The sequence below is a fragment of the Sphingobium sp. YBL2 genome (genome assembly GCF_000943805.1).
In the GTDB taxonomy this organism is placed as follows: Bacteria; Pseudomonadota; Alphaproteobacteria; order Sphingomonadales; family Sphingomonadaceae; genus Sphingobium; species Sphingobium fuliginis.
Genome location: NZ_CP010954.1, coordinates 1,186,027 through 1,242,505, shown reverse-complemented (window position 1 = coordinate 1,242,505; position 56,479 = coordinate 1,186,027). Strand labels below are relative to the sequence as shown.

The 56,479-nt window shown below is 64.1% G+C and carries 53 protein-coding genes (2 of these 53 running past the window's edge); 37 read left to right on the top strand and 16 right to left on the bottom strand.

The window, feature by feature from the left end:
* Together TZ53_RS05875 and TZ53_RS05870 are read left to right on the top strand one after the other, a co-directional pair.
* Nucleotides 1-836 carry the 3' portion of a DUF1206 domain-containing protein gene (locus tag TZ53_RS05875; protein WP_172668303.1) on the top strand. The gene continues 22 nt to the left of window position 1, outside the view, so the window shows 836 of its 858 coding nt (coding positions 23-858); the start codon falls outside the window, past its left edge; it ends in the stop codon at nt 834-836.
* 63 nt (nt 837-899) lie between these two features.
* On the top strand, nt 900-1,190 hold the full coding sequence (locus TZ53_RS05870) for a hypothetical protein (protein WP_025548405.1): 291 nt from the start codon (nt 900-902) through the stop codon (nt 1,188-1,190).
* Nucleotides 1,191-1,394: 204 nt separating this feature from the next.
* Here the strand turns inward: TZ53_RS05870 and TZ53_RS05865 are convergent, their stop codons facing one another.
* Complete coding sequence (locus TZ53_RS05865) at nt 1,395-2,153, bottom strand: ZIP family metal transporter (protein WP_025548404.1); 759 nt, start codon at nt 2,151-2,153, stop codon at nt 1,395-1,397.
* 215 nt (nt 2,154-2,368) lie between these two features.
* Between TZ53_RS05865 and TZ53_RS05860 the strand changes: the two genes are divergently transcribed.
* The 4 genes from TZ53_RS05860 (at nt 2,369) to TZ53_RS05845 (ending at nt 5,472) form a co-directional block, all read left to right on the top strand.
* Nucleotides 2,369-2,854, top strand: coding sequence for a VOC family protein (locus TZ53_RS05860; RefSeq protein WP_025548402.1), 486 nt, complete (start codon nt 2,369-2,371; stop codon nt 2,852-2,854).
* A 116-nt stretch (nt 2,855-2,970) separates the two neighbouring features.
* Nucleotides 2,971-3,810: an SDR family NAD(P)-dependent oxidoreductase gene (locus TZ53_RS05855; protein WP_172668302.1), complete on the top strand. Its 840-nt coding sequence runs from the start codon at nt 2,971-2,973 to the stop codon at nt 3,808-3,810.
* Nucleotides 3,811-3,818: 8 nt separating this feature from the next.
* Nucleotides 3,819-4,673 (top strand): SDR family NAD(P)-dependent oxidoreductase, encoded by an 855-nt coding sequence (locus TZ53_RS05850; protein ID WP_052628111.1) that lies wholly within the window; start codon nt 3,819-3,821, stop codon nt 4,671-4,673.
* A gap of 16 nt (nt 4,674-4,689) precedes the next feature.
* Nucleotides 4,690-5,472: an SDR family NAD(P)-dependent oxidoreductase gene (locus TZ53_RS05845; RefSeq protein ID WP_044660682.1), complete on the top strand. Its 783-nt coding sequence runs from the start codon at nt 4,690-4,692 to the stop codon at nt 5,470-5,472.
* A gap of 157 nt (nt 5,473-5,629) precedes the next feature.
* On the opposite strand, the gene TZ53_RS05840 is transcribed toward TZ53_RS05845, so the two are convergent.
* Nucleotides 5,630-5,905 (bottom strand): hypothetical protein, encoded by a 276-nt coding sequence (locus TZ53_RS05840; protein ID WP_044660681.1) that lies wholly within the window; start codon nt 5,903-5,905, stop codon nt 5,630-5,632.
* Nucleotides 5,906-6,089: 184 nt separating this feature from the next.
* Here TZ53_RS05840 and TZ53_RS05835 point away from each other — a divergent pair, with 184 nt between their 5' ends.
* The 9 genes from TZ53_RS05835 (at nt 6,090) to TZ53_RS05795 (ending at nt 14,559) form a co-directional block, all read left to right on the top strand.
* The gene (locus TZ53_RS05835) at nt 6,090-6,800 is read left to right on the top strand and encodes a GntR family transcriptional regulator (protein WP_082718674.1); all 711 of its coding nucleotides are present in this window, start codon (nt 6,090-6,092) and stop codon (nt 6,798-6,800) included.
* A gap of 194 nt (nt 6,801-6,994) precedes the next feature.
* Nucleotides 6,995-7,921 (top strand): SDR family NAD(P)-dependent oxidoreductase, encoded by a 927-nt coding sequence (locus TZ53_RS05830; RefSeq protein WP_025548394.1) that lies wholly within the window; start codon nt 6,995-6,997, stop codon nt 7,919-7,921.
* Nucleotides 7,922-8,032: 111 nt separating this feature from the next.
* Complete coding sequence (locus TZ53_RS05825) at nt 8,033-8,800, top strand: SMP-30/gluconolactonase/LRE family protein (protein ID WP_172668301.1); 768 nt, start codon at nt 8,033-8,035, stop codon at nt 8,798-8,800.
* Nucleotides 8,801-8,810: 10 nt separating this feature from the next.
* Nucleotides 8,811-9,545, top strand: a complete 735-nt coding sequence (locus TZ53_RS05820) for an SMP-30/gluconolactonase/LRE family protein (protein ID WP_084694321.1) — start codon at nt 8,811-8,813, stop codon at nt 9,543-9,545.
* 56 nt (nt 9,546-9,601) lie between these two features.
* Nucleotides 9,602-10,159, top strand: coding sequence for a UGSC family (seleno)protein (locus TZ53_RS05815; protein ID WP_044660679.1), 558 nt, complete (start codon nt 9,602-9,604; stop codon nt 10,157-10,159).
* A complete protein-coding gene (locus TZ53_RS05810; RefSeq protein WP_226870233.1) occupies nt 10,077-11,177 on the top strand; it encodes a hypothetical protein in 1,101 nt (366 codons plus the stop codon). Before TZ53_RS05815 ends, TZ53_RS05810 begins: the two co-directional genes overlap by 83 nt.
* Entirely contained in the window at nt 11,174-12,655 is a 1,482-nt protein-coding gene (locus TZ53_RS05805; RefSeq protein ID WP_044660678.1) for an AMP-binding protein, read from the top strand. Before TZ53_RS05810 ends, TZ53_RS05805 begins: the two co-directional genes overlap by 4 nt.
* Before the next feature lie 3 nt (nt 12,656-12,658).
* The gene (locus tag TZ53_RS05800; RefSeq protein ID WP_025548385.1) at nt 12,659-13,750 is read left to right on the top strand and encodes a CaiB/BaiF CoA transferase family protein; all 1,092 of its coding nucleotides are present in this window, start codon (nt 12,659-12,661) and stop codon (nt 13,748-13,750) included.
* An 11-nt stretch (nt 13,751-13,761) separates the two neighbouring features.
* On the top strand, nt 13,762-14,559 hold the full coding sequence (locus TZ53_RS05795; RefSeq protein WP_025548384.1) for a sugar phosphate isomerase/epimerase family protein: 798 nt from the start codon (nt 13,762-13,764) through the stop codon (nt 14,557-14,559).
* Nucleotides 14,560-14,587: 28 nt separating this feature from the next.
* Here TZ53_RS05795 and TZ53_RS05790 read toward each other — a convergent pair whose 3' ends face one another.
* Complete coding sequence (locus TZ53_RS05790) at nt 14,588-14,908, bottom strand: 2Fe-2S iron-sulfur cluster-binding protein (protein WP_044662881.1); 321 nt, start codon at nt 14,906-14,908, stop codon at nt 14,588-14,590.
* A 214-nt stretch (nt 14,909-15,122) separates the two neighbouring features.
* Between TZ53_RS05790 and TZ53_RS05785 the strand changes: the two genes are divergently transcribed.
* Together TZ53_RS05785 and TZ53_RS05780 are read left to right on the top strand one after the other, a co-directional pair.
* Nucleotides 15,123-16,136, top strand: a complete 1,014-nt coding sequence (locus TZ53_RS05785; RefSeq protein ID WP_025548381.1) for an alcohol dehydrogenase catalytic domain-containing protein — start codon at nt 15,123-15,125, stop codon at nt 16,134-16,136.
* On the top strand, nt 16,136-17,302 hold the full coding sequence (locus TZ53_RS05780; RefSeq protein WP_044662880.1) for a sulfotransferase family protein: 1,167 nt from the start codon (nt 16,136-16,138) through the stop codon (nt 17,300-17,302). The genes TZ53_RS05785 and TZ53_RS05780 overlap by 1 nt, the downstream gene beginning before the upstream one ends.
* Nucleotides 17,303-17,367: 65 nt before the next feature.
* Here the strand turns inward: TZ53_RS05780 and TZ53_RS05775 are convergent, their stop codons facing one another.
* Complete coding sequence (locus TZ53_RS05775; RefSeq protein WP_025548378.1) at nt 17,368-18,597, bottom strand: CaiB/BaiF CoA transferase family protein; 1,230 nt, start codon at nt 18,595-18,597, stop codon at nt 17,368-17,370.
* Between the two features lie 183 nt (nt 18,598-18,780).
* Here TZ53_RS05775 and TZ53_RS05770 point away from each other — a divergent pair, with 183 nt between their 5' ends.
* From TZ53_RS05770 to TZ53_RS05750, 5 genes are read left to right on the top strand one after another with little or no spacing between them, the layout of a single operon-like run.
* Nucleotides 18,781-19,584 carry an enoyl-CoA hydratase/isomerase family protein gene (locus TZ53_RS05770; RefSeq protein ID WP_025548377.1) on the top strand — a complete coding sequence of 268 codons (804 nt, stop codon included), beginning with the start codon at nt 18,781-18,783 and terminating at the stop codon, nt 19,582-19,584.
* Nucleotides 19,584-20,714: an NADH:flavin oxidoreductase gene (locus TZ53_RS05765; protein WP_025548375.1), complete on the top strand. Its 1,131-nt coding sequence runs from the start codon at nt 19,584-19,586 to the stop codon at nt 20,712-20,714. The genes TZ53_RS05770 and TZ53_RS05765 overlap by 1 nt, the downstream gene beginning before the upstream one ends.
* On the top strand, nt 20,711-21,265 hold the full coding sequence (locus tag TZ53_RS05760) for a nuclear transport factor 2 family protein (RefSeq protein WP_025548373.1): 555 nt from the start codon (nt 20,711-20,713) through the stop codon (nt 21,263-21,265). Before TZ53_RS05765 ends, TZ53_RS05760 begins: the two co-directional genes overlap by 4 nt.
* 28 nt (nt 21,266-21,293) lie before the next feature.
* Nucleotides 21,294-22,061: an SDR family NAD(P)-dependent oxidoreductase gene (locus TZ53_RS05755; protein ID WP_044660677.1), complete on the top strand. Its 768-nt coding sequence runs from the start codon at nt 21,294-21,296 to the stop codon at nt 22,059-22,061.
* Nucleotides 22,062-22,119: 58 nt separating this feature from the next.
* On the top strand, nt 22,120-23,430 hold the full coding sequence (locus TZ53_RS05750; protein WP_229742576.1) for a DUF1214 domain-containing protein: 1,311 nt from the start codon (nt 22,120-22,122) through the stop codon (nt 23,428-23,430).
* Nucleotides 23,431-23,483: 53 nt separating this feature from the next.
* Here TZ53_RS05750 and TZ53_RS05745 read toward each other — a convergent pair whose 3' ends face one another.
* Both TZ53_RS05745 and TZ53_RS05740 read right to left on the bottom strand, forming a co-directional pair.
* Complete coding sequence (locus tag TZ53_RS05745) at nt 23,484-24,485, bottom strand: hypothetical protein (protein WP_025552041.1); 1,002 nt, start codon at nt 24,483-24,485, stop codon at nt 23,484-23,486.
* Nucleotides 24,486-24,554: 69 nt separating this feature from the next.
* Entirely contained in the window at nt 24,555-25,706 is a 1,152-nt protein-coding gene (locus TZ53_RS05740; protein ID WP_025552039.1) for a Gfo/Idh/MocA family protein, read from the bottom strand.
* 84 nt (nt 25,707-25,790) lie between these two features.
* Between TZ53_RS05740 and TZ53_RS05735 the strand changes: the two genes are divergently transcribed.
* The gene (locus tag TZ53_RS05735) at nt 25,791-26,432 is read left to right on the top strand and encodes a TetR/AcrR family transcriptional regulator (protein WP_025552037.1); all 642 of its coding nucleotides are present in this window, start codon (nt 25,791-25,793) and stop codon (nt 26,430-26,432) included.
* Nucleotides 26,433-26,488: 56 nt separating this feature from the next.
* On the opposite strand, the gene TZ53_RS05730 is transcribed toward TZ53_RS05735, so the two are convergent.
* A complete protein-coding gene (locus tag TZ53_RS05730; protein ID WP_044660676.1) occupies nt 26,489-28,231 on the bottom strand; it encodes an N-acyl-D-amino-acid deacylase family protein in 1,743 nt (580 codons plus the stop codon).
* A 98-nt stretch (nt 28,232-28,329) separates the two neighbouring features.
* Between TZ53_RS05730 and TZ53_RS25575 the strand changes: the two genes are divergently transcribed.
* The 3 genes from TZ53_RS25575 to TZ53_RS05715 all read left to right on the top strand — a co-directional run bounded on the left by TZ53_RS25575 (nt 28,330) and on the right by TZ53_RS05715 (nt 30,936).
* Nucleotides 28,330-28,971, top strand: a complete 642-nt coding sequence (locus TZ53_RS25575; protein ID WP_025552035.1) for a TetR/AcrR family transcriptional regulator — start codon at nt 28,330-28,332, stop codon at nt 28,969-28,971.
* Nucleotides 28,972-29,068: 97 nt separating this feature from the next.
* The gene (locus TZ53_RS05720; protein ID WP_025552033.1) at nt 29,069-30,034 is read left to right on the top strand and encodes an SDR family NAD(P)-dependent oxidoreductase; all 966 of its coding nucleotides are present in this window, start codon (nt 29,069-29,071) and stop codon (nt 30,032-30,034) included.
* A complete protein-coding gene (locus TZ53_RS05715; RefSeq protein ID WP_044660675.1) occupies nt 30,031-30,936 on the top strand; it encodes an acyl-CoA thioesterase in 906 nt (301 codons plus the stop codon). The genes TZ53_RS05720 and TZ53_RS05715 overlap by 4 nt, the downstream gene beginning before the upstream one ends.
* Before the next feature lie 150 nt (nt 30,937-31,086).
* Here TZ53_RS05715 and TZ53_RS05710 read toward each other — a convergent pair whose 3' ends face one another.
* The gene (locus tag TZ53_RS05710; RefSeq protein ID WP_238320120.1) at nt 31,087-32,382 is read right to left on the bottom strand and encodes an MFS transporter; all 1,296 of its coding nucleotides are present in this window, start codon (nt 32,380-32,382) and stop codon (nt 31,087-31,089) included.
* A gap of 90 nt (nt 32,383-32,472) precedes the next feature.
* Between TZ53_RS05710 and TZ53_RS05705 the strand changes: the two genes are divergently transcribed.
* Nucleotides 32,473-33,285 carry an enoyl-CoA hydratase/isomerase family protein gene (locus tag TZ53_RS05705; RefSeq protein WP_052628106.1) on the top strand — a complete coding sequence of 271 codons (813 nt, stop codon included), beginning with the start codon at nt 32,473-32,475 and terminating at the stop codon, nt 33,283-33,285.
* A gap of 54 nt (nt 33,286-33,339) precedes the next feature.
* Here the strand turns inward: TZ53_RS05705 and TZ53_RS05700 are convergent, their stop codons facing one another.
* Nucleotides 33,340-34,326, bottom strand: a complete 987-nt coding sequence (locus tag TZ53_RS05700; protein ID WP_226870230.1) for a TauD/TfdA dioxygenase family protein — start codon at nt 34,324-34,326, stop codon at nt 33,340-33,342.
* Between the two features lie 284 nt (nt 34,327-34,610).
* Here TZ53_RS05700 and TZ53_RS05695 point away from each other — a divergent pair, with 284 nt between their 5' ends.
* Complete coding sequence (locus TZ53_RS05695; RefSeq protein ID WP_025551331.1) at nt 34,611-35,717, top strand: amidohydrolase family protein; 1,107 nt, start codon at nt 34,611-34,613, stop codon at nt 35,715-35,717.
* A 53-nt stretch (nt 35,718-35,770) separates the two neighbouring features.
* Here the strand turns inward: TZ53_RS05695 and TZ53_RS05690 are convergent, their stop codons facing one another.
* Entirely contained in the window at nt 35,771-36,517 is a 747-nt protein-coding gene (locus TZ53_RS05690) for an enoyl-CoA hydratase-related protein (protein ID WP_025551333.1), read from the bottom strand.
* On the bottom strand, nt 36,514-37,617 hold the full coding sequence (locus TZ53_RS05685) for an epoxide hydrolase family protein (protein WP_044660674.1): 1,104 nt from the start codon (nt 37,615-37,617) through the stop codon (nt 36,514-36,516). The genes TZ53_RS05690 and TZ53_RS05685 overlap by 4 nt, the downstream gene beginning before the upstream one ends.
* Nucleotides 37,618-37,788: 171 nt before the next feature.
* Here TZ53_RS05685 and TZ53_RS05680 point away from each other — a divergent pair, with 171 nt between their 5' ends.
* Complete coding sequence (locus tag TZ53_RS05680; protein WP_025551337.1) at nt 37,789-38,637, top strand: metal-dependent hydrolase; 849 nt, start codon at nt 37,789-37,791, stop codon at nt 38,635-38,637.
* Between the two features lie 55 nt (nt 38,638-38,692).
* Here TZ53_RS05680 and TZ53_RS05675 read toward each other — a convergent pair whose 3' ends face one another.
* From TZ53_RS05675 to TZ53_RS05660, 4 genes are all read right to left on the bottom strand, one after another.
* Nucleotides 38,693-40,267: an AMP-binding protein gene (locus TZ53_RS05675; protein WP_025551339.1), complete on the bottom strand. Its 1,575-nt coding sequence runs from the start codon at nt 40,265-40,267 to the stop codon at nt 38,693-38,695.
* Between the two features lie 109 nt (nt 40,268-40,376).
* Entirely contained in the window at nt 40,377-41,708 is a 1,332-nt protein-coding gene (locus tag TZ53_RS05670; RefSeq protein WP_037483851.1) for an MFS transporter, read from the bottom strand.
* A gap of 16 nt (nt 41,709-41,724) precedes the next feature.
* Complete coding sequence (locus TZ53_RS05665) at nt 41,725-43,200, bottom strand: aldehyde dehydrogenase (protein WP_025551343.1); 1,476 nt, start codon at nt 43,198-43,200, stop codon at nt 41,725-41,727.
* Between the two features lie 42 nt (nt 43,201-43,242).
* Nucleotides 43,243-44,031 (bottom strand): SDR family NAD(P)-dependent oxidoreductase, encoded by a 789-nt coding sequence (locus TZ53_RS05660; protein ID WP_044660673.1) that lies wholly within the window; start codon nt 44,029-44,031, stop codon nt 43,243-43,245.
* 185 nt (nt 44,032-44,216) lie between these two features.
* On the opposite strand from TZ53_RS05660, the gene TZ53_RS05655 reads away from it, so the two are divergent.
* Nucleotides 44,217-45,890, top strand: a complete 1,674-nt coding sequence (locus tag TZ53_RS05655; RefSeq protein WP_025551345.1) for a GMC family oxidoreductase — start codon at nt 44,217-44,219, stop codon at nt 45,888-45,890.
* A gap of 336 nt (nt 45,891-46,226) precedes the next feature.
* Here TZ53_RS05655 and TZ53_RS05650 read toward each other — a convergent pair whose 3' ends face one another.
* The gene (locus TZ53_RS05650; RefSeq protein WP_025550522.1) at nt 46,227-47,000 is read right to left on the bottom strand and encodes an SDR family NAD(P)-dependent oxidoreductase; all 774 of its coding nucleotides are present in this window, start codon (nt 46,998-47,000) and stop codon (nt 46,227-46,229) included.
* 149 nt (nt 47,001-47,149) lie between these two features.
* Between TZ53_RS05650 and TZ53_RS05645 the strand changes: the two genes are divergently transcribed.
* From TZ53_RS05645 to TZ53_RS05615, 7 genes are all read left to right on the top strand, one after another.
* Nucleotides 47,150-48,352: an acyl-CoA dehydrogenase family protein gene (locus TZ53_RS05645; protein WP_025550524.1), complete on the top strand. Its 1,203-nt coding sequence runs from the start codon at nt 47,150-47,152 to the stop codon at nt 48,350-48,352.
* 16 nt (nt 48,353-48,368) lie between these two features.
* A complete protein-coding gene (locus TZ53_RS05640; RefSeq protein WP_025550525.1) occupies nt 48,369-49,496 on the top strand; it encodes an acyl-CoA dehydrogenase family protein in 1,128 nt (375 codons plus the stop codon).
* Between the two features lie 164 nt (nt 49,497-49,660).
* Nucleotides 49,661-50,503, top strand: a complete 843-nt coding sequence (locus TZ53_RS05635) for a MarR family winged helix-turn-helix transcriptional regulator (protein WP_025550526.1) — start codon at nt 49,661-49,663, stop codon at nt 50,501-50,503.
* Nucleotides 50,504-50,578: 75 nt separating this feature from the next.
* Nucleotides 50,579-51,790, top strand: coding sequence for a sulfotransferase family protein (locus tag TZ53_RS05630; protein WP_226870404.1), 1,212 nt, complete (start codon nt 50,579-50,581; stop codon nt 51,788-51,790).
* A 40-nt stretch (nt 51,791-51,830) separates the two neighbouring features.
* Nucleotides 51,831-53,075 (top strand): hypothetical protein, encoded by a 1,245-nt coding sequence (locus tag TZ53_RS05625; protein ID WP_025550530.1) that lies wholly within the window; start codon nt 51,831-51,833, stop codon nt 53,073-53,075.
* A gap of 318 nt (nt 53,076-53,393) precedes the next feature.
* Nucleotides 53,394-55,742: a TonB-dependent receptor gene (locus tag TZ53_RS05620; RefSeq protein WP_025550532.1), complete on the top strand. Its 2,349-nt coding sequence runs from the start codon at nt 53,394-53,396 to the stop codon at nt 55,740-55,742.
* A 102-nt stretch (nt 55,743-55,844) separates the two neighbouring features.
* A protein-coding gene (locus tag TZ53_RS05615) for a phosphotransferase (protein ID WP_226870405.1) crosses the window boundary here: on the top strand, nt 55,845-56,479 show its 5' portion. It continues 454 nt past the right edge of the window; the window shows 635 of its 1,089 coding nt (coding positions 1-635); it begins with the start codon at nt 55,845-55,847; its stop codon lies off the right edge, out of view.

Here is a 56,479-nt window from a genome sequence, read left to right as displayed (position 1 = left end):
CGGAGAGTTATGGCGAACGTCTGACGATACTGGCGCGCATAGGGTTCGCGGCGCGCGGGATGGTGTATCTTCTCATCGGACTGTTCGCCATAGACGTCGCGCGCCACGGCGGCCAACCAAGCGACAATCAGGGCGTTCTCGGCTCCCTTTCCCAAAGCAGCCTGGGGTCGTTCCTGCTCCTGCTCTGCGCGGCGGGTTTCGCGGGCTATGCGCTCTGGCGCTTGATCGAAGCCGCTCTCGACCCCGAACATCGCAGCCGCAGCCTGAAGGGAAGGCTGGAACGGGCAGGCTATGCCATGAGTGGAATCGTGTACGGGGCACTCGCCTTGGCGGCGGTCAACCTGGTGCTTCGCAAGGCGCCGGCAGCCGAAGGAAGTCCCGGCGACCGGACGGCGCAAGGCTGGTCCGCCTGGCTGCTCGATCAGCCGGGCGGTCAGGCCGTGCTCGTCATTTGCGGGGTCATATTCTTCTTCATTGCGCTCGCACAGGCGGTAAAGGCCTATCGGGGCCGTTTCGACGAACTCGCGGCCGATGTGCCGGTGCCGGAAGCCGTGCGCTGGGCCGGACGGATCGGCTATGCGGCCCGCGCCATCGTCTTCGCCATGATCGGGTGGTTCGTGATCAACGCTGCCTTGCATGCCGATCCCGACGAGGCGGGCGGGTTGGGCGCGGCCCTCAGGCAGCTCCGCGATCAGGAGCATGGGCCGCTGCTGCTCTTCATCGTGGCGAGCGGGCTCGCGCTGTTCGGCCTGTTCAGCATTGTGGAAGCGCTATATCGCCATGTCAGGATCGACGGTTCGCAGCTTCGGGAAATTGCCCGGACGGCCAGACAATGAATGGAAAGGGAACAAGAATTAAGGCCTGATTGTTTCCCCAGTCTCTTAAGGAGGAGGATGGAGATGGTAGAAGTTCACAGGGATCGCTATACGGATGACCGTGTCGTGGTTCATAAACATCGCGGCGGGCGGACCGTTGCGATTGCCTTGATCATCGTTCTGGCGATTGTCGGAATATTGTTCGCAACCGGCTTCTGGAAAGCCGATGTTTCCGGTGGAGATGTTCCGGAGGTCAGTGTGAAGGGCGGCGAACTTCCCAAGGTGGACGTCGATTCCAAGGCGGTCGTCGTCGGCACAAAGAAGGAAACCATCGACGTGCCGACAGTGGGCGTGAAGGATAATGGCGAAGAATAAAGGCCGATTGTAAATTCAGCGCCGGCGCCCTGTCCCGAAAGGGACGGGGCGTTTTGTTATGGCAGGGGGCCTGCCTTCCCTTGCGAAGTCGTCGGCTACCCGCAAACATGAGGGTTGGACGCCGTGTCGTGCATGGGCGTCGGTCCTGCATGTGGAACCGGAGATGAACGAGGCTGGCATTTTCCCGTTCATCTGTGGCCACGCTCACTCCAGCTTCGTCAATATGAAGGCAATCAGGAATCCCGCGACGGCGATGAGGCCGGAAAATTCATGCGCTTCCTCCGTCGCTTCCGGAATCATCGTGTCCACCAGCATGGCCAGAATGGCTCCTGCTGCCACGGCGGTGGTGGCTGCGATCAGATCCGGATCTGCGCCCGCCAGAGTGATGTAGCCGATCAGCGCCGCCAGACCGGAAGCCAAAGCGATAGCTCCCCAGACGCCGAAGATATAGGCGGGGCCCCGGCCCGCCTTCTTCATTCCCGCCGCGCTGGAAAGGCCTTCGGGAACGTTCGAAAGGAACACGGCGATGACCGTGACCATGCTGACGCCGCCGCCGTGCAGCAGACTCACCCCTATGACCACGGACTCCGGAATGCCGTCCAGCAAGGCGCCGACGGCAATCGACAGCCCGGAATTCCCGGCAGCCGGCGCCTGGCTCTCGTGCGGGTTCGAACCCGACCGTTTACGATGCCGGGCACCGGCCCGCGACACGGCCACATTCGCAATCGTGTAGACGACCGCCCCGGCCAGAAATCCGAAGGCGGTGGAATCGAAGCCGCCGCGAGCATAGGCATCGTCCATCAGGTCGAAGGCCACGGCCGAAATCAGCACGCCCGATCCAATCGCCATGATCGCGGCGATCAGCCGTTGCGGAAGATCAGCCACATAGGCGATGCACGCGCCTATCAACAGCGCCGATCCGCCCACCAGGCCCCAAAATCCCGCTTCCAAGGCTCCATGCATCGATGCTCTCCCTCATTCTGAAACGGCAAGGGGCGATAAAGGATGCTGCGGCCGCCCCATTTCGCGGCGCGCCTATGTCGCCCATGCGCGCTTGCTGGACGACCGCTTGGACCAGGGCGTCGCGCTGCCGAACTCGCCCGAGACAGGCTCGCTTGTCAGCATAGGTTCTTAATAGTACCTATCCTGGCATAAGGTGCGCAGCGGCGGAGGACAGGGTGCAGAATTTCTTCAAGGGCTTTTTCCAGTTCGGCTATGTCACCCGCGACGCGGACGCCGCTGTTGCCGCGTTCCGCGCGAAATTCGGCCCGGTCGAGTTCATGGTGAACGAACCGCCGGCGATCGACGGCCGACCGGCGCCGACGCGGCGGATTGCGCTTGCATGGATCGACGAGGTGATGACCGAAATCATCGAACCCGATCCGATGCAGAGGACAATCTATGACGATCATGTACCCGCTTTGGCGGGACCGATACGGCTGCATCATTTCGGTTATCTGATCGACGATCATCAGGCGATGCTCCACCGGCTTCGGGGCATGGGCTATGATGTACCGATGGCGGGTTCCATGCCGGGGGTGCTGGACTATAGCTATGCCGATACGCGCCGCGATCTGGGCCTATGGTCGGAATTCATCCGTCTGGAGGAGGCCGGCAAGGCCTTTTTCGACGCAGTTCCGCGCACGATAACAGGCAATTCATAAGAACGATCGTTCTATATATTTGGCGAATTTCCGTTCACCTTCATATCCGTGATGGAATCACCAGTAATATTGATCATCTTCATGGCCATATAATAAACTTGGTGAAATATCATCGAGTGGAGAGAGCCGTGCAGCCCATATTGGCGGACAAGGTGGCTGTCGTGACGGGCGGCGCATCGGGCATCGGCAAGGCGACAGCCGAGTTGCTCGCTACGCAAGGCGCGGCGGTGGTGATTGCCGATCTGGACGAGGGCAATGCACGCTCCGCGGCGGAAGCCATTGCAGCGGCCGGCGGACAGGCGTTGGCGCTACGGGTCGACATGCGCAACGAAGCGCAGGTCCGGATGATGGTCGATGAGACCGTGGCGCGCTTTGGGGGTGTCGATCTGCTCGACAACACCGTGTCGTACAACGCGCCCGATCAGACCGGTGCCGATGGCGAGATTCATGAGATGGACGTCGCCATCTGGAACCGCGCGCTGGAGGTCAATCTGCGCGGGCCGATGCTGGCCGCCAAATATTGTATCCCGCAGATGTTGAAGCGCGGCGGCGGGGCGATCGTCAATATTTCGTCCACCGCCGGCATATTGTCGCTTGGCACCGTTCCCGCCTATGCGGCTTCGAAGGCGGCGGTGCACAGTCTGAGCCAATCGATCGCCACGGCCTATGGCAAGCGGGGAATCCGCTGCAACACGATAGCGCCGGGCTTCATCGACACGCCCACGACACGCAATATGGGCGACCGGTTCTTCCAGATGACACTGGACAATAATGTGCTGCCTTATCTTGGTCGGCCGGACGATATTGCGCAGGCCGCGCTGTTCCTGCTGTCAGATGCGGCCCGTTACATCACGGGCCAGTTGCTGGCGGTGGACGGCGGACAGACCATCCACCTGCCGGTAGTCGCGGACATGTGGCGCATGACGGCGGGCAAGCCGCTGATCGAAACGGCTTGAGGAGGGAAATGATGCAGACGCATGGGCGCCTGAGCGGCAAGGTGGCGGTCGTCACGGGCGGCACGAAAGGCATTGGCCAAGGCATCGTGCTGCGTTTCCTGAAGGAAGGCGCCGCAGTGGTCTATTGCTCGCGCAGCCCGGAAAATAATCGGGAGAATGAAGCGCTGATCGCGCAGCTTTCCGGCGCTGCGGAACGGGCGCAGTTCGTCGCCGCCGATGTCGGCAACCGGCAACAGATGGAGGATCTGGTCAATAATGCGGCCGAACGATTCGGGCGGCTCGACATCGTCGTCAACAATGCGCAGGGGATCGCGCCTGTCCGGTCGATCGAGAACAAGCCCGACGCCGATTACAGCATGACGCTGATGACCGGCTTCTACCAGTCGCTCTGGACCAGCCGCGCGGCGGTTCCGCACATGCGCAAGCTTGGCGGCGGGCGGCTGATCTATTTTTCCAGCCACTGGAACATCTGGGGTCAGCCCTATGCCAGCGATTACAACATCACCAAATCCGCCAATGAAGCACTGACGCGCAGCGCCGCACGAGAATTCGGCAAGGACAATATCACTGTCAACTGCATCACGCCGGCGGGCGACAGTTGGGCCTATAAAAGCTGGGCCGACCAGAACAGGGAAATGGCCGAAGCCAGCGTGCGCCAATTTCCGATGCGTCGCATGGGCGATTGCGAGATCGACATTGCCGGCGCGGTGCTGGGGCTTTGCAGCGACAATGGCCGCTTCATCACCGGGCAGGTCTTCTGCGTCGACGGCGGCGTATGGGCGACCGCGCCGCTCCAGATGCATGAGGAAGGCACCGACATCCACAAGGGGCACAGCCAGGCGGCCGTCGAGCTGACGGCCTGAGCGCGGGGAGGACAGGATGGGATTGATCGAAGGGCAGGTCGCGATCGTTACCGGCGCGGCCAATGAAGTGACGCGGGGCATCGCCCTCCGTTTTGCCCGTGAAGGCGCAAAGGTGGTGCTGGTCGACAAGGATCACGAAGCGGCACAAGCGGCCGCCCACCCTATTCCCGGCGCGGAGGCGCGCAGCGCCGACCTTTCCGACCCCGAGGCCGCACGGGCGCTGGCCGATGCGGTAGTGGGGGCGCATGGCCGGATCGACATAATGCTGAATGGCGCGCACGCGGCGCTGAAATGGGACCGGCTGGCGGACAGGCAGGCGGCGCCCGACTTCACCGCAGCGTTCAATGACGTGCTGCTGAGCGCGCTCAACATGATGCAGGCGGTCTATCCGCACATGAAGGCGGCGGGCGGCGGGCGCATCGTCAACCTGGGTTCGATCTACGGTCCGACGGCGAATGAGGGCGTGACGGATGCCGTCACCATGGACTTCGCGCTGACGGGCCTTACCCGGTCGGCAGGCGTCGAATGGGGGAAGGATGGCATTCTCGTCAATTTCCTCCAGCCGGCGGTGCCGGACATTGCGGTCTTTGCGGATTATCGCGCGAAGAAGGGCAAGAGTGTCGATACGCTGATCGCCAATATGGCGATGCCGCGCCTTGCCGACCCGGTGGAGGATGTGGGCGGGGCGGCGATGTTCCTGGTCTCGGACGAAGCCTGCTTCATCCTGGGCCATCGCGTGCTGGCGGACGGCGGCCAGCATCTGACCGCCGCGGTCTTCGAACCCGGTGCGCAGCGGTGAGCGAAGGCGGGGCCGGCATCCCAAGCAGGCAGCCGGGCAAGTTCGTCCAGCTCCGCCATCTGGCGCCCGACGAGGGGTTGCGCTTTTCCGGGCCGGGATAAGATGCCGAACGCAATGGCATGACGCGCATGATGCGCCATGCCATTTTCCGCCCCGGTCAGAGCTTGTTGAGGTCGGCTGCGGTCAGGCTGGTGACCAGTCCCTTTTCCCCATTGGACAGGGTTGCCGCCGGTATCGACACGAAGCGGCCCTTGTAGATGATCTGTACGGAGGTCGGGGCGCCCTCGGCATTTGCATTGACGCGATCGATGAAGCCGACGCGGACGCCATCGGCCGTCTTGACCATCATGCGCGCCTTGATGACGGGCGCGTCCTGCGCGGCCGCCGGGCTGGAAAGGGACAGGGCAGCCGCAAGAGCAAAAATATACTTCATATATGCCTCATGATCGTTTGCCCGCGCGCTATCATGCCGGCCGGCAGCAAACAAAATGAATCCGATCCGTTCAGCATGCCATCGCCTATCTGAAGATTGCCGTGGTCATATCCTCATGCCCGCAATTGGCACGGCGGCCCGGTTTGCGTTGAAACCAGCCGCGATTGGGAGCATGGAGCTTTGCATGCAGAAGGAACATGAATATGCCGACGGGGAGCTGGAGGCGTCTGGGCATTTCGAACCGCTGACCCGGCCGGAGGCGCTGACGGAAATGGTTGCCGAACGGCTGCGCAATGCCATACTTTCAGGCGCACTGGCCCCCGGCACTCATTTGAGCGTGCCGGAGATCGCGCGGCAATTGGGGGTTAGCCGTACGCCTGCGCGCGAAGGACTGATCGCGCTGGAGCGGGAAGGGCTGGTCGAACCCCGCGCCAGGACCGGCGTAGCGGTGATCGCAGGCGGCACGCCCGACATTCTCGATCTGCTCGACATTCGGGAAGGGTTGGAGATCATGACCGTGCGCCGTGCGGCCGAGCGCATGGATGCGGAAGGCGTTGCCCGGCTCAGGGCGTTGTTCGCGCAGCATGAGATCGTGGTGGAGAAAAGCGATCTGGCTGCTCATGTCGAACTCGACGCCGCCTTTCACGGCATGATCCGCGAGGGTGCGGGCAATATGCGGCTGGCGCGGCAACTGGTGCAGATCGACCAGCAATTGCGGGTGCTCAACAGCCGGCTCTCTCGCGCCCGTGGCTGGAGCGGACGGGCCGTGCTGCGGGATCACAAGGCGATCATCGACGCGATCGAAGCCGGCAATCCCGACGCTGCCGAACGGCATATGCGGGCGCATATCGAGCGCACCCGCGCATTCCAGTTGCAATCCGCCGGCCAGGACTGAGGCTGCAAGCGGTCTGTATTGGCCGATCCCGGTTGTGGCCCCGCTCGTGGCGCTGGGCCACCCTATGTGGACTATTGCCGCCGCTCCGCCGAAGGGACGCCGCCATATAATGGATAGGCGATGTTTTGGACGCGGATATGGCGACGCCGCCCCTCTGCATGTTGCATGTATATGGACAGGCGAGAGGAAGCGGGATGATTCGGTTGGACGGGCGGGTCGCGATCGTCACGGGGGCGGGGCGGGGCATGGGCCGGGCTCATGCCCTTCTGCTCGCCGCGCGGGGGGCGAGGGTGATCGTCAACGACTATGGCGGCGCGCAGTCCACATTGACGCCCGGCACCATTTCCCATGCCCAAGCGGTTGTGGATGAAATCCGCGCTGCGGGAGGTGAGGCGGAAGCGGACGGCGAGATGGTCGGCACCGGCGAGTCCGCCCGGCTCATCGTCGAACATGCGCTGGACGCCTTCGGCCGGGTCGACATTCTGATCAATAATGCCGGCGGATCGCTGATCGGTGATCCCGATGCCTTCACCGATGAAGAGATAGAGGGCGTGCTGCGGACCAATTTCATCGGTCCCTATATGCTGCTGCGTCGGGTCTGGCCGCTGATGCGCGGTCAGGGTTTCGGACGCATCGTCAACGTCATGTCGTCGGCGGTTCTGGGCGCGGGACATCTGGGGCCCTATGCAGCGGGCAAGGCCGGGCTGCTGGGGCTGACCCATGATGCGGCCTTTGACGGGCGGCCGCATAATATATTGGTGAACGGCATCTTCCCCACGGGCGCCTCCCGCCTTACGGAAACGTCGCACGAAGATCTGGCGCGCTGGTATCGCACCCATTTCCAGCCGGAAAAGGTGTCGGCGCTGATCGCCTATCTCAGTAGCGAGCAGTTGGACTTCGGCGGAGAAGTCTTCAACGTCGGGGGTGGGCGCGTCGCGCGGCTGGCGATCTTCGACAATGACGGATCGTTCGATCCGGCGATCACCCCTGAAAGCATAGCCGCCAATATCGACCTGATTCGTGACATGAGCAAACCCACCATGATTCCCACGCTCTGGGCGCAGACCGAGCGCTATTTTGCGCGCATTCCCTGGACTGGCGGCAAGGCCGGCCTGTTCTGAAGCGGTGAAACGACAGGATATGGCTGCCTGGCAGAAAGGCCGCAGCCATCAACGGAAGCGGGTTCGGCATAACCACCATGAGCTGACAGGCGCCGGATGAAGGAGAAGAAGATGCAGGAGGGTAACGCCCCGGCGCGCTGCGTGCTGGACATCAGGGCGGAATCGGGCGAAACCCCGGTCTGGTCGGTGGCGGAGCGGAAGCTGTTCTGGGTGGATCAGGAGGCGCACCGGCTCAATGCCTTCGATCCGGCCTGCGGGAGCAATGAAAGCTGGCAGATGCCCGCCCATGTCAGCAGCTTTGCGCTGCGCGGCGCGGGCGAGCCGATTGTCGTGGCGCTGCGTACCGGCCTGTTCGATTTCGACCGGGCCAGCGGCACGTTGGCGCCGGTCGCCGCGCCGCCGCCCTATCCCGTCGAAACCCACCGTTTCAATGACGGCCGGTGCGACCGGCAGGGTCGCTATCTGATCGGTTCGGTCGACCTTTCCTATTTCCAGACCGGGGTGGCCGGCCGCGCCGCCGTCTATCGGCTGGACGGCGGCGGGTTGGCCGAGGTGATCGGAGACATCACGTGCAGCAACGGCATGGCCTTCAGTCCCGACGGGCGGATCATGTATCTGGCGGATTCCCCCGCCGGGCGGGTCTATGCCTTCGACTATGACATCGTGACCGGCACGCCGTCCAACCGCCGTGTCTTCACGGAGCGGGATCGCGGCGACGGGATTTTCGACGGGGCGGAAGTGGATGCGGAGGGTGGCTATTGGGTCTGCCTGCTGATGAAGGGCGCGGTGGCGCGCTATATGCCGGACGGACGGCTGGACCGGGAGATTGCTGTGCCGGTTCTGCAACCATGCCTTCGATCCGGCCTGCGGGAGCAATGAAAGCTGGCAGATGCCCGCCCATGTCAGCAGCTTTGCGCTGCGCGGCGCGGGCGAGCCGATTGTCGTGGCGCTGCGTACCGGCCTGTTCGATTTCGACCGGGCCAGCGGCACGTTGGCGCCGGTCGCCGCGCCGCCGCCCTATCCCGTCGAAACCCACCGTTTCAATGACGGCCGGTGCGACCGGCAGGGTCGCTATCTGATCGGTTCGGTCGACCTTTCCTATTTCCAGACCGGGGTGGCCGGCCGCGCCGCCGTCTATCGGCTGGACGGCGGCGGGTTGGCCGAGGTGATCGGAGACATCACGTGCAGCAACGGCATGGCCTTCAGTCCCGACGGGCGGATCATGTATCTGGCGGATTCCCCCGCCGGGCGGGTCTATGCCTTCGACTATGACATCGTGACCGGCACGCCGTCCAACCGCCGTGTCTTCACGGAGCGGGATCGCGGCGACGGGATTTTCGACGGGGCGGAAGTGGATGCGGAGGGTGGCTATTGGGTCTGCCTGCTGATGAAGGGCGCGGTGGCGCGCTATATGCCGGACGGACGGCTGGACCGGGAGATTGCTGTGCCGGTTCTGCAACCGACCAAGGTGGCCTTTGGCGGGCCGGAACTGGCCACGCTTTATCTGACGTCCGCCGCTCACCGCCATCTTCCCGGCGATCAGCCCCTGGGCAGGCATGCCGGTGGCCTCTTCGCGATCGAAACGGGCGTTCGGGGCATTGAGGAGCCAAAATACCGCTTCTGAAATGCCCAATTTGACAATTTGCATGCAACATGCAAAAAGATGGTGGAGGTAACGACATGACCATCATTCTCGATCCCACTGCATCGCTGGTGCACGATCTGGCTGAGCCGGGTCCGGATGCCGGCGTCCTGAGGGGCAAGAAGATCGCCATCCGCATCGATATGCTGTGGCGTAGCTGGGACTGGGTCAGCGAGATCTGGGCCGAAGGCTTGCGGACCGAAGGCGCCGAGGTGACCTTCTGGCGCAGTTGCGGCCGCACGGGCCGGGAGGGCGAGCAAGCCGAACGCGACTATGGCGCGCTACTGGCGCAAAGCGACATGGCCATCGTCGGACTGGGCAATTGCGGGTCCTGCACCAGTTGGACCATCGCGGACGCACTGACCGCGGCAGCCGCCGGCATCCCGACCATCGCGGTGGCGACCGCGCATTTCGAAGGGCTGGCCCATAATCTGGCGAAACGGGGCGGCCGGTCGGGCCTGCGCTTTCACATCCTTCCCTATCCTCTCGACATTCTTCCAAAAGAACAGGTCCATGACATTGCACGAAACCACTATCGATCGTTCCTGCGGAATTTCGGGGTGCGAAGCAGACTGGCTGAGCAGTCGGCGGCATGAGGTCGAGGATGACATCGTCGCCTTCAACGATTTCGCCATGGCTCAGGGCTGGGGTGACGGACTGCCGCTGATCCCGCCGACGCAGCAGCGGGTGCAGGACTTCCTGATCGCGGGCGGACGCTTTCCGGACGAGTTGATCGCCGTGCTGCCGCCGCTGCGCGCCGAATGCACGGTGGAGAAGATCGCGATCAACGCGGTTATGGCCGGCTGCACGGGCGACGCGATGCCGCTGCTGTGCGCGGCGATAGAAGCGATGGCGGACCCCAGGTTCGACCTGGCCGGCCTCAATGCCACGACCGGGTCGGTGGTGCCCGCCATGATCGTGAACGGGTCGATCCGCAACCGGCTGGACATTCCCTGTCAGGCCGGTTGCCTGGGCGGAGTGGCCGGTCGAGCGGTGGCCATCGGCCGGGCGATCCGTCTGATCATGCGCAATGTGGCGGGCCAGTCGATCGGTTCGACGTCGCAAAGCGTCTATGGCACACCGGGGCGTGTCGCCGGCATCGTCTTTGGCGAATGGGAGGAGCGCTCTCCCTGGGCGCCGCTGGCTGAACGTCGCGGCGTAGGAGGCGATGCCGTCACCGTTTACGGCGCGATGGGCACGGCCAATATCTGCGACGTGGTGGCGAACAGTGCCGACGGTTTCCTCGACATGATCGCCAAATCCATGGCCTATCCGGGCGCAAACGGCTTCCTGCCGTCCTCGGCCTTTGCGGAGACTTTGTGCGTCATCAACCCGATCTGGGCGGAGGTGATTGCGAAGGCCTATCCCAGGATCGAGGATGTGCAGGCCTATATCTGGGACAGATGCGCATTGCCGATCGACTGGTTCCGACCCGAATATCGCGATCCCATCGGCAATTTGGGTCGGATCAAGCCCGACGGGCGCGTGCATCTGGTGCCGACGCCCGATGATGTGCTGGTCATGGTCGCGGGAGGGGAAGGCGGCCTGCACGCCGCGATGCTGCATAGCTGGGGCACCTGCCTCACCGTGACCCGGCCCGTCGAGACGGCATGAGCGGCGATGTGATCGTCGGCGATCGCATTCGCGGACGCGCCGAACTGCTCGACCGGGCGGCGCGGCTGGCGAGCGCGATGGCGGCGGCAGGCGTCGGCGCGGGCGATGCGGTGGCGCTGTTGCTGCGCAACGACTTTGCCGTGCTGGAAGCCAATCTGGCCGTGCGCAGGCTCGACGCCTATGGCGTGCCGATCAACTGGCACTGGCACCCGACGGAGATCGGCTATGTGCTGCGCGACGCGACGCCCCGGCTGCTGATCGGCCATGCCGACCTGCTGGACGGGCTGGGCGCCCATATTCCCGAAGGCCTGCGCGTGATCGCCGTCGGCGGTTCGGGCGAGCAGCCGGATTATGACGACTGGATCGCTGCCCATGAACCCCATGAGGGCCATGGCAACGGTCTCGGTTCCTCCATGGTCTACACGTCGGGCACCACGGGCAAGCCCAAGGCGGTCAGGCGCCTGCCCGCGACAGGCGAGGAATCGGCGCAGCGCGCCCGTGTGCTGGCGGTCATCCATGACACGGCGCCCGGCAATGTCGCGCTGGTGACGGGACCGCTCTATCATCTCTTCAGCCAGGCGATCCTGATGGCGACTTTCGCCGCCGGGGGCACGGTGGTGGTGATGGAGCGCTTCGATCCGGAGGATTGCCTGCGGCTCATCGAGCAGCATCATGTGACCCATGGCGCGCTGGTGCCCACGCTTTTCGTCAGGCTGCTGCGCCTCCCCGAAGAGGTGAAGGGCCGATATGATCTCTCCACCCTTCGTCACGTCGTCCATTCGGGCGCGCCCTGCGCGCCGGAAGTAAAAAGGGCGATGCTGAACTGGTGGGGGCCGGTCCTGTATGAAACCTATGGATCGACCGAAACCGGCGTCGTCACGAAGATCAGTCCTCGGGAATGGCTGGCTCGACCCGGCAGCGTCGGCCGACCTGTCCTGACTGGTGAAGTCCGTATTCGTGGCGAAGACGGCCAATGGACAGAGGCGGGGCGGACGGGCGACGTCTACCTGCGCATCCACGGCACGCCCGATTTCACTTTTCACGGCGATCCGGAAAAGCGCGCCGCCGTCGAATATGACGGCCTTATTACCTGCGGCGACATGGGCTGGCTGGACGAAGAAGGCTATCTGTTTCTGTGCGACCGGCGCGCGGACATGGTGTTGTCCGGCGGGGTCAACATCTATCCGGCAGAGGTGGAGGCTGCCTTGCTGGAGCATCCCGCGGTATCCGATTGCGCTGTCTTCGGCGTGCCGGACTCCGAATATGGTGAAGTGCTGGTCGCGTATCTCCAGAGCGACGAGGCGCTGATCCCCGATGAGGTGACAGCGTTCCTGCGCGGGCGCATCGCGGGCTACAAGATTCCGCGTCATCTGGTCGTCGGCGCCAGCTTGCCGCGCGAGGAAACGGGAAAGATCTTGAAGCGCAGGCTGCGGGAAAGTTTCCTGGCCGGCGAAGCGCGGGAAACGGGAGCATATTGACGGATGGAGGAACCGGGGAAAGGCGCCATCCCGCCCGGCGCGCTGGCGGGGCTGAAGGTCATCGACATGGCGTCGCTCTATGCCGCGCCGCTTGCGGCGACGATCATGGCCGATTTCGGCGCCGATGTGCTGAAGATCGAGCCGCCGGAGGGCGACCTGTTCCGCGACAGCAAGATGTGGCCGCTGGTCGCGCGGGGGAAGCGTTGCCTGGCGCTGGACTTGCGTTCGGAAGAGGGGATCGACCGGCTCAAGGCGCTGGCGGCGCAAGCCGACGTGCTGGTGGAAAATTATCCCGCCGCCGTGCTGGAGAGGCGGGGCATCGGCTGGAAAGTCCTGTCGGCGGTCAATCCCCGGCTTGTCATGCTTTCCGTGTCCTGCTTCGGCGCCACCGGTCCTTATCGGGGCCGGCCGGGATCGGGCACGATCGGTGAAGGCTTTGGCGGCCTGACCTTCCTGACGGGGACGGAAGACGGTCCGCCGATGCTCCCTTCCGTAGCCTTGGGTGACGCCGTGGGCGCGATGAGCGCGGTGATCGGCACGCTCTCTGCCCTTTATTGGCGCGACCGTAGCGGACGGGGGCAACAGGTGGACGCCAGCCTCTACGAACCGATATTGCAGATCGTCGCCCATGCGGCGCAAAGATGGGAGCCCGGCCGCTCGCCCGAACGTTGCGGGTCGCGACTGCCCGGCGTACTGCGCAACGTCTATCGAACCTCCGACGAAAGATACGTCGCTATCTCCGCCAGCACCGCTCGGCATGCCGCCGATCTGCTGGCGCTGGCGGGCGGGCAGGGGGACGACCAGGATGCCTGCGTCGCCGCCTGGATCGCCACCGTGCCGCAGGCTGCGCTGGTGGAGCAGCTCGTCGCCCGGCGTATTCCGGTGACGCCGGTCAACAGCCTGGACGATATGCTGGCCGATCCTCATATGCGCGCTCGCGGGAGCCTGATCCATGTGGCGGATGAAGCGTTGGGCGATCTGGCATTGGCCGCGCCCGCGCCGCGCCTATCGGAGACGCCGGGCAGGATTGGCGATGTAAACCCGCCCCTGGGTACGGATGCGGATGCCGCGCTTGAGCGCTGGGCCGGAAGCTGACGGCGCAGCTCATGCGGTATGCGGCGCATCTTGGCATAGCCGATCCCGACGCGCCGTTGCTGGCCGCAACGGCCGGCTCGGTCGATCCGGTCGCTCAGATAAATTGCGCCGCTCGGCTGGGCTTTGCCGGCATCACCGACAATGGTCTGAAAGCCCGCACGCCGGAGGTTCAGCGGCGCATGGGTGTGGCGTTGCGGGATCATGGGATGGAGATGGGCAGCTTCACCCATAATGTTCTGGGGATGGAGCCGCCCTTCTTCTGGGGCGCGCCGATCACCGATATGGAAGCGGCCATGGCGTCCAGCCTCACGGCAGCGGAGCATGTGGGCGGTGGCTGCATCAACGCGGTCCTGCTGGATTGCGGCGCACCGTTGGCGGAACAGCTAGCGCGGGCGACGGAGAATTTCGCTGCCGCCACGAAGCTGGCGGCGGAGCGGGGCGTGGCGCTGGCGGTGGAGATGGTCAGCCGGGAGCGTGTACCCCTGGCCCTGGTCGAGCGCCTGGCCGACATCGGCGCTATCGCCCGGTCGGCAGGCGTGGGGCTGATCCTCGATAGCTGCCATTGCCATTGCGCCGGCGAGGACATGGCGGCGGCGATTGTGGCGCAGGCGGATATTCTCGCCGCTGTGCAGATCGCTGACATGCCAGGCCGCGTTCAACCCGGTGCGGGCGTGATCGACTTTGCGCCGATCATGGCGGCGCTGCGGACAATCGGCTGGGGCGGCCTTGTCGAGGCGGAGCTGATGCCGAAGCTGCGGGACATCGATGGGGAGGCGGCGGCCATCGCCGCGCTCAGGACGCTGGGTTGACGTTTCTTGCCGGGCGCGCCGTTGCGCCTCAGCCCTGCCGTTCCGGCGTATGCACGATAAGGCCATCCAGCGCCGCGCGCAGACGGATCTGACAGGAAAGGCGCGAATCCGCCCGCTTGCCATGGGCGAAGTCGAGCATGTCCCATTCGTCGGCGGATGGAGGACCGACCCGATCGATCCACGCGGGATCGACATGAACATGGCAGGTCGCGCAGGCGGCGCTGCCGCCGCATTCCCCGATGATATTCTCGACGCCCGCCCGCTTGCCGATGTCCATCACCGACTGGCCGACATCGCCGTCCAGCGTGGTCGCGATCCCGGCAGGTGTGATGAAGGTGACATGGACCATGGTGATACCCTTTGAACCGGCTTGGCGCGATCGGAAAGCGCTTATGCCGCCGGCCGTTCCGGACATCATGTTTGCGATCACTCACCGCCGATCTTCACACCTCTTGCCGCTACGGGCAGGTTCGGCCGCAGGCCGACCGGTCCAGTGCCGCCGCTTTGTCATTTTAGGTACTGAATAGTAGCTTTAATGGCACGGTAGGAGAAGGAGGAGAGAGATGAGGGCAGCGTTATTCAAGGGCGCGGGCACACCGCTGGTCGTGGAGACCATAGACGATCCCCAGCCCGGCGAGGGCGAAGCGGTCATCAAGGTCACGCGCTGCGGCGTATGCGGCACGGACCTCCACATGACCTCCGGCCATGGCAATGATTTCCCCGTCGACAGCGTGATCGGCCATGAATATTGCGGGGAAGTCGTCGCACTGGGCAAAGGCGTAGACAATCTCAAGGTCGGTCAGTTCGTCACCGCCATGCCGGTGGCGGGCTGCGGCCGCTGCGCCCCCTGCCTGGCCGGTTATCCCATGGCTTGCGCGCAGATGCAGGGTCTTGTCGGCGGCTTTAGCGAATATATGCGGATCGCGGCGACGAGTTCTATCGTGCTGCCCGACACGCTGACGCCTGCTGACGGTGCTCTGATCGAGCCTCTCGCCGTGGGTCTGCGCGGCATACGGCTCGCGCAGATGCCGCCGGGCGCGAAGGTCGCGGTGCTGGGCGCTGGGTCCATCGGCCTCGCTGCCATCTATTGGGCGCGGTTGCTGGGGGCGGGGAAGATCGTGGCCATTTCCCGTTCGTCACGGCGCGCCGATCTTGCGCTGCAGATGGGCGCGAACAGCTTCGAGGCGCTGGGCGAAGGCGAAGCGGAACGCGTTTCGGCCGCGCTGGGCGGCATGCCCGACATCGTGCTGGAATGCGTCGGCGCGGTCGGCATGACGCAGAAAGCGGTCGAACTGGTCGCGCCCGGCGGAACGGTCGTCTCGCTGGGTTTCTGCACCTCGCCCGACCCGATCCTGCCTTCGCTCGCCACATGGAAGCAGGTCACGATCAAATTCTCGTTCGCCTATGATCTCAGGGAATTCGAACATAGCGCCAATGCGCTGGACGCCGGACACGTCGAGCCGCGCCTGATGGTGTCGCGGACGGTCGGCCTGGACGCCTTCCCCGACCTGTTCGAGCAACTGCGCGCCGGGGCCAACGAAACCAAGATTCATGTCGATCCGTGGAGCGCGGCCTGATGAACACAGAAACCATTGTCCAGGACCAGCGGATATTGACCCTCGACGCCCTGCTGGCTGCCTCGACGGCGCGCACGGGCCTTGACGATTTTGGCGACGCCGGCTTTCGCGAGGGGCTGGGCCTGCTGCTGTCCGACATCCGCGCGCTCGACCTTGATCCCGCGTGCGTGCAGGCGACCGCATGGCGCATCGGCCAGTCGCTCGATACCCGCGCCCTGGCGGTCAAGGGGTTGAGGGAACGGCCGGAGGCGCTGGAGCAGCCGATCCGGGAGCCGATCATCATCGCCGGTCTCGTCCGTTCGGGCACGACGGCGCTGCACCTGCTGATGTCGCTGGACCCTCAGTTCCAGGGGCCGGAACATTGGCTGACCGTCTATCCCATGCCGCGCCCGCCGCGGGAGACGTGGGACGGTATTGCCGAATATCGGACGGAGAAGGCGTCGCTGGACGCCTATCTGGCGGCGTCGCCGGAATCGGCCGACGACCATATGATGACGGCAGAGGGGATTGAGGAATCCCTGTTCATCCTGGGCGCCAGCTTTGCCAGCAACATGTGGCCGTCCATGTGGGACGCCCCCCGCTATGACCGCTGGTATCGCGGGCGCGACGACACCGACAGCTATCGCTGGCTGGCCGATGTGCTGCGTCTGATCGGCGCGGGGGACGATCGCCGCTGGCTGCTCAAGAACCCGACGGACCTCTTTTCCTTGCAGGAGGTGCTGAACGTCTTTCCCGATGCGAAGATCATCCAGACCCATCGCGACCCGGTGGATTCGACGCCATCGGTCAGCAATCTCATCTTCTCGGCGCGCCGGGCCTTTTGCGGCGACAAGGCGGATCGCGCCGATGTCGGGCGGCGCGAGGCGGAGATGTGGGCGCAGGCATTGGAACGCGCCGAGTCGGTGCGCGAAAAGAGCGACGCGACGTTCATCGACGTCGAGTTCCGCGACTTCACCCGCGATCAGATGGCGTCAATCCGCTCCATCTACGACCAGCTAGGCCTGACGCTGACGGCCGAGACGGAGGGCGCGATGCAAGCCTGGCTGGACGCGCATCCTCACAAGCCGAGCAAGGGGCCCAAGCACAGGCCGGAGGATTTCGGCCTGACGCGGGAAGGGCTGGAGGAACGCTTCGCCGCCTATCGCGCCCGGCGCGGCTATATCTGACGGATTTGCATCTGAGGGATCTGGGCGGGGGGCCCGTTCAAAAATGGGCCCGCGCGCGATCTGTTTCAGATGATCCCGTCTTCGGCCAGCCCGTCAAGCGCCGCCGCGTCCAGCCCCAGTTCCTGCGCCAGCACGTCGCGCGTATGTTCCCCCAGCATCGGCGGGGCGCGATAGTCGGTGATCGGCGTTTCCGAGAAGTTCAGCGGGCTGCGGATCACGTCCAGATCGGGCTTCAGCGGATGCGGAGCGCGCACGCGCAGGCCCCGATGCAACGCCTGCGGATAGGCGAACACCTGCTCCAGATCGTTGATCGGCCCGCTGGGGATGCCGGCGGCCCCGAGCTTCTCCAGCCAGTAATCGACGCTGTTCGTCTGGAAGATCGCGTTGAACACCTCGGTGATCTCGTCGCGATTCTTCACCCGCTCGACATTGGTATAGAAGCGCGGATCGTTCTTCAATTCAGGATGGCCGACCGCGTCGCACAGCGCGATATATTGCTTGTCGTTGCCCGACGTGATCATGATCGCGCCGTCGCTGCACGGGAACATGCTGGTCGGCATGCCGCCATTGCCCTGCGTGCCCCGCCGGACCGGCACTTCGCCTGACGTCAGGTAGATTTGCGCATAATGGGACAGCGCCGACACGCCGCAATCGAGCAGGGCGATGTCGATATACTGACCCTCGCCGCCCGCCGCGTCGCGATGATAGAGGGCGGCCAATATGGCATTGGCGACGTTCAGCCCGGTGAACAGGTCGATGATGCTGGGGCCGACCTTCATCGGTCCGGCGCCCGGCTTGCCCTCCGGCACGCCGGTCACGCTCATCAGGCCGCATTCGCCCTGAAACACCGCGTCATAGCCGGGCTTGGTCGCCAGCGGGCCGTCCTGGCCATAGCCGGTGACCGAGCAATAGATGATGCGGGGATTGACGGCCTTCAGGCTTTCATAGTCGAGACCGTAGCGCTTGAGATCGCCGACCTTGTAATTCTCCATCACCACGTCGCAGGACTTGACCAGTTCGCGGACCAGTTCCTGCCCCCTGGCGCTGGCGATGTTGAGCGCGACCGACCGCTTGTTGCGGTTGACCGACATGTAGAAGGCGTTTTCCCGCGTCGGCCTGCCTTCCGCATCGCGCAGATAAGGCTCCCCGAAGATGCGGGCGTCGTCGCCCACGACCGGCCGTTCGATCTTGATCACGTCGGCGCCCATGTCAGCCAGCACCTGCGATCCGAACGGCCCCGCCAGCACGCGGGTCAGGTCAAGCACGCGGATCTTTTCAAGGGGCAGTCTGGCCATGGATCACCTTGCTGAAATACCCTTTTCCCATGCCATCGGCAGGCATGATGACAAGATCGGGGCACGCCTGTTCACAACCATGATATGCTCTGCGCGGAAGGCTGTCAGGGGTTCCGCGACCCCCGTCTTTTGGTCGACTATGGTCCACAGCCACGCGGAATGAAAGAAAAGGACGGGAGCCAGATGGGCGACATCTTGCGCGACATGCCGGTAGAGGGCGTCTGCCGACTGACGCTGAACCGGCCCGATGCGCTCAATTCACTGACCTATGCCATGTATGCCGAACTGATCGGCCATCTGGAGGCCGTGCGCTATGATCATGACGTGCGGGTCGTTCTGCTGACGGGCGCGGGGCGCGGCTTCTGCGCGGGTCATGACATTCGCGGCGCGGGCAAGCCCGATTGGGTGGCCGAAGGGTTGGGCAGGGCGCAGTTCCAGCAGCGCGTCATGGCCAAGCTGGGCCAGATTCCGCTGCTGATGCGCGCCCTGCCGCAGCCTGTGATCTGCGCGGTGAACGGCGTGACGGCGGGCGCAGGCTATCCGATCGCAATCGCCGCCGACATGACTATCGCGGCGCGCTCCGCCAAGTTCGTCAACGCCTTCCACAATGCGGGGACGGGCCATGAAATGGGCTTTTCCTACCTGCTGCCGCGCCTGGTCGGATTGCAGCGCGCCGCCGAGCTGGTGTTGACGGGCCGCGCCGTGATGGCCGAGGAAGCCGAACGGATCGGCCTCATCCTGCGCTGCGTCGACGACGATGCGCTGATGGAGGAGGCGCTCAAGCTGGCGGAGGCGGTGATGGTCAACAGCCCGATCGGCATCGCCCTCACCAAAAGCTCGCTCCAGTTCAACGCCGACGCGCCCAGCCTGGAAGCGGCGATCGAAATGGAGAACCGCGCCATCTTCATGAGTCAGTCGACCGCCGACACCGCCGAAAAGCGGGCCGCCTTCATCGAGAAGCGCAAACCCCTGTTCAGGGGGGAATGATGAGCCTGATCGATCCTCTGCTCAGCCCTCTAACTCTGCGTGGCCTGACCCTGCCGAACCGGGTGGTGATGGCGCCAATGACCCGTTACCGCTCGCCGCTGGGCGTGCCGACCGATGACGTGGCGAGCTATTATGGCCGCCGCGCCGCAACGGGCCTGGGCGCGATCCTGACCGAGGGAGTTGCGTTGCCCCATTATGCGGCGGCCGATCATCCGGACATACCGCGCATCGACGGGGTCGAGGCCCTGGCCGGCTGGCGCAAGCTGGTCGATGTCGTGCATGATGCGGGCGGGCGGATCATTCCCCAGCTCTGGCATCAGGGGCCGATGTGGAATGTCGAATATGCCGGCACCGGCACCGGCAATCCGATGCGGCCGTCGGGCATCTGGGGTCCGCCGGACGGCATCATCTCCTTCCGCGAGGAGGGACGGGTGGAGAGCTTGGCGCCTGTGCCGCCGATGAGCGAAAGCGATATTGCCGACATCATCGCCGCCTACCGCCAGGCGGCGCGCAATGCGGTGGCGCTGGGCGTGGACGGCATCGCCATCCATGGCGCGCATGGCTATCTGATCGACAGCTTCCTGTGGGACTATACCAACCGGCGCGAAGACCGATGGGGCGAACGCGCCGCCTTCGGCGTGGCGGTGGTGAAGGCGATCCGGGCGGAGATTGGCGAGGATATGCCGATCGTGCTGCGCTTTTCCCAATTCAAGATGCAGGATTACCGCGCCATGCTGGCGGATACGCCGGATGGCCTTGGCGCGTTGCTCGGGCCGCTGGCCGATGCGGGGGTCGACCTGTTCGATGCCAGCCAGCGCTATTTCGACACGCCGATTTTCGACGGATCGCCGCTCAATCTGGCGGGCTGGGCGAAGAAGCTGACCGGCAAGGCGTCCATGACCGTGGGCGGCGTCGCGCTGGACAAGGCCAAGGGCAAGGCCAGGCATATCGACGACAGCCAGCAGTCGGTGAACAATCTGCCGCTGCTGATCGAACGGTTCGAAAAGGGCGAGTTCGATCTGGTCGGTGTCGGCCGGGCGATCCTCAACGACCCGGACTGGTTCGGCAAGGCGAAGCGGGACGAACCCTTCCTGCCATTCGACCCCGCCAATCTGGAGCGGCTGGCATGAACGAACTGGAGGCGCGGATCGACCGGCTGGAATCGCTGGCGGCGATCCAGCAGCTTCCGATCCGTTACGCGATTGCGGTGGACAGCCGGGATATGGACGCCTGGGTCGATCTGTTCATCCCTGATGTCTATTGTGGGGCGCGCGGCAGCGGGCGCGATGTGCTCAAATCCATCATCACGCCCGCGGTCAGGACTTTCTATCGGTCCGTCCACCAGATTTGCGGGCACCGGGTCGAATTTGACGATGCCGATCATGCGCATGGCGTGGTCTATTGCCGCGCCGAGCATGAGGACCAGGGCAAATGGGTGGTCATGGCGATCGCCTATTTCGACAGCTATGAACGGCGGGATGGCGAGTGGTTTTTCGTCCGGCGACGGGAAAAGCACTGGTATTCGGCCGATTGGCAGGAACGACCGGCGGCCCCCTTCACCGGTTGGGCCGGGCATGACAATCCGCCTGATCTTCCCCAGGATTTCGACAGTTGGGCGCGTTTCTGGGCGGACATGGACGGGCAGGACATCGACCGCCTGACCGACCGGCCGGCACATTGACGGATAAACAATCGGCAGGAGATTCAGGATGGGCGACAGGCGGCGTTTCGAGGGGCGATCGGTTTTCATCACCGGCGCCGGATCGGGCATCGGTGAAGCGACGGCGCATGCCTTTGCCGAGGAAGGCGCGAAGGTGGCGATTGCCGAACTGGACCCGGCCAGGGGCGAAGCCGTGCGCGACGCCATCCGGGCCAAGGGCGGCACCGCCCTGTTCGTCGCCACCGACGCCACGGACGAGGCGTCGGTGAAGGCCGCGATCGCCGCCGCCAACGAGGCGCATGGTCCTATCGCCCACGCCTTCAACAATATCGGCATGTCGCGCCCCGGCAGCATCGAGGAGATGAGCCTGGAGGATTGGAACTGGACGATCAGCATTTCGCTGACCAGCACCTTCCTGGCGATGAAATATGAAATCCCGATGATGAAGGCCAATGGTGGCGGCACCATCGTCAATACCGCGTCCATGGCGGCGCGGCTCTACACGCCGTCCGCGCCCTGTTCCTATGCCGCGGCCAAGGCGGGGGTCATCCATCTCAGCCATCATGCGAGCTGCGCCTATGCGGACGACAATATCCGCGTGAACAGCGTGCTTCCGGGGTTGACCGCGACGCCGCAGATCGCATCCATGTTCACCGCCGAGGAGCAGGCGGAGATTGCGGGCGAGAATCAGGTGATCCGCCGCGCGGTCGATCCCCGCGAAATCGCCAATGCGGTGCTCTTCCTGTCGAGCGATGAGGCATCGATGATCACCGGGCGCGGGATCGAAGTGTCGGGCGGACGCAGGCACGGAAGCTGACATCAGCCCGTCGGGCGGCGCCCGGCCGCCCGAGGAAATGACGATATGGAGAAGGAGAGTGCCGGATGAGGACGCGAAGGACTTTGCACTGTCACGCCGGGGCCTTCTGGGCGCCGCGCTCTGCACAACGGTCGGCGGCCTGCTGCCGGCATCCGCATCGGGCGCGGCCATGAACAGCAGCGCCGCGCCTGCCGCCGCGCTCAGGGACTGGAGCGCCTATGCCGACCTGTTGAAACCGGCAGGGGCGCTCAACGCCATGACCGGCTTTCCCGAGGATGGCCAGATCCGCGCCGAGCTTTATCGCCAACTGGTGATGAACATCGCGCAATCCTATGTCTGGTATTTCCAGTCCACGCCTGAACATCCCGACTGGATGCCGTTCGAAAACAGCATCTTCCTGCTGCAACCCAATCCTGACGCCATTTATCATATCGCGCCGGTCAGCGGCGACGGCGTCTACAAGATCAGCGGCTATCGCGGCACCAACAAGGTGATGGGTTTCGCCGTCGGCGGCGGCATGTTCGGCACGCAAGACCCCAAACCCGGCTTCAACAATTATGATGCCGATGGCCTGACGCTGGGCAAGGACGGCTATTTCGAGGTGATATTCAGCGCGGAAAGGCCAAAGGACTGGACTGGCGACTGGCGTTATCTCGATCCTCAGGCGGGCGACATCATGATCCGCCAGTTCGCCTATGACTGGGGCGTCGACGTGGATGCGCGCTTCGCCATCGAACGGCTGGACAAACCGCCGCTGAAACCCCGTCTGACGCAGGAACAGATCGCGGCGCGGCTCGACGCGATCATGGGCGGTTTCGTCGAGCGTTTCTCGCGCATCTGCATCGGCTATCAGAACAAGGTCATCCATGATCTTGGCCTGAACGTCATGGAATTGTCGGGCTTCGAAGATCTGGGAAACAGCGGCGAATGGCCGCAAAAATATTTCCGGTGCATCTATGACTATCAGCCGGGCGAGGCGCTGATCATCGAGACGGAATTGCCGGAGAACTGCAAATATTGGAATGTGCAGCTTAACGACGAACTCTGGAACCAGATAGAGTTCGGCTATCGCCAGAGCAGCCTGAACGCGATGCAGGCGAAGCTGGACCGCGACGGCAAGTTCCGCGCCGTGATCGCGTTGGAAGACCCGGGCGTCGCCAATTGGCTCGACAGCGGCGGTCACAGGCGGGGCATGCTGGTGGGGCGCTGGCATGGCGCGGACAGCTATCCGATGCCGACGATCAGGAAAGTGCCGCTTTCCGAAATCGCCAGCCACCTGCCCGCCGACACGCCGAAGGTGACGCCGGACGAGCGGGAGGCTGCCCTGCGCAAGCGCAATCTGGGGCTCCAGATGCGCAGGCGCTGGTAGGATATTCTTCCGGCATCCCCGGCGCAGGGGGATGCCGGGGCCTATCGCATGTTTCAGTGCAGGCCGTCTTCCGCAGCGGCGACCATGCGCGACCAGTCATTGAGGCGCTGCCACAATATGGCGCGGGTGGAAGCGAAATTGTGCATGTGCGCCATGCGCGGCACGATGAAGAGGGAGACGTCGCGGGAAGTGGAATAGGCCGACGGCTCGCGATAAGGCTCGGGGCAGGTATCCCGCTCGCCATCCCCGACCAGCACCGGCACCGCGACACGCGCCGCATCTTCCGCGAAGACGCCGGGCAGCATCATCCGCACCGCGCAATGCGGGATGGTGAGGCTGCCGAATATCGGAGCGGTCTGCCGGATCGGGTATCCGCCCTTCATATCCTCTTCCAATATGTCGGCGGGCACATCTTCCCAGTGGAAGGGGTAGACATAATCGACCCCCTCATGGTCGTGGTCCAGATGGCTTGTGACTTCCCCACTCGCCACCTTGTCGAAGCGGCGCATGCCATGTTCGAAAGCGGCCTTGTCGCGCTGGGGCAAGGCGGTGTGGATCGCGCTGACGCCGAAAGGCGCAATCGCGTCGAAGGTGGCGAAGCGGCCCTGCGTCAATATGCTGACACCGCCGCCCATGGACTGCCCCATGCCCACCAGAAAGAGCGACGGCAAGCCGGGAAAACCCTCCGCCGCCGTGCCGTCGCGCAGGGAAGCGGCAACCTGCCGTACGCAGGCGTCATGGGTCGCCGCCATCGTCTGGAAATCGATGCTGGAGAGGTCCGGGATGCTGCTTTCCCCGACGCCCACATGGTCAATGGCGACATGGATCAGGCCGTGCCGCGCTTGCCATTCCGCCTCGTCATAGCCTTCATGACCCTCGAAGCGCATCATGAAATAATGGCGCGAATATCCGCCGCCCGGACAGGCGAAGATCGCGACGGGCCGGTCCGGCATCGCGGACGGATCGGGCAATGTCAGCGTGACGGCCATTTCGATCCCGTCTCCCAATTTTGGGGCGGCCGTAGTGACATCAATGCGCTTATGCACTCTCAGCATATGCTTCTCTCCCTGCAAATATCCCCTGGCCGGGCAGGCGGATCGTTTCGTTTATTGGATCGCGCCGGTTCAGCCCATGTCCATCATGGCGATCCAGCGCCTCTCAGCATTGGCGCGCTCGACCGCCTCGACCACCCGATGCACGGCTGCCGCCTCGGTGAAGCTGGGCGATCCTTCCGTCCCGTTGCGGATGGCATCGACCATATGCCGGAACATCCAGTCCATCGCGGCGAAGGGACGAGGCTCCGCCGTGGCGCCCGCGACGCCGGGAACGGCATAATAGTCGTCCACCGTCACCTCTTCGCAGGTGCGCTGGCCATAGGTCAACAACCGCGCATCGCCGGCATAGAGCTTTGCCGAGGGGAAATTGCCGAAGCTGTCGTCGACCAGCAGCAGCCGGCCCCTGTCGCCCCAGACCTCCACCCGCCAGCCTTCGGTGTCGGGCACGCACCAGCCCGCCTGCAGGCTGCCGATGGCGCCATTCTCCATGCGCAGCACCGCGCTGCCCAGATCGTGCGTCTCCGGCCGGAGCACTTCGCCATTGGGCAGGAACCATTCGGGCACGCCGGTCGTCAACATGCCGGTCGCCTCCGCCACCGGGCCGATCAGATGCGTCAGGAACAGCAGCGAATGGGTGGCGAAATTCCGCCACGCGCTGCCGCCGCTGCTCTTTTCCGCCAGCCAATAATAGGGGTCGGTATGTTCCGAATAGGCGCAATAGGCATAGGCCTTGTCGTTGGCGACGATCAGCGGCAGCATGAGCTGGACATTGAAGCCCAGCGGGCGGCCGATGAAGCCTTCATCGATCATGCGCTTCATCTTCTGCGCATGCGGCGACCAGCGGAATTGCGCGTCCACGACGCCGACGACGCCAGCGGCCCGCTGCGCGTCGCGCATCGCTTCGGCATCGGAAAGGCTGACCGCGAAGGGCAGGGCGTCATAGACATGCTTGCCGTTCTTCAGCGCCGCCATGACCATAGGAAAACGGAAGGATGGCCGTGTGCCGACATCGATGATGTGCAGGTCCGGATCGGCCGACATCTCCTCATGGTTCCAATAGGCTTTGGGAATGTCATATTCCCGCGCCGCCCTTTCCGCCGTTTCCTGGCGAGAGGTGCAGATGGCGGCGACTTCCACGCCCTCGATCCGCCGCCAGGCCGCGCCGTGGACCTTGAGGCTCCAGTTGGCGCTGATGATCCCCACCTTGAGCGTATCCGCCATTGCCTTGCCCCTTCGCCTTGATTTAATTGAACCTATGTGTCCAATTAAAAAGCAGCCCGCGCAAGCGGGAAGGGGATCAGGAATATGATGATTGGGCACCAGGCCCGACGGCGGCGGGGGCGTCCCACGGCGGACGAGACCCAGGCGCGCGAGCAGGCCGTCATGGAGGTCGCTGCGGCACTGTTCGAACAGCATGGCTTTGCCGGCGTAACGATGGCGGAGGTGGCGCGCCGCGCCCGCATCAGCAAGACGACGCTCTACGCCCGCTACCCCGACAAGCCGACGTTGTTCCGTGCGATATGCAGCTATGCCTGCCGCGTCCCGGCCTATCGTTTCGCGGCGGTCGCGACAGAGGGGCGTGAGCCGGACGATGTGCTGGCCGATTTTGCCGTCGCGATTGCCGAAGCGACCGCCGACCCTGCCGCCGACCGCTTCCTTCGCCTGGTCATTTTCGAAGCGCCTCGATTTCCCGAACTGGCGGAGCAGATATTGCTCGAGAGCCGCGACGTGGCCGCGCCGCTCGTCGTCTGGCTGGAGGGGCTGGCGCGGGAGGGGCGACTTGCCAGCCATGATCCGGCTTTGCTGGCGCGGCAATTCGGCGCGCTCGTGACCGGCGGCCATGACGGTCTGCTGCAATGCTCCGAACAGGAGACGGGAAAACGGATCGCCTCAGCGGTCGCATTGCTGCGGCCGCTGTTCCGCCATGAAAAAGACCGGCACGGATAGGACCGTGCCGGTCTTCAGGAGGCCCGCGCGCCCCTTATCCGCGCGGACACGCCCTATCAGGCGACTTCATGCTGCCTCACCTGCGCGGCTGCCGGAGCGCCACGGACGCCGCGCACCAGCCGGCCCGGAAGCGCGTCGGTCGCTTCGCCATTGCGGTAGGTCACGGCGCCGCTGACGAGGGTCGCGACATAGCCCTTCGACTTTTGCGACAGGCGCTTGCCGCCCGCCGGCAGGTCCGCGATCACCTGCGGCCGGTGCAGGATCATGTTGGGGATGTCGAGGACATTGATGTCCGCCTTATAACCCACGCCCAGCACGCCGCGATCGCACAGGCCCACGGAGTTTGCGGGCTGGCTGGTCAACGCCTTGATCGCGGTCGGCAGGTCCAGACCGTCCCGGCCCAGCCGCCCGGTCAGCAGATAGGTGGTATAGGCCGCGTCGCAGATCATGCCGTAATGCGCCCCGCCATCGCCCAGCGCGACGATCATATTGTCCTGCCCGATGAGGTCGCGGCTCTGGGCGAGATATTCAGGCACGTCGGACGAATAGGAACAGAGGATCGCCCGGCCGTCATCCTCCAGCAGCGCGTCGTAGATCATTTCGCGCGGATCGACGCCGCGACGCGCCGCTTCCGCCTGGATGCTGTCCTCGGCCGCGAAATTGTAATCGGCCGGATCGCTGATGCGGAACAGCGCTTTGATCGACTTGATCAGCCCGACGAAGGCGGGGTTCGGATCGTCCGGCTCCTCCGCGATCAGGCGCGCGCGCAGTTCCGGATCGCGCATCTGCGCCACCTTTTCCTCCAGCGGCAGTTGGGCGAGCGGGCGGAAGCTGGGGTTGAGCGAGAAGGGGTGGTAGCTGAGCTCCAGCCCGTACATGACGCCCATCGGACGCGGCATGAACTGGCAACGGATGGTCAGGCCATCAGCCGCCGCCTGGCGCACGCCTTCGACATAGCGGCCCCAATTGTCCGGCCGCGTCGGCATGGCGATCAGGCTGAATGTCACGGGAACGCCCGCCTGCTGGGCGATGGTGCGGAAAATCTTCAGTTCCACCTCGGCATCATTGTCGAGATTGGGGTTGCACTGGAACGTGCCAGCGCCCGCATCCTTCAGGCCCTCGGCCAGGGCCAATACCTCGTCCAGTTCCGTCGTGACCGAAGGCGCGAGTTCGCCGGAACGGAAACGGTGGAACAGATTGCGCGAACTGGCGACGCCCAGCGCACCGGCCTTCACTGCCTCGCTGACGCAGCGGCGCATTTCGACCAGATCCTCCAGCGTTGGAGGCTCCAGATTGGCGCCACGCTCACCCATGACGAAGACGCGCAAGGGGCTGTGGGGGATTTGCGCGGCGAAATCGACGTCGGACACGCGCTGGTCCAGCGCGTCGAGATAGTCGGGGAAGCTGTTCCAGTTGAACGGCACGCCTTCGGCCATGACGACTTCGGGAATATCCTCGACCCCCTCCATCAGCTTGATCATCAATTGATGATCGCCGTCCCGCACCGGCGCGAAGCCGACGCCGCAATTGCCCATGACGACGGTGGTGACGCCGTGATTGGACGAAGGAGCCATGCGGTTTTCCCAGGTGATCTGGCCGTCATAATGGGTGTGGACATCGACGAAGCCGGGCGTCACCGTCAGGCCGCGCGCATCGATTTCCTCCGGAGCCGAAGCCTCGATCCTGCCGATTTCAGCGATCACGCCGTCCTTCACGCCGACATCCGCGACATAGGGCTGGGCGCCGGTGCCGTCCACGATCGTGCCACCGCGGATCACCACGTCGAATTGACTGCTCATGCCTCTCCTTTCAGAATCGCCACGCAATGGAGTCGCGTAGATAAATAGTATGTGCTATTTATAGCATCGATGAAGACAGGACAATGGCCTAGTGACGCATGCATGATATTTCCGATCGCCCCCAGGACGTTGCCGTTCCTCGTCGCCGCGCCCGGCGGTCGACGGCGGAAATTCGGGCGCTCATTCTCGACGCTGCCCGCGCGGTCTTCGCGGAGCGGGGCTTTGCCGGCGCGACGACGCGCCATATCGCTGCCCGCGCGGAGGTGGCGGAGCCTTTGATCTTCAACAATTTCGGCAGCAAGGAGGCTTTGTTCACCGAAGCGGTGACCGAGCCGTTCAATGCCCGTTTCCGCGAATTCCTGGACTACAGCGACACGCTGCCGCCCGACCGTGAGGAACGCAGCATGCGCTTCGTCCAGGCGCTGTATCCCTTTCTGCGCGACCATGCCGATCTGTTGCTGGCGATGGTCAAGTCCAGGGGGGACGTGGATGCGGCGGCCATTCATGGTCTGGACGACTATTTCACGCGCGCCGTCGCCCGCATGCGATCGCAATATGAGCAGGCGGGGCTGGAATTCGACGTGCCGCCGGAACTGATGGTCCGCTATGGATTCGGCATGCTGGCCGGATCGGTCCTGCTGGGCGACTGGTTCTTTCCCGAGGGCGGACCGGACCCGGACGTCGAGGAAAGCGTTCTGGCGCGCATGCTTTTCAAGGCGAGCGAACCCAAACAGCTTTGAGTTACGGCGCCGCCATTCATCACATGGCCGAAATTCCATCGCCCGGCTTGGCGGCCGGCCGGGCTGCCGCCATGGTCGGCGCCTGATGGAGGCGCGGATGGCGATCGATTTCAACGGGCAAGTGGCTGTGGTGACGGGTGCGGGCGGCGCGCTTGGTTCGGCCTTCTGCCGGGAACTGGCGCGCAGAGGTGCGGCTGTGGTCGCCAATGACCTGGGTGGAGATCCGACGGGGCAGGGCGGATCGACCGGCTATGCCGATGCCGTCGTGGAAGAACTCAGGAATCTGGGCGCCCGCGCCATCGCCAATTACGACACGGTGGCGACCGAGACGGGAGGACAGGCCGTCGTCGATGCCGCGATGGCCGCCTTCGGCCGGGTCGACATCGTCATCTCCAATGCCGGCAATCAGCGGAACGGAGCTTTCGGCGCACTGACCGGGGAGGACATCGAATCCGTGCTGGCCGTTCATGTGAAGGGCGCGTTCAACATATGCCAGCCCGCCTATCGCGCCATGATGGAGCAGGGCTATGGCCGGATCGTGCTGGTCAGTTCGCAATCGGGCGTATTCGGCAACCCCTATCGCGCCAATTATGGGGCTGCCAAGACGGCGCTGATCGGCCTGATGAACGTCATCGCGCAGGAGGCTCCCGCAGGGATCGTCGTCAATACGCTCTTCCCCAATGCGCAGGGCGGGCGGCTGGGCGGCACCCCTGTCGAGCAGCGCCCGGACATCGCTTTCCTCAAGGCCGCAGGCGCCCGGACCCGTCATTTCATCGAAGGGATGAAGCCGGAATTCGTCGCCGCCCTGGCCTGCTATATGGCCAGCCGGGACTGCACCTCCTCCCAGCATATGTATTCGGTGCTGGGCGGCAAATATTCGCGGCTGTTCGTCGGCCTGACGCGGGGCTGGTACAGCCCCGGCCCGGACGCGCCGAGCTGCGACGACATCGCGGCCCATATCAGCGAGATCGACGACCGCTCGGAATATGACCTGCCGTTGAGCGGTCTGGACGAGATGGATACGGTCCTGTCGGTGCGGCGCGCTCTGGGACTCGATGCATGATCGCGGCGGATGGGCCGTTCCATGACGATAGACCCCTGCCGACGCGGGATGCTATTTCCGACATCCTCGATGTCACGCAAACGGGACCGGACCGGTTCACCGGATCGGCCGGAGCGCACAATCACATCGGGTCGGTGTTCGGCGGGCGATTGCTGGCCCAGGCCTTGCTGGCAGGGATGAAGACGGTGGAAGCGCTGCCCGCAAGCTCTTTCCACGCCTATTTCCTGGCCGCCGGGCGCACGGATCGGCGGCTCGACTATCAGGTTGCGCGCCTGCGCGACAGCCGTCGCTTCGCGAACCGTCAGATCACCGCCTGTCAGGATGGGCGGGCGATCTTCACGATGATGGCCGAATTCCATGCGCCAGAGGAGGGATTCGTCCATCAGAACGCAGCGATGCCTGTCGTGCCGCCGCCCGAGCGGGTCGCGCCGATCCAGCATTTCGTGCGCGAACGGGCGGCGGAGTTGGAACAGGCGGTGACGCACAACTTCGCCGCCGCCCTGGCGATAGAGATGCGCCCGATCGCGCCGGAAGACTATTTCCTCGCACGGCCGACCGAAGCGGCGCGATCATTCTGGTTCCGCCAGTCCGGCGCCGCCACTGTGGAGGACAGCCGGTTGCAGCAGTGTCTGCTCGCCTTCGCCAGCGATTACTGGCTGGGCGGCGCCGCGGCGATTCCGCATTTCCTGCCCACCAACAGCGGCGAATTCCTGACCACCAGCATGGATCATGCGATGTGGTTCCACCGCCCTGCCCGCTGCGAGGCATGGATGCTGCATCATACGTCCAGCCCGTCGGCAGGTGATGGCCTGGGCCTCACGACGGGGCGGATTTTCGACCGCGATGGCCGTCTGATCGCGTCGACCGCCCAGGAATGCCTGATGCGCCGCCTCCGGACTTGAGGCGAGCTTAGAGCCAATCGACATTCAGCCCTGACGGCCTGCGAATGACGCTTTTCCGTGCTTCCGGTGCTCACGTACTTTGAGTACGCTGCGCGCCGGGTCACGGAAAACCACCATTTTCGGCTCGTCATCTTCTGAATGTCGATGGCTCTAGTCCGGTTGGCCGCCCTTCGGATAACGCCCCATCATCAGGTAGAACAAGGCGGCGAGAAAGAAGCTGCTTGAACAAGCCAGCAGGGCAATGTCGTAACTGCCGAAACGATCATAGGCCATGCCGATCAGGCTGGCGCCTACCGCGACGCCAAGCGCGATGCCCAGCGTCGACAGGCTGTAGATGGTGGCATAGCTGCGCAGCCCGAAATAGCGCGCGATCATGAAGGCGACGATATCGATCTCCGCCCCCTGGCCAAGGCCGATCATCAGCACCGCGCCATAGAAAAGCGCGGGCGGTACATCGTGCTGGAGCAGCAGCAGGCAACCGACCGCAGGCGCGAAATTCAGGATGAAGGCAATTGCGGGCGCCCAGAAGCGATCGACCAGGACACCGCTGAGCAATGCGCCCATGGCGGCAGCCGCGCCCATCATCGATACCGCGCCCACGGCGGCGACGGCATCGAGCCCCTTTTCCACGCCAAGCGGCTTCATCTGGGAGAGCAACGCCACCACCGGCACATAGTTGAGAACGGACGCCGCGATGAGGATGCGGACCTTGCCATTGGCCAGCAGCGACAGCGCGCTGTCAGCACGGGGCAGCGCGGTGCGTCCGGACCGCAGCTCCGCAGTGCGTGAGGGCACCCAGAACCAGATGAGAGGCAGCGCGATCAACAGGATGAAGGCGGCAAGCAGCAGATAGCCGCCCGACGATCCGAAGCGCAGGATCATCGGATATAGCGCCATCGGCATCAACGCACCCGCGACCGCCAGCCCCGACCGGCCTATGGCGAGCGCGGTCCCCCGCGTCCGCTCGAACGCGCCGCTCAGGATGCGCGTGACGGTGATGCCGGTCGTCGCCATGCCGACGAGCGCAAAGCCGATATGCACCGCGTAGAAATAGCCGAGCGATCCGCCCATGGAAGCGAGCAGCCCATAACCGATGGCGGTCAGCAGCAGGCCCGCCGACAATATCGGTCTGACGCCGTGACGATCCGTCATCCGGCCGATGACCGGCGCGATGAAAGCGATGATCAGGCCGAAGCTGTGGACGAAGGCGATGTCCCCGCGCGACCAGCCGAACTGCTGCTGCAAGGGTTCCACGAACAGGCTGGAAACCGCAGAATAGAGGGAATAGCCCAGCGATCCTGCGAACAGCGCCGCAACGCCGGGACGCCAGGCGCGCCTCCATTCTTGCGCGATCAGATGCAATTGGGATGTACCGGCGGCGTCAGGGGGCGGGTGCGGGCTCATGCCCCATTCCTGCGCGAAAGCGGGCGATGGGAACAGCCGCATCCCATTTCTACGCATATGTGTAGAGACCATGGCCATGGCTTGCCAGCGGGTCGACGGCGGCGGCACCGTCATGGCCATGTTGGGGAGAGGATGATGGCCGAGGATATTGTCGTCGAACGGCTGACGGACGGCCAGGGAATCGCGCTCGTAACGCTCAATCGGCCCGCGCGCATGAACGCCCTGCTTCGGGAGACGGTCGCCCGCTTCAACGGGCTGATGGACGAACTGGCGGCCGACGCCGCCTGCCGGGCCGTCATCGTCACCGGCGCGGGGCGAGGCTTCTGTTCAGGGCAGGATCTCGCGGCGACCAACCAGCGTAACCAGACGGGCAGCAGCGGCGTCATCGAGAAACTTCACTGGCAACAACAGTTCGCCGGCATGGGCGGACGCATCCGGTCCATGCCGAAACTGGTGATCGCGGCGGTCAATGGCCCGGCTGTGGGTGCGGGCATGGCGATCGCGCTCAGCGCCGATGTACGGATCGCGACCCCCGCAGCGAAATTTCTGGTGGCGGCGGTGCGGATCGGGCTGACCGGCGGCGAAAGCGGCATCTCCTATCTGCTGCCGCGCATGATCGGCGCGGCGCGAGCCTTCGACATATTGCTGACCGGCCGCGCGATCGAGGCGGAGGAAGCCGAGCGCATCGGCCTTGTGCGATCGCTGTCCGATCCGCGGTCGTTGATCGACGACGCCATCGCCTATGCGCGCTCCGTTCTGGCAAACAGCCCCTATTCGGTCGCCCATACCAAGGCGCTGATGTGGGCCAATCTGGATGCCAACAGCTATGAAGCCGCGATCCAGGCAGAAAACCGGGCGCAGATACTGGGCACGATGACCGAGGATTATAGCGAGGCGACCGCCGCTTTCATGGAAAAGCGGCCGCCGCATTTTTCGGGACGATAGGCCAAAGGCGCCCCGTCACGGCCCGAAGGCGGTGACAAGGCGCTTCCCTGATTGTCAATCCACGATCCGCTTGACGGCCCGGTTGCGGTCGAGCGTGGGATCGAGATAGCGGCCCACCGCATAGTCGCCCATGATCGTGGTGCGTCGGGCGCTGCGTGGGACGTTCAACGGCACGCCCTCCGCATGGTGAATCATCCGCCAATTATCCCACACCAGCATGTCGTTCTTCTGCCAGTCGTGGAAATAGGCATGTCGCTCGTCGGTCAGATGCGCCGCCAGTTCGGCGAGCAGCGAATCGCTTTCGGCCCGATCCATGCCCAGAATATACTGCGCCTGCAGCGGTGAAATCTTCAGCGCCTTGCGCCCGGTCTCCCGCTGGGTGATGACCATCGGGTGGACGACGGGCGGGAAATCATATTTCGTTCCGCCAGAAGGCGTGTCGCGCGCCAAGGCACGGAGATCGGCCGGGACGCCATATTTGCACTGCATGAAGTCCGTCACGAAATGATAGACGACCTCCATGCCGTCGATCTTCTCCTTCATTCCGGGCGACAGCCGCTCATAGGCTTCGATCGCATCGATGAACCCGGTTCGGCCAAGCTGCGTCGCCGGCTTCTCCATGCGGAGCACCGCGCCGCGCACGATCGTCGGCATGAAGCTCTGGTCCCAATGCCACGGGATATAGCCCGCCCGGTCATGCCCGCCGAAATGATAATCGGTCTGGAAGCGGGGCTTGTCGTCCGCCGGGTCATATTTCAGCGTCATCATGAACTGGTTATTGGGATCGTTCATATCGGCGGTCGCAGCCGGCTCCATCTCCCCGAACAGACGGCTCAGCCGCATCTGCGCTTCGTCATCGGCATCGGGATCGCGGAACAGCAGCAGTCCGGCCTCGATCCATATGTCGCGGATTGCGTTTGCCATGTTGTCGTCCAGCGGGCGCGACAGATCGACGCCGATGATCTCCGCACCGAAACCGGGGCTGAGCGCGCGGACCTTGAGCCCGGCCCTTTCCTGAACCTCGTCTTCTTTCAGCATCATTCTCTCCTCGCGCATGCGGCCGGGCCATAACGGCGGACCAGTGCGCTCATGTTAAACCTTACCCATTGCCCCTATAATCGGGCAATTTTCGAAAAAACTATTCAATATCATTGAACAATGATCTTGAATGGACTTTCGACAACTCATCAGAAGTCTGATGACATCGCCCGGAACCCGCCCATAACGGCGCCTATTGCTTCGGCCATGCTATAAGGGCGAGCAAGACGGGGGTGGCGGACGGCAGCCCCGTGTCGGACGAGATCCCCAAGAAGGAATGGAAAAGGATGAATAGTTTCACCGCGACCCCGTGGCCCAAGGACCGCGTCATGCCGGCCCGATCGTGGGAGAGGCCCGCCGGCATGCGCGTCATTTCCAGCGACGATCATCTGATCGAGGAACCGGGGCTGTGGGAAAACCGGCTGAAGGGCGCGGACAAAGATCGCGCGCCTAAATATTGGAAGGACGAGACGGGCTTCCATCTCGAAGTCGACGGGCAGAATTATGACGTCCCCGGCCTGCCGCCGACCTTCCCCGAAGGGCGCGAGGGCTTTTGGGATGTCGACAAGCGCCTGGCGGACATGGACGCGGAGGGCATTGACGCCGCCATCATCTATCATGGCCGCCTCAACAGCCTGATCCGCATGCCGGACAAGGAATTCTGGTATCGCTGCGTCGATGTCTGCAATGAATGGGCCGCGGAATGGAAGGAAGCGGCGCCCGACCGGCTGTTCCCCGTCGCGCTGCTGCCCACCTTCCTGTGGCCGGAACGAACGAAGGATTATCTCCAGAAGCTGAAGCAGCTCGGCTACAAGGCGATCGACATTCCCGTCAGTCCCAAGGGCGTGCGCTACAACAGCAAGGATATGGACCCGTTCTGGGAAGCGATCCAGGAAAGCGGCTTTCCCGTCTCCTTCCATATCGGCGCCTATCTCCAATATAGCGGCCGGGGCTCATTGGGCGCGAACCTGAACGCCAATCTGATGCCCTTCACCGGGCTGTTCGGACAGCTGGTTTTCTCCGGCCTGTTCGACCGTTTCCCCGGCCTGCGCGTCGTCTTCACCGAAGGCGGCGCGAGCTGGGTGCCCGGCACGCTGGAAAATGCCGACAAGGTCGCACGCGACTATGCGACCGAATTGCGGCCCAAGCTGGCGCAGAAGCCGAGCTGGTACTGGCATAACCACTGCTACACCACCTTCATGGAAGACGATGTCGCGATGGAGAATATCACGCGCATCGGGGATGGCCGGGTGATGTGGTCGACCGACTATCCGCATCCGGAAGGCGTGATGGGCAGCAGCGACGCCATCATGAAGCGCATCTTCGATACGGTGGGCGAGCCCGCCGCGCGCAAGGTGCTGGGCGAAACGGCGGCCCAACTCTGGGGCATCTGATCGGATAAGGGGTAAGGGAAGGGGAGCGGACCTGAGGTTCGCTCCCCTTTCTTTCAGCCGGGCGTCGCGCTGCTCCACGCCATGGCGCCCATGGCCTTGCGCTTTTGCAGCGCTTCCGTCTCGATCGCCAGCGCGTCGGCCAGCGTGCCTTCCGTTCCGCGATCGATCACGCTCTTGGACATGCGGATCAGGCCGGGATCGTGCGCGGCGATCGCCCCGGCGATCTCGATGGCTCTGGGCAGCAATTGCTCAGCCGGCAGAAGCTCATTGGCCAGGCCCACGCGCAAGGCCGTGGCGGCATCGACCGGCTGGCAACTCAATATCATCTGGCGGGCGAAGCGCGCGCCCACGGCGTGGGGCAGGCGCGACCCCATGCCGCTGCCGGACAATGCGCCGATCTTCGCATGCGTATCGGCAAACCGGGCATTCTCGCTGGCCAGAATGAAGTCGCAACCCAGCGCCAGCTCAAGCCCGCCAGTATAGGCCGCACCGCCGACCGCGGCGATCATGGGCTTGCCCAGGCGCGGTACGCGCTGGATCAGCGCCGTCACGCTCTGGCGCGGCGCATCAGGAGCAGAGAAGGTCTTAAGGTCCAGCCCGGCGCAGAAGGCCGGCGGCGCGCCCGTCAACACGCCCACCCGCCAGCGGTCGTCCTGCACGAAAGCATCGAATGCCGCGTTCATGGCGTCAAGCAGCGCGGGATCGATCGCATTGCGTTGCGCCGGCCGGTTCATCGTCAGCAACATTATGCCTTCGCCGGCTTCCTCGGCCAGCAGCACGCCATTCGGTTCCAGCGTCATATCTGGCTCTCGAAAAATGCGATGACGTCGCGGGCGAACGCCTGGGGTTCCTCCATCGCGGCGAAATGCCCGCCCGCGTCCATCTTCGTCATGCGGACCACATGATATTGCCGCTCGGCCAGGGCGCGGCTGGGCATGGGATAGAATTCGCCGGGAAAATGGGCGAGCGCGGTGGGCACTGTCACCGGCCCGGCCGCCAGCGCGTCGCCGTTCAGGCCGTAATACATCCAGATCGACGACATCACATTGTCGGTGACCAGATAGGACATGAGGTTCGTGATCAGATGGTCCTTGCTGAACCGGCTCTCTATATTGCCCTTGGTGTCGCCCCAGCGCCAGAATTTCTCGACCACCCAGGCCGCCCAGCCGACTGGATTGTCATGCAGCGCCAAGCCGATGGTCTGCGGTTTGGTGGCCTGTTCGTGATGATAGCCGCTTTCCGCCTCCATCACCGTGCGGACCTGCGCCCAATAGTCGAGCAGTTCCGCATCGGCATCGGCATGCGGCGGCGGCGCCATGAAGAAATTGAGATGGATCGCCGCCACGACATCGGCGTGGCTGATGCCCAACTGCGTCGTCACCGCCGATCCCCAGTCGCCCCCCTGCGCGAAGAAGCGCGGATAGCCCAGCACGTTCACCATCAAGGCGCGCCACAAGGCGGCGACGCGGGCGGGACCGATCGGCCGCGGCGGCCGGCCCGACCAGCCATAGCCGGGCAGCGACGGCACGACGACGGAAAAGCCCGCCTCCACCAGCAGCGGGATCGCCTCCTGGAACTCCACCACCGATCCCGGCCATCCATGCGTCAGCAGGATCGGCGGCCTGTGCGTGTCACTGTCCCGCACATGATAGAAATGAATGGGGATGCCGTCGATCTCGACCATGAACTGCGGCCAGCGGTTGAGCTTCTCCTCCTCCGCGCGCCAGTCATATGCCGAACGCCAATAATTGACCAGCTCGGCCAGATAGCGCGCATCCATGCCATATTTCCACTGGTCGGGATCGTCGGGCATATAGCCGATGCGACTGTCCGCCAGCCGGTGCCGGATATGATCGAGCACAGACTGCGGCACGTCGATGCGGAAGGGGGTGGGGGTCAAAGGGCCTCTCCTCAATGATCGGCCGATTCATAATGCTTCCATCCCCTGGCCGAATATCCATGGGCGGATGCATCACAGTCATGATCGGACTCCCGGGCAGTCATGACGGGAGAACGGGCCGGTGGTACGATGGCGTATCCTTGATGACAACGAAAGATGGAGGGGGAGCCAGTGGGCATCGTCATACGCTATCCACGTATCGATTTTTCAAAGGTGCGCGCGCATTGGGCACCCAATATCGCCTTCGCCCAGTTTCAGAACGCGACCTCGATCATTCCCGCCCCGGTCGAACCCTGGCTGATCAAGGTGCTGAACATCGCGATGGAGCGCCTGCCCGCCGGTTCGGAGCAACTGCGCGAGGACATGGCCGCCTTCATCGGCCAGGAATCGCAGCATTACCGCCAGCATCAGAAGTTCAACAAGGTGATCGCGGCGCAAGGCTATCCCCGGCTGGCCGAGTTCGAGAAGAAGCTGGCCGACGATCTGGACGCTTTCCTGAAGAACCGCTCGCTCAAATTCATGCTCGCCTATGCCGACGGCTTCGAATCGCTGGGCGCGGTGCAGGGCGGCATCTGGTTCGAGCGGATGGATGCGCTGATCGAAGGCGCCGACCCCAATGCCGTGGCATTCTGGAAATGGCATATGGCCGAAGAGTTCGAACATCGGGAGGTCTGCTTCCAGATCTATCACCGGATTTACAGCCGCGGCCTGTGGGGCAGGATCTGGAACGGCTATTTCTACCGTGTCTATGGCTGCCTCTATGCCATGGTTCATTTGCGGGGTTTCATGGACCGCATGTTTTCCTACCTGATCGAACAGGACAAGAAAAGCATGACGCCTGCCGAACAAGCCGCGCTTGATCGCGACATCAAGGCGCTCAACAATTTCCAGCTCAGGGTATTTTTCCCACAACTGCTCAAGAACTTGCTGCCCTGGTACGATCCGGGGAAAAAGCCAACCCCGCCCGGGCTGTTCGATTTTCTCCGCCAGTTCGAAAAATCGGGACCGGCGGAGGCCTGAGCTGACGGTTCGCCAGAAATGACGGGGCGCGCGGCGCTGACGCCCTTCTTCCCGGTCACGCGCTTTTATACAGTTCCTTCAGCGCGAACTTGATCACTTTCCCTGTCGAATTCATCGGCAGCGCGTCGAGGAAGGTGACGCCGCGAGGAATCTTGTAATTGGCGAGATTGGCCTTCGCCCAGCCGATCACCTCCTCCGCCGTGATGGAGGAACCGGCGGCCCGGACGATGAAGGCATGGCCCACTTCGCCCAGCCGCTGGTCGGGCACGCCGATGATGGCGGACTGGTGGATGCCCGGCAGGCCCGTCATCTGCTTCTCGATCTCCGCCGGATAGACGTTGAATCCGCCGACGATATACATGTCCTTCAGCCGGTCGGTGAGCTTCAGATACCCGTCCGCATCCAGACAGCCGACATCGCCCGAATGCAGCCAGCCATCGGCGTCGAGCGTGGCGCGGGTCGCCTCCGGATTGTCGAGATATTCGATCAGCAGCTTGTCGTCGCGGATCAGCACTTCGCCCGGCTCTCCCACCCCCAGCGAGCGGCCATCCGGCCCGGCGACGCGGATTTCGGTGCCGGGGATCGCCGTGCCGACCGTATAGGCGATGCGTTCCATGGGATCGCCCGGCCGGGTGTGCGTCGCGGAGCCGCAGCATTCGGTCATGCCATAGCCGGTGCTGATCTCCTGGATCGGGGTTTCGGCCTGGAGCCGTTTCATCAGTTCGATCGGCACGACGGTCGATCCCGTCGACATGAAGCGCCAGCTCGAAATGTCCCAATCGCGCCAGTTGGGAAAGGCGAGCATTTCCTGGAACACGGTCGGCGGCGCGGGCATAACGGTGATCCGGTTCTTCGCCACCAGGTCGAGCACGCTTGCCGGATCATAGGCTTCGGGCCAATAGAGCGTGCTGCCCGCGATCAGCGATGCGACCCAGCCCGCCTTGTAGGATGCGTTGTGCGAGAAGGGACCGAAGGCGGCATAGCGGTCGTCCGCCGTCTGCCGGGCGATGTCGACCCATGCCTGACCGCCGCCCAGCGACCGGCGATGATCGAAAAGCGCGCCCTTGGGCGCTCCCGTCGTGCCGGACGTGAACATGAGGTCCGCCAGCGTGTCGGGCTTCACCATCGCCTCGCGCTCGGCAAGCTGCGCGTCGCTGCTGTTTGCGGCCAGCGCGACGAAATCCTCGAAACCGATTTCGCCTTCGCCCAGTTCCTGCGGTTCGGCGCGCAACACGATGCGGCGGCGCAGGCCGGGCATCGCTTCGTCCTTCAGCATGGCCGGATAATAGCGGCCCAGGAAACTGCCGATGGAAAACAGGCGGACAATCTGTCCCCGCCGCACGATGTCCGACACCTCGCCGCCCTTCAGGCGTGTGTTGAGCGGCACCATCACGCCCGCGGCGCGCTGGATGCCGATGGCGATGGCGACCCATTCCCACATATTGGGCGCCCAGATGGCGGCCCGGTCGCCCGGCCGGGCGCCGTCCGCGATCAGGGCCTTGGCGACCAGATCGGCCTGGCGGTCGAGTTCGCGATAGCTGATCGCCCCGTCAGTCTGCGAAACCAGGGCCGGGCGGTCCCCGTGACGCGCGGCGGCGCTGCGCATGAGGGCGGGAATAGTCGTCGTCATGATGGCCTTTTCGTCAGGATTCTGGTGCCGATGCCATGTTGCAGCATGGGCCGAACTCGCCTTCGAAGGAAGGACAAGCTTGGCATCACCGTGGTTGTGATGGCTGGCTTCATCGATCCAGATGGCGCAGGAAATCGCCCCGCGCCGACCAGACCATCCAGGCCGCGAGCGGTCCGGCGGTCAGCAGGCCGGTGATGATCGCCCAGCCCAGCTTCATGGGATCGCCATAGACATAATCCGTCAGGAAACCGATCAGCATCGGTCCCAGCGCATAGCCGCACAGATTGGACGCCAAAACCATCAGCGCGGCGAAGCGTCCGCGCATCTCGATGGGCGCGATCATCTGCACGGCGGCCATGGTCGGCCCATAGCTCGACCCCATGGTCATCATCATCAGCGTGATCGCGCCGAACAGCAGGGCGAAATTGCCGGCTGCGAAGGCCGCCGCCAGAACCGGGGGAATCGCGATGCAGAAGCCGCACAGCAACCGCAGCGCCATGTCGCGGGTGCCGCGCGCGAAGCGATGGTCGATCAGCACGCCCAGCGACAGCCCGCCGACGATGCCGCCCAGCGCGACCGCGACCGACATCATCGTTCCCACCTCCGCCGCGCTGACGCCCAGCACGCGGCGGGCATAGGTCGGCGTCCATACCATCGTCCCCTGAATGGCGACGGCCATCACCGCCGATCCCAGGATCAGCCCCAGCATCAGCCGGGGATGCGCGCCGATATGGCGGAAGAAGGCGCCCCAGCTTGCCGCCTGCCGGTCGGGCGGAGGCTGGCTGCGGCGCTTCGGCTCGCGAAAGGCGAAAGCGAGGAAGGCGACCGCCACGCCGGGCAGGCCCGTCACCACCAGCACTTGCCGCCAAGGGGCAAGCCCCGCGAACGGACCGCTCAACGGCTCCGCGCTGAACAGCGCGAGCAGGTTGCCGCCCAGCGCGTAGGACAGCGATATGCCGATGACGCCGGACACGGAAAGGCAGGCGATCGGCGTCGTCAGCCGATGACGGGGGAAGATGGAGGCAAGGAGCGACTGCCCAGCGGGGGATACCGCCGCCTCGCCCGCGCCCACCAGCAGCCGGCCGGCGAAGAGCTGGCTGTAGCTGCGCGCCAGCCCTGTGCCCGCCGCCGCCAGCGACCAGACCACGATGCCGGTGAACATGATCGCGCGCCGCGAATAACGGTCGACCAGCCCGCCGATCACCAGCCCCATCAGCCCGTAGAAGAGGGCGAAGGACAGGCCTTGCACCAGGCTGATCTGGAAATCGTTGAGGCCAAGGTCGGCCCGCATCTCCGGGATCAGCACCGATATGACTTGCCGGTCGATCATCGACACGATCTGGAAGATCATCAGGATGAAGACGGTCCACCAGGCGCTGGCCGGACCATAATTGTCCGGCCAGTGACTGGTCTGGGCGGGGGCGTCGGCGGGGCCATCCACGCGCGCGTGCAAGGGGTCAGCCCTTCAGATGGGCAGGCAGATCCTGCATGAAGACGGCCTTGATCTCGGTGAAGCCGTGCAACCCTTCCTCACCGCCCTCGCGGCCCACGCCGGACTGTTTGAAGCCGCCATAGGGAATGGTGTAGTCGATGACGCGGCCATTATGGCCGAAATTGCCGGTACGGATGCGGCGGGCGACCTTGTAGGCGCGCTCGACATCCTGCGTGAACACCCCGCCCGACAGGCCGTAGATATTGTCGTTGGCGATGGCGATCGCCTCTTCCTCGCTGCCATAGGCGATGATCGTGCCGACGGGTCCGAAAATCTCCTCGCGGGCGATGGTCATGTTGTTGCTGGCGTCGGTGAACAGGGTCGGCTCCACGAACCAGCCCTTGTCGAGATGAGCCGGGCGGTTGCCGCCAGTGACGATGCGGGCGCCCTGCGCCTTCCCCTGCTGGATATAGTCGAAGACGCGGCCATGCTGGCGCTGGGTGACGAGCGGGCCCATCTGCGTCGTTTCAGTGAAAGGATCGCCCACCTGCACATATTGCATGGCGGCGGCGAGCGCTTCCTCCACCGCGCCCTTCAATGAGGCGGGCACTAATATGCGGCTGAAGGCGGCGCATTGCTGGCCGCACAGCCCGACCAGGTTCGGCATGATCCCTTCCACGACCTTGCCGATGTCGGCATCGTCCAGGATGATGGCGGCGGACTTGCCGCCCAGTTCCGTCGTGATGCGTCCCGACCGGGCGCTGACGACCGAGGCGATGTGCAGGCCGGCGGCGGTCGAACCGGTGAAGCTGACCTTGTCCACCCCTTCATGGCGGATCAGATAATCGGACACTTCGCGATCCGCCGTCAGGACGGAAAAGACGCCGTCGGGCACGCCCGCCGCCGCGATGCATTCGGCCAGGATCAGCGCTTCCAGAGGCGTTTCGGGCGAAGGCTTGGCGATGATCGTGCAGCCTGCCGCCAGCGCGAAGGCGACCTTCAAGGAGAGCGTGGCCAGCGGCGCGTTCCACGGCACCACGGCGGCGACGACGCCCACCGGCTCGCGCACGACGATGGCATGCCCGCCGGCCAGGGCGGGGCGCACCTCCTCAAACCCCTTTTCGGCAAGGTCCGCGGCATAGGTGTAATAGCCGCCCATGAAGGGGGCCGTCATCGACGATTGCGAATAGGGCATGCCCACCTGCAGCGACCAGGCGCGGGCGAAATCGTCGTTGCGCCTGGCCATTTCCTCAGCGATGCGGCGCAGATAGACGGCGCGCTCCGGCCCGGTCATGCGGGGCCAGGGGCCGTTGTCGAAGGCATTGCGCGCCGCCGCGATGGCGCGGTCCATGTCGGCGGTGGTCGCCTTGGCGACGCGGCCCACTTTCTCCTCGGTGGCGGGCGAGATGATCTCGATACCGTCCGATCCCGAAGAAGGGGACCAGTCGCCGCCGATGAACAGCTTTTCGGGGTTCGCGAGGTGGAGAAGCGTATCGGTCATGCGCGATTTTCCTTCTGGATTCGGCAAAGAAAGGGCGGCTGCTTAGGTCTCGACCACGACAGGCAGCGACAGGATATTGGCGACGCCGCCATCGACCGGCAGCATGTGGCCCGTGATATAGGCCGATGCGTCGGACGCCAGGAACTGGACGGGGCCGACCATCTCCTTCGGATCGCCAAAGCGGTCGAGCGCTATGGCGCTGCGGAAGATTTTCGCCCGCTCCGGATGGCCGACGGTGGGCGCTGCCATGTCCGTGTCGAAGAACCCGGGCGCGATGGCGTTGCAGGTGACGCCATGGGGCGCCAGGTCGGCCGCGATGGATCGCGTCAGGCCCAGCACCGCATGTTTGCTGGCGACATAGGCGGACAGGTTCGGCCGCCCGGTGTCGGAGACGTAGGAGGCGAAGTTGATGATCCGCCCCCATTTGCGCGCCGCCATGCCTTTCGACAGGTCGCGGCACAGCAGATACATGGACGATACGTTCACATCGAACATATTCTCCCAATGGGCGAGGGTGGACTCGTGGAGCGGTCCCCATCCGCCGATGGCGCCGTTATTGACCAATATGTCGATGGCCGCGCCTTCGGCGTTCAGCCTGTCGGTCGTCGCCTGCACCGCGTCCAGATCGGCCAGGTCGAACGCGATCGTTTGCGCCCGCCCGCCAGCCGCCCGTATTTCTTCGGCGGTTTCCTCCAGCTTCGCGCCGTCCCGCGCCGCGAGGATCAGCGATGCTCCCGCGTCCGCCAGCCCCAGCGCGATCGCCCTGCCCAGGCCGCGGGAGGCTCCCGTGACCATCGCCGTGCGTCCCGCGAGCGAGAAAAGCCCCGTCATTCTTATCCTCATCCTTGGCCAAGACTACGTCCCGATGCAGTCATAGCGCTGGCGACCCCCGGATTTCGATGGCATCCGCCAAGCCATCATAAGGGCGATGTTCGTCGGTAAAGTCCGACATAAGGCTTGCGCACCCTTCATCCCTCCCCGCTATGCACGGTGCTGAGGATAAGGAGAAAGGCAGCATGGTCGAGGCGCAGAGCAGCGTGGAGGCGGAAGCCGATTATGTCATCGTCGGCGCGGGATCGGCCGGCTGCGTGCTCGCCAACCGGCTGAGCGCCAACGGCCGCCACAAGGTCGCGCTGCTGGAGGCGGGCGGCGACGACCGGCCGTTGCAGAATCTCTTCAATCCCGCGCAGGCGATGAGCACGATGAACATTCATGTGCCCGCCGGTTTCACCAGGATGCTGAAGGACCCGCGCATAAACTGGAATTACATGACCGATCCCGATCCGGGTTCGGACGGCCGGCAGCATTTCTTCCCGCGCGGCAAGGTTCTGGGCGGTTCCTCCTCCATCAACGGCATCCTCTGGGTGCGCGGCTTGCCGGAAGATTATGACGGCTGGCGGCAAAGGGGCCTGACCGGCTGGGGCTGGGACGAAGCGGAAACCTATTTCCGCCGGATCGAGAACCAGCAGGGCGAAGGCGCCAGCCGCGACCAGCAGGAAGGCCCGCTCAAGATCAGCGACGTGCCGATGCGGCACCCGATGCTGGACATCATGACGAAGGCGTTCGAGGAAGCGGGCGCCCCGGTGGCCAAAGACCTGAACGGCACCACGCGGGAGGGCGTCGCGCGGGTCCGGCTCAACGCCCATAAGGGCCTGCGCGTATCGGCGGCGGTCGCCTATCTGCACCCGGCGATGAAGCGGCCCAATCTGCAGGTCATCATCCATGCCCACGTCACGCGCATCCTGTTCGAAGGCAGGAAGGCCGTCGGCGTCGAATATTGGAAGGGCGGCCGGCTGCGGCAGGTGCGCGCGCGCCGCGAGGTCATCCTTTCGGGCGGAACGATCAATTCGCCCCAATTGCTGGAACTGTCCGGCATCGGCCAGGGCGAACGTCTGCGGGCGCTGGGCATCACGACGCTGGTGGACAGCCCGAACGTCGGTGAGAATTTGCAGGACCATTATGCATCGATGGTCCGCGCTCGCCTCAAGCCGGGCGCTTCCAGCTTCAACGCCATGTCGCGCGGCCTGCCGCTGGTGGGGCAGATGATCCGTTTCGCCGCGAGCCGTACCGGACTGCTGGCGCTGGGTGGGTCGAACCTGACGGCCTTCCTCAAGTCCGATCCGGCGCTCGATCTGCCCGACCTGCAATTCTTCGCCAGCCCCGCCACGGTGGATTTCGAGGCGCTGGCCAAAAACGGCGCCATGACGATGGAAAAGCTGCCGGGGATGACGGTGGGCGGTTATGTGATGCGGCCGCAGTCGAAGGGCTCCATCCATGTGAAGAGCGGCGACTTCCATGATGCGCCCTCGATCAAGCCCAACTTCCTGTCGGCGGAGGCGGACTGCCGCGCTCAGGTCGGCGGGCTGCGTTGGGCGCGCCGCGTGATGGAAAGCCCCGCGCTCGCGCCCTATTTCGACCATGAACTGACGCCGGGGGCAGCGCTGCAAAGCGATGAGGAATTGCTGGCCTTTGCGCGGGCTAGCGGGTCGACCGGTTATCATCACACCTCCACCTGCGCCATGGGCGTCGGCCCGGATGCGGTCGTATCCGGCACGCTGAAGGTCAATGGCGTGAAAGGCCTGCGGGTCGTCGACGCCTCGGTCATGCCCGCCGTCGTGTCGGGCAACACCAACGCAGCGACGATGATGATCGCGGAGAAGGGTTCCGACCTGATCCTTGCAGAAAGCTGATGGGAGTGGCGCCGCCGCCTGTCTCAGTCAGCGATGCTTTGGATTGAAGCGCGACTTGCTCCTGCACAGGAACGCGGTTCAAACTAGGCCGCGTGGACAATTCGGAATGGCGGGAAATGGCCAATCCAAGACATTCCCCTCCCGTAAACGGGAGGGGTTAGGGGTGGGTGCGAGCGCAGCGAGCTTCTGACTTAGCCGTTGCAAAACAGCGCAGATGCCGCGCCAGCCCACCCCCTAGCCCCCTCCCGCCTGCGGGAGGGGGAATGTCCTGATTCCACCCAAATCACTCAGTCCGGCGAGTCTGGAATTATCCACCCCGCCTGGGCAGGACAAACTCTAGGCTTCCCGCCGCACCTGCTCACCGAACAGCAGCAGCGACTGGTCCGTCGGCAATGCGGCCCAGATCTGGCGCGCCGCGCTGTCTATGTCCATGACGCCGATGCCCTGTTCCATCTGCCTGCGCATCTGCGAAGCGATCGGATAATGGTCGTCGGCCATCGCCGCGACATGCCGGGTGAGGGGGGTGTCGACGAAGCCGGGCCGCACCGCCGTGACCCAGACGTTGCGTCTATCCCGCATCGCCAGTTCCCGGCGCGCCACCCGCACCCACATTTCCAGGGCGGCCTTGCCGGCGCAATAGACGCTTTGTCCGATGGTGGGAGAGCGGGCGGAGGAAGAGGACATCATGACCAGCCCCGCCTCTCCGGCAAAACCGCTCTCTCCGACCGCGCGCAGGAACATCTCTCCCAACCGAAGCGGCGCGGCGACATTCGCGGTGATGTCGCGGGCATAATCGTCCGGCGGCACCTCTCCGACAAAGCCCGTCATCCCCTTCATATGCGCGTTCTGGATGAATATCGCGCGGGCACCCCGAAAATTGGCGAGGCTATCGGCAAAATGCGCGCCGACATTGTCCCAACTCTCGGGATCGGCCAGGTCGAGGAAGATGCTCTCATGATGGGGATGCGGCCGCCGCGACAAATTGATGATGCGCGCATCGCCATAGGGAACGTTGCGCGCCAGGCCCAGGCCGATGCCCTCGGTCGCGCCCGAAATCCATATCAGACTGCCGCGTTCCGCATCCGCATCTTCTTTATCTGCATTTTGCATGTATGATTTTCATCATGACGACTATCTACTGTCAAATCGTGCCGCCGCACCATCGCATGGATGATGCTGCTCCCCGCCCTGCTTGCACCCCTGGGGAGTGCAGGCCATGGAAATCGGGTATCACCCTATAGTCAGCCGGAGCCGATCCGATGGAATTGCGCCTCGATCCCGATCTTCAAACCTTCCGGACGGAAGTGCGCGCCTTTATCGACAGCGTCTTGCCCGCCGACATGAAGGAGCGCCAGCGTCGGAAGGTCGCCAACAACGCCGCCGTGCCCGACTTGCTGGAATGGATGCGCATCCTCAACGCCCATGGCCGATCCGTGCCGCACTGGCCGGTGGAGTTTGGCGGCTGCGGCTGGACTCCGATGCAGCTCTTCATCTTCAATGAGGAATTGTACAAGGCCGACGCGCCCGAATTCGACTGGGGCGGCACGCATATGCTGGGGCCGGTGCTCTACACCTATGGTTCCGATTATCTGAAGGACAGGTTCCTGCCCATGATCCGCGAAGGCGCGACGATGTGGGCGCAGGGCTTTTCCGAACCGGGGTCGGGCTCCGATCTCGCCTCGCTGCGCACCAGCGCCGAACTGGTCGGCGACAAATATATCGTCAACGGGCAGAAGATCTGGACCAGCGGCGCCGCGCATGCGGACTGGGGCTTTTTCCTGGTCCGCACCGACAAGACTGTAAAGCCGCAGCGCGGCATCAGTTTCCTGATCATCAAGATGGACACGCCGGGCATCACCGTGCGCCAGATTCCGCAGATCAATGGCGAGGCGCATCTGTGCGAGGTGTTCCTGGACAATGTCGAAGTGCCCGCCGACCAGTTGATCGGGGAACCGGGCATGGGCTGGACCTATGCCAAGTTCCTGCTGGAGCATGAGCGTACCACGTCCAGTTTCATTTACTGGAGCAAGCGTGAGCTTGCCCGCGCGAAGGACATCGCGCTTGGCGAAAGCGTGGGCGGCCGCCGCGTCGCGGACGATCCCGCCTTCCGGGCCCGTTTCGCGAAGGCGGAGGCGGATCTGCTCGCGCTGGAATGGTCCGTGCTGCGCGTGCTGGCGCATGAGGAGTTGGACGAGCCGGAGGCTGCCGCCGCCTCCGTGCTGAAGATCAGGGGCTCGGAACTCCAGCAGGAAATCACCATGTTGCAGGTCGACGCCATGGGCGCCAAGTCGCTGCGCTTCTTCGACGCCGCGCCCGTCCCGCCGCCGGCGCCCACCGACGTGTGGCCCGACTATGCGCCCGGCCGGACCACCGTGGCGCTGATCAACCGGGCGGCGACCATCTATGGCGGCTCGAAGCAGATCCAAAAGAATATTCTGGCCAGGCTCGCCTTCGGCCTTTGAGGGGAAGACAGGGACAATGGATTTCGCGAAGTCGGACATTCAGGCGATGCTTCTGGACAGCGCCGATCGGCTGCTGTCCGAAAATGCCGACGTCGAATATTGGCGGCATCAGCGATCGAGCGCGCTGGGCTTTGACGAGGCGCGCTGGGCGCAGTTCGCGGAACTGGGCTGGCTCGCCCTGCCGGTGCCGGAGGCAGCGGGCGGTCTGGACGGCACGATGGAGGATATTGCGCTGCTCAACATCGCGCTTGGCAAGGCGCTGGCGACCGAACCCTATGTCAGCACGGTCGTCCTGGCCGATCATGTGTTCAAGCAGGCGGCGGACGAAGCGCGCGCATTGGAATTGCTGGGGGAGATCGCGGGCGGCACGCTGCGCGTCGCGCTCGCGCATCAGGAAAATGGCGCTCATCCGCTCGATGTCGAAGTGACGGGCACACAGGCTCGTCCTTCGGGCGACGGTTATATTCTGTCGGGTGCTAAAATCATGGCGCTCGATGCACCGGGCGCGGGGCAGTTGATCGTCTCGGCTCGCATCGAGGGAGAGGAGGGCATCGGCCTGTTCCTCGTGCCCGCCGATGCATCCGGCCTTTCCGCCCGGTCCTATGCGTTGATCGACGGCACCCGCGCGTCCGACATCGTCCTTGCCGATGTAAAGCTGCCGTCCGCGGCTCTGCTGATCGGCGGCAATCGCGGCTCGGCGGTACTGCGCGAGGCGATCGACCGCGCTTCGATCGCGCTGATGGCCCAGGCGGTGGGCGCGATGGAGGCAGCGAACAAAATCTGCGGCGCCTATGTTCAGGAGCGGAAGCAATTCGGTGCCGCGATCGGTTCCTTCCAGGCGATCCAGCATATCATGGCCGATAATTTCGTCGCGGCCCATCAGGCGCGATCCATGCTCTATCATGCCTTGGCCAATGCCGATCAGGATGAGGCGAGGCGGTCCGCCGCGCTCTCCGCTGCGCGGCTCGTCGTCGGGGAGGCCGGGCAGACCGTCTCGCGCAACGGCATTCAGGTGCATGGCGGCTATGGCCTGACCGATGAATATGCGATCGGCCATTATTTCCGGCGCCTGATGTGCATCGAAAAGCAATATGGCGACCTGATCCAGCATGGCGAGCGGTTCGGGAACAGCATCTTCGGCTAAAGCCTGTCCCGATCAGGGCCGAGGCACAAGCTGTTCCCGCGCAGGCAGGAACGGGTTTGACCGAAGCAGGAAAATTCGCCTGGGCGGGAATTTCGGTCCTTGGCCGGGCAGGCGGATCGCGCCCGCCCCTTGCGGATCGTATCGGCCTATGGCTTTGTGGCGCGATGACGGGAAGGGCCAGGACTGGGGAAGGGCGGCGGGACCTTGAGGCATGCCGCGCCGCGCTGGAGGCGCATTATGCGGTGCATCGCACCATTCCATCCATGGCGGGCCTTGCCCGGCTGTGGGACTATGCCAGCAAATCCTCGGCATCCCGGCTGGTCGATCAACTGATCGAGGCGGGCGTGCTGCTCTGGTCGACCGACCGGCGGCTGGCGCCCGGCTCGGCCTTTCGCATCCTGCCCGACCCGCAGGCGCAGGTCAGCGATGCTCCGTACCTGAACGATATGGGTCCGAACGATAATGGCCGGCACAATCCCGATCCGCTTCAGGCCGCGCTGGCAGCCTGGGCGACCGACTATGATCCCGTGCTGGTCCGCGCCTATTCCGTCACCACGCGCCTGCTGCGCCTCGCCCGCAGCATGGAGCGGCATATGACGCAGTCCGCCGCAAGGGAGGGGCTGACCTCGGGCGACGTGCTCCTGCTCGATGCGTTGTACCGCGTGGGGCCGCCCCATCGCATCGCGCCGACCGCGCTCAAACATTATTTCCTCATGTCGCTGGCGGGCGTCGCCAAGCGGGTCGACCGGCTGGAGGCGCTCGGCTTCATTCGCCGCGTTCCCAATCCCGACGATCGGCGCGGCCTGTTCATCGAATTGACCCATGCAGGTCGAGCCGCGCTCACCAGGCTGGTGGCGGTCGATCGCACCGCTCCGCACATCCTTTGGCCAACGATGCTCAGCGATCGGCAATATCAGGCCATGATAGAATCCCTGACGGTCGCGGAAGCGGTCGTGGCCGCTGCCGATAAGAACGATCGTTCCGAATTTCCTCCTCCAGATATGTGATGTTCTGCCGGTTCATTGACTTTTCAGCACCAATCCGATCCAGTTTCCATATCTTGGTAAACTAAATAGGAGCGGATGATGCGGAGCAGGTCGGAAAAGGTTGGAAATGTCGCTGCCCTTTCGACCGGCATAGACGCTTCGGCTCTCATTCGTAGCTCGCAGATGATCGCCGGCCATTTCGATACGCCCGATCCCGCGCTGGTCGGACGGGTCAAGCGGTTCATAGCCTGGCTGAACGACCAGCCCCCTCTGCGCGCGGAGCAGAAGGCCGACGTCGAACTGCAACTGCGCAAGCTGTTATCGACGCGCCTGCGCCTTGCCGCCGATCGCAAGCGCATTCCCGCCATTGCCGAGGAGAAGATCGAGCGACCCATTTTCGTCATCGGCTTCGGCCGTACCGGCACCACGCTCATCCATTCGCTGCTGGCCGAGGATATTGGCGCCCGCGCACCGCTCTGGTGGCATAGCCATTCGCCCAGTCCGCCGCCGGGCGAGGTGCCGGCGACGCCGGAACGGATCGAACTGGCCGCCAGGGAACTGGACGAGATGCTGATGCGCTCGCCCGGTCTGCTGACCCTGCACCCCTATTGGGACAAGCGCGGACATTGCCCGATCGAATGCGAGGAAATCTTCACCCTCGACTTCCAGAACGCCTATCCTTCGCTGCTGTACAAGCTGCCTGCGCTGGCGATGATCCTCGACGCCAGCAATATTGCCGATGCCTACCGCTTCCATCGCCAGTTCCTCCAGCAGTTGCAATGGCGGCAGCCCACCAGTCATTGGGTGGTCAAGGGCATCTATCACCAGTTCGCTCTGGACGCGCTGTTCGAAGCCTATCCCGATGCGCTGTGCATCTGGCCGCACCGGGACCCGGTTCAGGTTCATCCGTCGATCATGGCGATCACGGCCGTGCTCTATGGCGGCATCACCAACTGGCAGATGGATTTCCAGGCTCTTGGCCCCGCCTTTGTCGAAAGCATCGCCGCATCGTTGTCCGAAACGATGGAAAATCCGCTGGTGGACGATCCGCGCATCTTCCATGTCGATTTCCACGACCTGACGCGCGATCCGGTGGACGTCATCCGCCGCGCCTATGGCCATTGGCAACTGGATTGCACACGGGAATTCGAAGCGCGGATGCGGGCCTGGCTGGCCGATCCCGGCAATGCCTCCAACCGCTATGGCCGCTACGATTATGCGCTGGAGCCTTTCGGCCTCACCCGCGAGATGATCGAGACGGCGTTCGAGGGCTATTCGCGCCGGTTCAGGCTGGGGCGCTTCGCCTGACGTTCGGCCTGATGCCGAATGCCGACATGAGAGAGGGCTGATGACTAATCCAATCGCCAATGCGGATCAGTTCGCCGCCGAAGCGGAAGTTCGCGCCATGTGGGACGATGCGGCAACCAGGGCGGCGCGCGACCATTGCGCGCAGCTCTGGCGCGTGGGTCATGGCAGCGACGTGCCGCCGGAGGTCGAGCCGCTTTTCGACGCGGCGATGGATGCGTGGATGGGCAATTACCTGTTCAAGGCGGCGGCCCGCGATCCGATCCGGCCTCGCTTCGTGCGTAATTTCATGCCGGGCCATGGCTGGAAGGGCGCGGTCGTGCCCGATGCGCGGATGGGCGGCGACAATCCCGACAATTGTTATCGCCTCGCGGGCATCGCACATGGCGGCCGTTATCGGATCGCTGGCCGGGTGATCGACGCTTGCCCGGCGCATGTGTCCTTTACGCTCGTCGAGAATTGGGGCACATCGATGACCGTCCAGACAGTCGAACTGCCCGGCATCGATGTGACGCAGGACGGTCGCTTCACGATCACCATAGACGATCAGCCCGCCAATGGGCGGCGCAACCACATGACGACCAATCCACGCGTCAAATTCCTGTTCGTGCGCGATTCGATGATGGATTGGGAAAGAGAGACGCCACTGGCTCTGGAGATCGAACGGATCGATGCGGCCGGCGCCCAGCATTTCTCCTTCGAGCGGCGGCTGGACGAAGCGCTGCGGCGGGCGCGGGAAGAGGTGCCGCTCTATTTCTGGTTCTTCCGCCTGTCAGCGGCACGTCGGGCCAACAGCATGCCGCAACCCATGCGCACGGCCAGCGTCGGCGGCCTCGTCACCCAGGCAAGCAGCATCGGAAGACTTCGTCTGGAGGAGGATCAGGCGGCGATCATCCGCTTCGACCCCGCCGGCGCGGCCTATAGCAGCCTGCAACTGGCGATGTGGTGGTACCGGTCCATCGACGCGCATCTTTTGCAGAGCGGCCTCTCTGCGGCACAATCGGCGCGCGATGCCGACGGGCTGATCACCGCGGTCGTTTCGGCGCGCGATCCGGGCGTCGCCAATTGGGTGCAGACGGACGGATTGCGCGACCTGTTGCCGATGATCCGCTGGCAGGGTCTTCCGGAAACGCAGCAGGGCGCTGGGCCGATTCACTGGCTCGACATCCTGCCCTTCGACCGGCTGGACGCGCATTTGCCCGCCGGCATCGTGCGGACGAACCGGCAGCAGCGCGAGGATCAACTCCGCGCACGGCGCGCCGCCTGGTCGCGCAGGATCAGCGTTTGAGTGAAAATATCCGGGCGGCCGGACAAAAGCATCCGACGAAGATCTGGAGATTTGCTGTGGTCGGAATGTTGATGCCCATGTAACCGCCAGGAATGGAAAGCGAAAAGCCGGCGGTCGAACTGTGGCCTGGAATCAACCATCCGCTCAAATCTTCATCCTCTTCCTCCGGCGATCAGAAGATCGTGTATCTGATGATGCATAACATCCGCTAATCAAGGGTTTGGCATGGCCGGAAATGAGGCTAGCTGGCTTTCATCCGTTCGCCGGCTTCAGAGCAGAGCCTATTGGCCGGTTCCATCCAGTCCTTGAGAGGATGCAATGACCTATCGACGCTATCTTGCCGCGACGTGTGCGGCCCTGTTCATATCCGCGCCTGCCTTCGCGCAGGATAATGCGCAGCCGCAGGCCGAAGGCGTGTCGAGCGGCGACATCGTGGTCACGGCGCGCCGTCGCGACGAAGCGCTCCAGGATGTGCCGATTTCCGTCTCCGCCATTTCGGGCGAACAGCTTTCCCGCTCGGGCGTGACCGACGTTCAGGGTCTGCAATATCGCACCCCTTCGCTGTCGATCACGAGCGCGCAGAGCCAGCGCAACACCGTCGCCTTCTCGCTGCGCGGCCAGCGCACGCAGGAAACGCAGCTTTTCACCGACCCGCCGGTCGGCACCTATTTCGCTGAAGTAGTGCAGCCGCGCCCCTATGGTTTCGGCAACAGCCTTTACGATCTGGAATCGGTTCAGGTTCTGAAGGGCGTCCAGGGCACGCTCTTCGGCCGCAACATGACCGGCGGCGCGGTGCTGGTCGAGCCTGCTCATCCGAAGCTGGGCGAATTCGCCGGCGAAGTGCGCGGCCAATATGGCAATTACGACATGCACGACCTGTTCGGCATGGTGAATGTGCCGGTCGGGGATTCCGTCGCCCTTCGCTTCGCGGGTAAGACCCGCGAACGCGACGGCTGGGCGCGCGACATCGGCAGCGGCCTGCGCCTCGACAACCAGAATTACGACACGTTCCGCGTGTCGGCGCTGGTCTCGCCGGGCAACGGCATCGAATCGCTGACTATATTCGACTGGTTCAAGTCGCGGGAAAACGGCACGGCGTCTTTCCTTACGTCCATCAACTATCCTTCGGCTCTCAACAACTATGCCAGACTCGCGGATATTCCGGGTCAGTTCGCGGAGGCGCAGCAGCTTTTCCGCTCGCGCCGCTTCACGCTCAATTCCGGGTCGGGCAATGGCAGCAATCTCGACGTGTTCGGCCTGCCGCGGGAGAGCATCAAGAACTGGGGCATCACCAACAAGACGACCTGGGATCTGGCCGACGGCCTGACGCTGAAGAATATCTTCGGTTATCGCAAGGAGCGTCGGGATACCGTTCAGGATTATGACGGCATTCCCGCCTTCCTGATCGCCCCTTATCAGTTTGCGCGTTCACGCAACATTTCCGAAGAACTGCAACTTCAGGCCAAGATGTTCGAAAACCGGCTCGACCTCATCGTCGGCGGTTATTATTTCGAGGAAAAGGGCATTGACGGTTCGCTCGCCAATACGCTGCCTCAACTGAATATCCTGGGAGCCGGCCTCAATCCTGCGACGACAGACGCGACGCTGTTCGTCACCAGCAATCCGGGCGAAGGCTATTCGCGCACCGCGGCCGCATTCGTCGCCGGCACCTTCAAGGTCACGGATCAGCTCAGCCTGTCCGGCGGTCTTCGCTATAATTATGACAAGCGCAAGATCACCGTTTCGCCTTCGCAGCCCAACTATCCCAATGCTGACGGCACCTTCGGCCGCTGCTCGTTCGACACCGATACGTCGACTGCCGGCGTTCAGCGGGTTCCGCTCAGCCAATGTTCCTTCACCAACAGCAAGTCGTTCAAGGAATGGACCTACGACGCGACGGTGCAATATGAGCCGAGCCCGGAAGTCACCACCTATGCGTCCTATCGCCATGGTTTCCGCGCGGGCGGCTTTTCGACCCGGGCCACCGACGCGATCACGCTGCGGCCGTTCCTGCCCGAATTCGTCGATGAATATGAAATCGGCCTGAAGACCAACCACCGGCTGGGCGCGGGCCGCCTGACCACCAGCACCGCCCTGTTCCGTCAGGACGGCAGCGACGTGCAGAAGCAGCGCGCGACCTTCATCGACGGCAATGTCTTCACCATCGTCGACAACACCGCCAAGCAGCGCAATGTCGGCGGCGAGTTCGAGGCGAATTTCAGCACCGACAGCTTCTCGCTGGCGGCCTTCTATTCCTATACGAAGGTCGACATCCGGGCGGGCCGGGTCGTGCTGAACGGCCTGACCGAGTTCGAACAGCGCGGGGTGCCCAAGCATCAGCTCGGCGCCACGGCAACCATTTCGCCGCCGGTCAGCGAAGATCTGGGCCAGCTCAACTTCGTCCTGAACTATACCTGGCGCAGCAAGATCTATCTCGACGACTTCGAGATACAGGGCGTGCAGCCCGCCTATTCGCTGATCAACCTGCGCGCCGAACTCAACAATGTCGGCGGTTCGGGCGCTTCGGTGGCGGCCTTCGTCAACAACGCGCTGAACGAGACCTACCGCATCGGCGTGCTGGGCCTCATCGCGGAAGGGCTGGGCTTCCAGAACAGCGTCTACGGCGAACCGCGCACCTATGGCGTGGAAGTCGGCTTCAAATTCTGATCCGGCCCGGGCCGTGAAGCATCAAGGGGGCGCAGAGTTCTGCGTCCCCTTTTTCTTGCACGCCGCCGTCTGGCATTCTGTGCGGAAACGACGCTGGAGAGAATGATGAGTGAGGCTTATCCCGCCGATGCGCTAGCCCTGCCGTTGACGCCGCAGCAGATCGACAGCGCGTGGCTGACCCGCGCCTTGCGCCAGCGGCTGCCTCATATATCCGTTGTTGAATCGCAGGTGATCGATGTCATTCTCGGCACATCGACCAAGATTCGCGTTCGCCTCGCCGTGGAAGGGGAGGGCGCCGGGCAGATTGGCGAAACCCTGATCGTCAAGGGCGGCTTTGAGGAGCATAGCCCGAAGATGGCGGCGATGTACGCCAATGAAACGCGCTTCTACGCCGACATCCAGCCGCTCATCCCCATGCCGTCGCCGCGCGCCTATTTCGCGGGCACCGACCCCCATTCGCACCAGTCCATCGTCATCATGGAGGATCTGAAGCGCCCCGGCGTCGATTTCTGCGACGCCTTGCGTCCGCAGCGGTTCGACCAGATCGCCCGCCGCATGGAGACCATGGCCGCCTATCATGCCGCGACCTGGGCTTCACCCCATTTCCGGCCCGGTGGCCGCTGGGCCGACATCGCCAGCCGGTTCGACGGTTGGGGGCTGGACTATATGCGCCGTTATCTCCTGCCCGATGTCTGGGCGCATTATATGGCCTCGCCGCGTGGCGCGGCCGTCTCCAC

Excerpts from the sequence above, each read along its gene's own strand:
- TZ53_RS05870 (WP_025548405.1), top strand. The coding sequence starts at position 900 with ATGGTAGAAGTTCACAGGGATCGCTATACGGATGACCGTGTCGTGGTT.
- TZ53_RS05865 (WP_025548404.1), bottom strand. The coding sequence starts at position 2,153 with ATGCATGGAGCCTTGGAAGCGGGATTTTGGGGCCTGGTGGGCGGATCG.
- TZ53_RS05850 (WP_052628111.1), top strand. The coding sequence starts at position 3,819 with ATGATGCAGACGCATGGGCGCCTGAGCGGCAAGGTGGCGGTCGTCACG.
- TZ53_RS05845 (WP_044660682.1), top strand. The coding sequence starts at position 4,690 with ATGGGATTGATCGAAGGGCAGGTCGCGATCGTTACCGGCGCGGCCAAT.
- TZ53_RS05840 (WP_044660681.1), bottom strand. The coding sequence starts at position 5,905 with ATGAAGTATATTTTTGCTCTTGCGGCTGCCCTGTCCCTTTCCAGCCCG.
- TZ53_RS05835 (WP_082718674.1), top strand. The coding sequence starts at position 6,090 with ATGCAGAAGGAACATGAATATGCCGACGGGGAGCTGGAGGCGTCTGGG.
- TZ53_RS05830 (WP_025548394.1), top strand. The coding sequence starts at position 6,995 with ATGATTCGGTTGGACGGGCGGGTCGCGATCGTCACGGGGGCGGGGCGG.
- TZ53_RS05825 (WP_172668301.1), top strand. The coding sequence starts at position 8,033 with ATGCAGGAGGGTAACGCCCCGGCGCGCTGCGTGCTGGACATCAGGGCG.
- TZ53_RS05820 (WP_084694321.1), top strand. The coding sequence starts at position 8,811 with ATGCCCGCCCATGTCAGCAGCTTTGCGCTGCGCGGCGCGGGCGAGCCG.
- TZ53_RS05815 (WP_044660679.1), top strand. The coding sequence starts at position 9,602 with ATGACCATCATTCTCGATCCCACTGCATCGCTGGTGCACGATCTGGCT.
- TZ53_RS05810 (WP_226870233.1), top strand. The coding sequence starts at position 10,077 with ATGACATTGCACGAAACCACTATCGATCGTTCCTGCGGAATTTCGGGG.
- TZ53_RS05805 (WP_044660678.1), top strand. The coding sequence starts at position 11,174 with ATGAGCGGCGATGTGATCGTCGGCGATCGCATTCGCGGACGCGCCGAA.
- TZ53_RS05800 (WP_025548385.1), top strand. The coding sequence starts at position 12,659 with ATGGAGGAACCGGGGAAAGGCGCCATCCCGCCCGGCGCGCTGGCGGGG.
- TZ53_RS05795 (WP_025548384.1), top strand. The coding sequence starts at position 13,762 with ATGCGGTATGCGGCGCATCTTGGCATAGCCGATCCCGACGCGCCGTTG.
- TZ53_RS05790 (WP_044662881.1), bottom strand. The coding sequence starts at position 14,908 with ATGGTCCATGTCACCTTCATCACACCTGCCGGGATCGCGACCACGCTG.
- TZ53_RS05785 (WP_025548381.1), top strand. The coding sequence starts at position 15,123 with ATGAGGGCAGCGTTATTCAAGGGCGCGGGCACACCGCTGGTCGTGGAG.
- TZ53_RS05780 (WP_044662880.1), top strand. The coding sequence starts at position 16,136 with ATGAACACAGAAACCATTGTCCAGGACCAGCGGATATTGACCCTCGAC.
- TZ53_RS05775 (WP_025548378.1), bottom strand. The coding sequence starts at position 18,597 with ATGGCCAGACTGCCCCTTGAAAAGATCCGCGTGCTTGACCTGACCCGC.
- TZ53_RS05770 (WP_025548377.1), top strand. The coding sequence starts at position 18,781 with ATGGGCGACATCTTGCGCGACATGCCGGTAGAGGGCGTCTGCCGACTG.
- TZ53_RS05765 (WP_025548375.1), top strand. The coding sequence starts at position 19,584 with ATGAGCCTGATCGATCCTCTGCTCAGCCCTCTAACTCTGCGTGGCCTG.
- TZ53_RS05760 (WP_025548373.1), top strand. The coding sequence starts at position 20,711 with ATGAACGAACTGGAGGCGCGGATCGACCGGCTGGAATCGCTGGCGGCG.
- TZ53_RS05755 (WP_044660677.1), top strand. The coding sequence starts at position 21,294 with ATGGGCGACAGGCGGCGTTTCGAGGGGCGATCGGTTTTCATCACCGGC.
- TZ53_RS05745 (WP_025552041.1), bottom strand. The coding sequence starts at position 24,485 with ATGCTGAGAGTGCATAAGCGCATTGATGTCACTACGGCCGCCCCAAAA.
- TZ53_RS05740 (WP_025552039.1), bottom strand. The coding sequence starts at position 25,706 with ATGGCGGATACGCTCAAGGTGGGGATCATCAGCGCCAACTGGAGCCTC.
- TZ53_RS05735 (WP_025552037.1), top strand. The coding sequence starts at position 25,791 with ATGATGATTGGGCACCAGGCCCGACGGCGGCGGGGGCGTCCCACGGCG.
- TZ53_RS05730 (WP_044660676.1), bottom strand. The coding sequence starts at position 28,231 with ATGAGCAGTCAATTCGACGTGGTGATCCGCGGTGGCACGATCGTGGAC.
- TZ53_RS25575 (WP_025552035.1), top strand. The coding sequence starts at position 28,330 with ATGCATGATATTTCCGATCGCCCCCAGGACGTTGCCGTTCCTCGTCGC.
- TZ53_RS05720 (WP_025552033.1), top strand. The coding sequence starts at position 29,069 with ATGGCGATCGATTTCAACGGGCAAGTGGCTGTGGTGACGGGTGCGGGC.
- TZ53_RS05715 (WP_044660675.1), top strand. The coding sequence starts at position 30,031 with ATGATCGCGGCGGATGGGCCGTTCCATGACGATAGACCCCTGCCGACG.
- TZ53_RS05710 (WP_238320120.1), bottom strand. The coding sequence starts at position 32,382 with ATGCGGCTGTTCCCATCGCCCGCTTTCGCGCAGGAATGGGGCATGAGC.
- TZ53_RS05705 (WP_052628106.1), top strand. The coding sequence starts at position 32,473 with ATGATGGCCGAGGATATTGTCGTCGAACGGCTGACGGACGGCCAGGGA.
- TZ53_RS05700 (WP_226870230.1), bottom strand. The coding sequence starts at position 34,326 with ATGATGCTGAAAGAAGACGAGGTTCAGGAAAGGGCCGGGCTCAAGGTC.
- TZ53_RS05695 (WP_025551331.1), top strand. The coding sequence starts at position 34,611 with ATGAATAGTTTCACCGCGACCCCGTGGCCCAAGGACCGCGTCATGCCG.
- TZ53_RS05690 (WP_025551333.1), bottom strand. The coding sequence starts at position 36,517 with ATGACGCTGGAACCGAATGGCGTGCTGCTGGCCGAGGAAGCCGGCGAA.
- TZ53_RS05675 (WP_025551339.1), bottom strand. The coding sequence starts at position 40,267 with ATGACGACGACTATTCCCGCCCTCATGCGCAGCGCCGCCGCGCGTCAC.
- TZ53_RS05665 (WP_025551343.1), bottom strand. The coding sequence starts at position 43,200 with ATGACCGATACGCTTCTCCACCTCGCGAACCCCGAAAAGCTGTTCATC.
- TZ53_RS05660 (WP_044660673.1), bottom strand. The coding sequence starts at position 44,031 with ATGACGGGGCTTTTCTCGCTCGCGGGACGCACGGCGATGGTCACGGGA.
- TZ53_RS05655 (WP_025551345.1), top strand. The coding sequence starts at position 44,217 with ATGGTCGAGGCGCAGAGCAGCGTGGAGGCGGAAGCCGATTATGTCATC.
- TZ53_RS05650 (WP_025550522.1), bottom strand. The coding sequence starts at position 47,000 with ATGCAAAATGCAGATAAAGAAGATGCGGATGCGGAACGCGGCAGTCTG.
- TZ53_RS05645 (WP_025550524.1), top strand. The coding sequence starts at position 47,150 with ATGGAATTGCGCCTCGATCCCGATCTTCAAACCTTCCGGACGGAAGTG.
- TZ53_RS05640 (WP_025550525.1), top strand. The coding sequence starts at position 48,369 with ATGGATTTCGCGAAGTCGGACATTCAGGCGATGCTTCTGGACAGCGCC.
- TZ53_RS05635 (WP_025550526.1), top strand. The coding sequence starts at position 49,661 with ATGACGGGAAGGGCCAGGACTGGGGAAGGGCGGCGGGACCTTGAGGCA.
- TZ53_RS05630 (WP_226870404.1), top strand. The coding sequence starts at position 50,579 with ATGATGCGGAGCAGGTCGGAAAAGGTTGGAAATGTCGCTGCCCTTTCG.
- TZ53_RS05625 (WP_025550530.1), top strand. The coding sequence starts at position 51,831 with ATGACTAATCCAATCGCCAATGCGGATCAGTTCGCCGCCGAAGCGGAA.
- TZ53_RS05620 (WP_025550532.1), top strand. The coding sequence starts at position 53,394 with ATGACCTATCGACGCTATCTTGCCGCGACGTGTGCGGCCCTGTTCATA.